This is a genomic window from Marinobacter sp. G5_S1_61_S3, from assembly GCF_054968585.1.
Genome location: NZ_JBQKUK010000008.1, coordinates 57,672 through 115,342, shown reverse-complemented (window position 1 = coordinate 115,342; position 57,671 = coordinate 57,672). Strand labels below are relative to the sequence as shown.

Here is a 57,671-nt window from a genome sequence, read left to right as displayed (position 1 = left end):
GGCGTCAGTCACTCTTTAAGGATAGATCCATGGCGGCCAATCGCCCCAGAAAACCCGAACAGCGGCAGCCGGATGAAACCGCCGTTTCCGGCCCGGAGCGCATACAGAAGCTACTGGCACGAGCCGGTGTGGGATCGCGTCGGGAAGTCGAGTCCTGGATCGAAGCCGGTCGCCTGAGCATCAATGGGAATCCGGTTGAGCCGGGGCAGAAAGTTACGGTTGATGATCGCATTGAGCTGGATGGCAAGCGCCTGGACATTGCGGCCGGGGCCGAGGTGGTCAGGCGTGTACTCATCTACAACAAACCGGAAGGTGAGGTTACCACGCGACGCGACCCGGAAGGACGACCGACGGTATTCGACAGTCTTCCCCGGCTCCGCGATCACCGTTGGATTGCCATTGGGCGACTCGACATCAATACCACCGGTCTGGTGCTGTTCACCACCGACGGGGAACTTGCCAACCGTTTGATGCATCCGTCGCGCCAGATTGATCGAGAGTACGCGGTCAGGGTATTTGGCGAAGTGGATGAGGCGATGATCAAAAGATTGTCTGAGGGCGTGCTGCTCGACGACGGTATGGCGAAGTTTTCGGATATCAGCGAGGCCGGAGGAAAGGGAATCAACCAATGGTTCCATGTGACGCTTCTGGAAGGCCGTAATCGTGAAGTACGCAGGCTTTGGGAATCCCAGGGTGTGAGGGTCAGCCGCTTGAAGCGTGTGCGCTACGGGCCGATTTTCCTGCCAAGCCGCCTGACGGTTGGTAAGTGGGAAGAGCTGGATCAGAAAGCCGTGGATTCGCTGAGCAAAGCCGTCGATTTGAAGCCTGTGGACATTCCGGCCAAGACGCCGTCTGAGCAAAAGACCCTTGATCGTAAGCGTCGTAAACAGGCCGGGGCAGGTCCGCGTAAATCAGGCGGCGCGCGATGGCAGGTTGATAGTACTGGCCCGTCGACGGGCCGGAAGTCATCAGGCAAGCCACCGGCAAAGTCTGGAAAACGCTGATCAGTTGCTGATAGCGGCGAAAACCCGTGTGCAATTGCGGCCATGGGCTTTCGCCCGATACAACGCTTCGTCGGCGCGGGCGAGCCACTGGTCGGCGGTCTCGTCTGCCAGTCTCATGGCTACGCCGCAGCTCGCTGTAACCGTTACATTGGTATCCCCGCAGTTCACCACAATGGTGTTGATGAATTCGCGAATACGGTCGCCAACGTCACGAGCGTTCGCCTCGTCGGTATGGGCCAGCAGGATGGCGAACTCTTCCCCACCAAAGCGGTACACACTGTCGGAGTTTCTGACAGCCTTCTCGAGTTCGACGGCCGCCAGTTTCAGCATGTGATCACCCACGACATGGCCGTACTGGTCATTCACCTGCTTGAAATGATCCAGATCGCACAGGATCAGTGAATACTGCTCTCCATGCCTGTCGCCAAGACAACTGGCGCGGGACAGCGCCTCGTCCATAGCACGCTTGTTGGGAACACCGGTCAGGCAATCCGTCAGTGACGCCTGTTCGATGGCAATAAACTGGCAGGCATTGCGAATGGGGCAGATGGTGGCCGCAAGCATCAGCTCTATGCCTTCGAGCTCCTGTTCCGTGAATTTCTGTCGACGGCTAAGAGAGAGCGTGCCATAGAAACCGCCTTCGAGATTGAGCCGATAATCACAGCTGTGGGGGCCGCCTTTGCCAGTCACATAGACAAAATCCCTTGAACCGATGGTATGCCGATAAGTCAGGCAGTCGTAAGGAACTACGCTGGCGATCTCTTCAGCCAGAATCGCCAGTTGGGTTTCCAGGCTGAGTGTCGTGGACAGTCTTCGGGTCAGCCTTGTGAGCACATCCGGAGATTCATTCCAGTCGCGATGCGCCTGTCTCAGGGCCGCGAGTTTCTGAGGTTGTGGTCCAGACTTGTTGATCGACGGAATCTGTTTCACTTAAAGCTGCCTGTAAAGGTATTTTCTCTGGTTAAGCATAATTGGGGCCAAAAATAAATTAGTGCCCAATAACAGTCAGATATAGCGATTTTGTTCTCGATTTTTCAAGGATTAAAACAGACTTGATGGCGAGCACGTCAAATTTCCGGCATACGTTTGCCGGCATGACCAGATCGTTAAAATGTCCGACAAGGGGATTGGGCTCACGGGTGCCTGTGGTAAACTTCTGCGCTTATTCTTTGCTGCCAGTAGCGAGTGAGCGACCAACTTTATGAGGTTTCAGGCCCCCGAAAGTCTTTCCGAACAGATAGCCCAGCACCTGGGGCAGCGCATTGTGACCGGCGACCTGAGGCCGGGCGAGCGAATCCAGGAACTCAAGGTTGCCGGTGAGCTGAATGTCAGTCGCGGTTCCGTGCGCGAGGCGTTGTTGATTCTCCAACGCCGTCATCTGGTGGATATCTTTCCTCGGCGTGGTGCCGTGGTGTCCCGTTTGACTCCGGAGCTGGTCAACAGCCTCTATGATATCTACATTGATTTGCTGTGCATGCTGGGGCGGAAGGTACTTGAGCGTTGGTCCGGCAGTGAACTGTCTGGCGTTATGGGTCAGGTGCGGGAGCTTCAGGCGGTCATTGATGCACTCAATTCCTCCGGCGGAGATGCTGCCGAGCAGGTCATTGATGCCGGATTCGGAGTAATGCGCTACGCCTATGGGTTGGTGGAAAATCCGTTCCTTGAGGAAACCCTGGAAAACTTCCGGCCTGCGATCAGCCGGACCTATTTCGTCGCACTGGAGAACTTCCGCGATGAACTGGCGGAAACCGGGCGGTTTTTCCGGCAACTTGCGGACGCAGCGGTGCGTGACGACGCCGCCGGCCTTGAAACCGCCATCTGTGAGTTTGGCGAACATCAGCGTGAACAGGTACTGAGTATTCTCAGGGAAGAGGTGAGCGCCTGATATGCGCCTGAAGTCCATCAAGTTATCCGGTTTTAAATCTTTCGTTGACCCGACCACGGTGCCGTTCCCGTCCAACATGACAGCAGTCGTGGGCCCTAACGGTTGTGGCAAGTCCAATATCATCGATGCGGTTCGCTGGGTGATGGGGGAAAGCTCGGCCAAATATCTGCGTGGCGAGTCCATGTCGGACGTTATCTTCAACGGTTCCAGTGCGCGTAAACCGGTTGGCCAGGCGTCCATAGAACTGGTTTTCGACAACAGCGACGGTTCGGCGCCCGGCGAGTTCGTACGTTTCAATGAAATTTCGGTACGCCGCCGTGTTTCCCGTGAGGGGCAGTCGGAATACTTTCTGAACGGCTCCAAATGCCGTAGGCGTGACATTACCGATCTTTTCCTCGGGACCGGGCTGGGCCCCCGCAGCTACGCCATCATCGAGCAGGGAATGATCTCGCGGTTGATCGAGGCCAAGCCGGAAGAGTTGCGGGTGTATATCGAGGAAGCGGCGGGTATCTCCAAGTACAAGGAACGTCGCAAGGAAACCGAAAGCCGCATCCGCCGGACCCAGGAGAACCTGGAACGCCTGACGGATCTTCGGGACGAGCTCGGCAGGCAGCTGCAACACCTTGAGCGTCAGGCTCAGTCGGCGGAAAAGTACAAAGCCTACAAACAGGAAGAGCGCCAGAAAAAGGCCGAGCTGACGGTGTTGCGCTGGCAGTCCCTGGACACCGATCTTCAGACCTGGCGCACTCGCATCCGGGATACCGAGCTCGAGCTCGAGAAGCAGCTGTCTGAACGTGTCAGCCTGGAAACAGCTCTTGAATCCCTGCGGGACGGCCATCAGGAACGTAACGAACATTTCAATCGGGCGCAGGCGCGTTACTACGAAGCCGGTGCCGATATTGCCCGCATTGAGCAGAGCCTCGAGCACCAACGAGAGCGCAGCCGCCAGACGGCCGCGGAACTGGACCAGGCCATGGCCAATCAGCGCGAACTGGCTCGGGAACTGGATCAGGATGAAGAGAAACTGGCGGGCATCCAGGAAGAACTGGATATGTTGGAGCCCGAACAGGAGGCGCTGGTCCTGAAATCGGAGGAGTCCGGAGAGAAGCTCCAGAGTGCCGAGGATGCCATGAGCGAATGGCAGCACAACTGGGAGGATTTCAGTTCCCGTTCAGCGGATGCGCGCCGAAAGGCGGAACTGGCCCAGTCCAGTATCCGTTCCCAGGAAAATGCCATTGAACAACTGCGCACCCGTCAACAACGGCTTCGTGAAGAACAGGATCTGCTTGAAGGGCAGGTTGATCGGGCGGAACTGGACGACCTGCTGGAGCAGCAGGAAACCCTGGAGCTGCAGAGGGAGGAAGCCTCGGAGCGAATCAACGTTGTCCAGGACGAACTCCAGGAGGCACGCCACCACCAGCGGGACGCAGAGCAGGCTGCCACCGAGGCGCGCCAGCAGGTCCAGAGTCTGAGGGCATCGCTTGAATCCCAGCAGGCCTTGTTGGATGAACAGATGGGCAGCCAGGACGACACCCTGCAGGCCTGGCTCAATGAACACAGCCTTAGCGACAGCCCACGACTGGCCACGCAACTTCGTATCGACGATGGCTGGGAATTTGCGGTAGAACAGGTAATTGGGCGCTTCAGCCAGGGGCTGAGCGTACCGGGGCTGGGAGCAGTGCATGCCAACATGGCTGATGCTCCCCGAGGTTTGGCCCTGGTGAATAGTGACTCCAGCGCCAATGGTCCATCAACGGGGCTCGCAAGCAAAGTATCCGGTGCCGGGGGCATGGCATCCTTGCTGGCGCTTGTTGATACCGCGGAGTCCATGGAGGACGCGCTGGAACGGCAGAAAGGTTTGGCGCCGGGCAGGAGTGTCATTACCCCCGCGGGTGCCTGGTTGTCCGCTGACTGGGTGTTGATGCCCGATTCCGACGCGGCCCAGATTGGCGTAATCGAACGCCAGAAGAAAGTCACCGCACTGACAGCAGAGCTGGAGCAGGCGGAAGCCTCCCTGGAAGCCGCCACCGATAATCTGGACCGGTTGCTGGAACAGTCAGAACGGGCGGAAGCTGCCAGGGACGATGCCCAGGGCCGGCTGGCGGATGCCGATCGGGAACTCGCCACCCTGTCATCCAAGATCAGTGGTCTGAAGGCGCGTGCGGAACAGATTGATGCGAGGCTTCAACGCATTCGTGACGATCTTGCTGACGTGTCCATGAATCTCGAGGAGCAGCAGGGACAACTGCTGGAAACCCGCGAGGAGTGGCAGCAGGCCCTGGCATCGACGGAAGACAGCGATGAAGAGAAGGAGCGGCTGCTTGAGCGTCGGGACGTGCTGCGTGAAAACCTTGACCGGCTTCGCCAGGAGGCTCGGCACGATCGCGATCACGCCCACCAGTTACAACTCCAGCTTCAGTCGTTGAACAGCCAGCGCGATGGCTTGCGTCAGACCATTGATCGAATGCAATTGCAGAAAGAGCGTCTGGACGAGCGACTCGACATTCTCCGTGAAAGCCGCGAAAACGCCGAAGAGCCCATTGAAGATCTGAAAATGCAGCTGGAAGGCCTGCTGGACAGGCGCTTGGCTGAAGAGGAAAAGTTGGGTGCTGCCCGAGACGCGCTTGAAGAAATTGATCAGGAGGTGCGTGATCGGGAGCAAAGTCGCAGCCGCATAGAACATACCATCCAGGACGTCCGTGCCAGCCTCGAGAAGCTGAAAATGGAATCCCAGGCCCTGGAGATTCGTGCAGGCAATCACCTGGAGCAGCTCGAGGAACTGGATGTCCGCCTGCAGGAAGTGCTGTCCACGTTGCCTGAAGATGCCAGCGAGAAAGCCTGGGCCGAAGACCTCGAGAAAATCGGGTCCCGGATTCAGCGTCTGGGTGCCATCAACCTTGCGGCCATCGAGGAGTATCAGGTTCAGAGTGAGCGTAAGACCTATCTGGACAGTCAGCATGAAGATCTGATGGAAGCGCTGGAGACCCTGGACAACGCCATACGCAAGATCGATCGCGAAACCCGGCAGCGCTTCAAGGAGACGTTCGATCAGGTCAATGGGGGGCTCCAGGCGCTGTTCCCGAAAGTGTTCGGTGGCGGCAATGCGTACCTTGAGCTTACGAGTGAGGACCTGCTGGAAACGGGGGTTGCCATCATGGCAAGACCGCCGGGCAAGAAAAACAGCACCATTCATTTGCTCTCCGGCGGGGAGAAAGCACTGACGGCCATTGCATTGGTGTTCTCCATCTTCCAGCTTAATCCGGCTCCGTTCTGTATGCTGGATGAGGTGGATGCTCCGTTGGACGATGCTAACGTGGGGCGGTACGCCAACATGGTCAAGGAAATGTCAAAACAGGTACAGTTCATCTACATTACCCACAACAAGATCGCCATGGAAATGGCCGACCAACTGATGGGGGTCACGATGCATGAGCCAGGATGCTCACGGCTGGTATCGGTAGATGTTGACGAGGCTGCCGCGTTGGCTGAAGCATGATGACATGTCGCTGGCGGACAGGCGGTCAAGGTTCGTGCAAAAATGACAAAACTGCCATCTGGCCTGTGTTTGCGTTGTATTCATTACAGGCTTTTCTTAGAGTAGCAACGATATCTGATCTGCAAACAGGACAGCACCACTATGTCTCTTAGGGAATGGTTAATTGCCATCGGTACCCTGGTTATACTCGGTATTGTGATTGATGGCCTGCGCCGGATGAGGCGCGCCCGTAAGGAATCAATCGCGATATCCTCTGGCATGGGCGCGGACGATCTCGACGATTCCCCGTTGGACCAGGACTACAACCCTGAGCTCCCAAATGGTGGGGCGCGAACCATTTCACGTGACACGCTGGAAGAGCGCGGCTACGTCAAACCGGAAAAGAGCCGTTTCGCCAAGCCCGAGCCCAAACCGACCAGGCCGGTGGTCAGCAGCGCGAGCGCGACGGGTAAGGATGACTCCCAAGAGCTGACTGCAGAACGTGAACCGGAACCGGAAAATCTGGCCGCCAGTGAACCCAGTGACGTTGACTACGATTCTGACATCGGTTGGGGGGCAGTAGACGAGGAGCCGGAAACCGACATAGCGGATTCTGGCCCGGACCACGAAGAGGTTCCCCCCACGGTAACCACCGAGGTCGAGGAAGACACGGCAAGGCGGGAAGCCACAGCACGGCAATCCGGGCAGCCCCTCGCCGGAGCCAACCGGCCGGAGGCCCGGGAAGTGGTGGTTATCAATGTGTTGGCGAAAAGTGAGCAGAATTTCGAGGGCACCAAACTCAAGGCGCTGTTCGAAGCTTGTGGCCTGGAACATGGCGACATGGATATCTACCATCGCCACGAACAGTCAGATACCACCAGTCCGGTGCAGTTCAGCGTGGCCAGTGCTGTTGAGCCCGGTACCTTCAAGCCCGAGGATATGCCAGCCCTGTCGACGCCGGGTATCAGCTTCTTTATGAGCATGCCCGGGCCTACCAATTCCATGCAGGCCTTTGAGTTCATGCTGGAAACGGCGCAGTGCGTGGTGCGCAATCTTGGCGGTGAACTGAAGGACGAGCGCCGCAGCGTGATGACCCCGCAAACCATTGAACACTGCCGCCAACGCATCCGCGAATTTGAACGTAAACAACGATCCCCCAGACAATGACCAAAGCCTCTCCCGACGTTATCAGCCGGGCCGGAGAACTCCGGGATATCATCACTGAGCATAACTATCAGTACTATGTTCTGGACGATCCCCGGGTTCCGGATGCCGAGTACGACCGCCTGTTTCGGGAATTACAGGACCTCGAAGCGCAATACCCCGATATTGTGACGCCTGATACCCCCACTCGCCGGGTGGGGGCATCGGTGGAAACCACCTTTGAGGAGGTTGTCCATCGTATCCCCATGCTTTCCCTGGACAATGCGTTCAGTGATGAAGAACTGAGGGACTTTGACCGCCGGGTGAGAGATCGGCTCAAGACCGAAAACGACATTGAGTATGTCTGCGAGCCCAAGCTGGATGGGCTGGCGGTTAGTCTTCATTACGAATCTGGCGTGCTGACCCGGGCCGCTACACGCGGTGATGGCTATACAGGTGAGGATATCACCGCCAACATCCGTACCATCCCGTCGGTGCCCCTGAGACTTCGTGGTAACAACGTCCCTGAGCTGGTGGAGGTCCGGGGAGAGGTCTATATGCCCCGGGAAGGGTTCGAAACCCTGAACAAACGTCTGGCGGACAAGGGAGAGAAGACGTTTGTTAACCCCCGTAATGCTGCCGCCGGCAGTCTGAGACAGAAAAAGCCCACCGTGACGGCCCGACGTCCACTCGAATTGTGCGCCTACAGTGTCGCGCTTGAGGACGAAAGCCGGCTGCCCGCCACCCATTGGGAAGGGCTGCAACAGGTTGGTGCCTGGGGTTTCCGGATCAACCCTGAGATGCGTCGGGCGACCGGCGCGGAGGACTGTCTGCAGGCTTACAATGAGCTGATGGATAAGCGCGCCAGCCTACCTTATGAAATCGATGGCATTGTCTTCAAGGTAAACAGCCTGGCATTGCAGCGGCAGTTGGGGTTTGTCTCCCGAGCCCCCCGATGGGCCATTGCCCAGAAATTTCCGGCGCAGGAAGAACTGACGGTCATTGAAGACGTGGAATTCCAGGTCGGCCGTACTGGCGCGATCACACCAGTCGCCCGGCTCAAGCCGGTATTTGTGGGAGGCGTCACCGTAAGCAATGCCACTCTGCATAATATGGACGAAATCCAGCGACTGGGTGTCCGTATCGGAGACACCGTGTTCGTTCGACGGGCGGGGGATGTGATTCCCCAGGTGGTCAAGGTTGTGACCGAACGGCGCCCTGACAATGCCCGTGAGGTCCAGCTTCCGGACGCCTGCCCGGTATGCCAGTCTGACATTGTGCAGATCGAGGGCGAGGTAGTGGCCCGCTGTTCCGGCGGGCTGTTCTGCCCGGCACAGCGCAAGGAGGCCATCCGGCACTATGCATCCCGAAAGGCGCTGGACATAGAAGGGCTGGGGGACAAGTGGATTGATATTCTGGTGGACAGGGAACTGGTCACCACGGTTGCGGATCTTTACCTGTTAAAGAAAGCCGATTTGACGGGTCTTGAACGTATGGGTGATAAATCCGCGGGTAATCTGATCGATGCCATTGATCGCTCCCGCCACCCGGTCCTTTGGAAATTCCTGTATGCCCTTGGTATTCGGGAGGTGGGCGAGGCAACCGCCAAGGCCCTGGCCAGCCACTTTGGCACCCTGGAAGCCATTGGTGAGGCTGACGAGGATGCCCTGCAGTCGGTGTCTGACGTTGGGCCCATTGTCGCCGGCCACATTCGTAGTTTCTTCGACCAGACCCACAACCAGGAAACCATTCAGGCCCTGAAAGACGCTGGGGTTCAATGGCAGACCGAAGAGATCACCGCCAGTGAAAAGCCGCTGAAGGGAGAGACCTGGGTACTGACGGGGTCACTGTCCGACATGACGAGGGATGACGCCAAGGCAAAATTGGAGTCTCTTGGGGCCAAAGTAGCGGGAAGCGTCTCCGGCAAGACCTCCTGTGTTGTTGCCGGCGAAGCCGCCGGTTCGAAGCTGACGAAGGCCGAGAGTTTGGGAGTCCCGGTAATGGACGAGTCCGCCTTCGTCGAATTTCTTGGCACCCACGGCCTGGAATAAACCTCTGGCCACGGCGCACACTATGGTTCGTCCGTGGCCAGAATCTGAGAACTCGCGCAGATCCTGCCTCCGTGAAATTGATTACCATGAGCTTGTTCTGTAACGGTGTGTAAAGCACCTATAAAAACAATGCTCTGAAACGGACTTTTTCATGCGCGCCGATTCGCTCTCTTGCCTCTCCTGTGCTCTTCGCTGTTTTCCTCGCGGGGGCTGTCTTGCCCTGCTGTCACTGATCCTGGTTGTCATTGGCGGTTGCAAGACCGAACAGGATGCCGAAGACCCCTACATTCTCGGAACACCACCGGACGAAGCTTATCTGGGCGTTGAATACGCCTACAATTTTGGCGCTTTCGACAGCGACGATATTCTCGATTATTCACTCACCAATGCACCGTCCTGGCTGGCGCTGGAAGACACCAGCAACAAGGCACGCCAGGGCGTCATCATGCGGGGCGTTCCGGGGCTGACCGGTGGCTCGAGAGGCCGTGATGACCTCGGCACTACGGAGAACATCACTCTGGTTGGCAATGATGGCCGTGCGGCCGGTACACAGCCATTTGACATTGAGGTCCGGGAAAACGTGCTCAGCCTGGCCATCGACGATTTTACCGAGGGAGAGGCGTTCGAGGCGCCGGAGGAACGGGATAATCGGTGCGAGGCTCCGGAGATCGGAGAAATCGGTCGACAGACATATGAGGTGAACGAGTACGACGATGATGGCGCCGTCGTTAAAACCGTTCAACGCACCAGTGCCACCTATCCCGTTCTTGTGCGCGTGCTGCTTGATCAGCCTTCTGTCACCCGTGTGTCGGTGGCCTTTGAGCTGGACTCCAGCTTTAATCCACAACGCTGTGACGAGGATATTGATCCCCCTCATCAGCGTTGTGAAAATGGCGCCGCCAACGACAACGAGGCGATCATCGGCAAGGACATTGTGGGTTTGGGGACGCAGAGCGAACCGACCTTACCAGTGCCTTCCTATCTTCAGTATCAGCCAGACGATGATGGGTTCCTGTCCAAGGGGGTGATTACTCTGGAGCCCGGAATCACCGAATGTTACATCCGCCTGGAAGTTATCGAGGACACCGAGGCCGAACCCCTGGAAACCCTGAACATCCGACTGACCGAGGTGCGGTCCGGCCTCGCCGGGCTTGGCAGTTCCAATTCCGGTGTCAGGGAATTACTGCGGATTGCGGACAATGAGCCAACAGTGCGCCTGGAAACCGAGGCCGGCGGTACCCGCGATGCGCTTAATGTCGGCGATGTTCGCGAGTATGTTGCTTTAATCAACGGTGAACGGGCCGGCGCTTATAGCGTGAAACTTGGAGAGGATGATGACTCCGATGTGATTCTGGGCGAGGATTTCCTTGTGGAAGTCCGGGACGGGAATGGCGAGTGGGTGGAAGGGGATCTTCTGACCTTTGCCGAGGGCGTTGAGGAAATGCGCTTTCGTATCCGCATTCCCGACGACTACACCAACGGCCAGCTGGAAAACGATCGTTTCCTTCTTTTGGGTCTGGACGAACGTTATCAGTCCGGAAGGGAGAATTTCGCGGCCTCGGCGGATGCGGACAAACTGCGGGTGAACATCAACGAACTGACTTCACCGATTGAGGTGGGCAACAGTGCGGCCTTTGTTCCCACCGACACGGCCTTCGGGCACAACGGTCGTCTTTTCATTGCAGGCTATCGTATCGATGATGGTGACCGTCCCTGGGTGCGTATCGTCACGCAGAAAGGGGAAGTAACGGAGCAGCCTTTGTCAGAGGCCGCTATTGCCCAGGGTGGGGAACCGGTTATCGGTTTTGTCGAACGTAACTTTAAGGAAGGAGATGACGACGTTACCCGCTACGAATTCGTCGTGTCGTTCGGCAGTGAACAGACACCGGACGGTGCCCCTGGCGGCAATGGTGTGGATGTTCATACCCTGCTTTACTTCTTCGACACCGCTCAGGATCCGGACAGTTATGTGCCGGTTTGGAGCATTGTGACCGGCACATCCGGTGATGATTTTCCCCGATGGACCGGGATTGATGAAGATGGTGGTTACGTCGTGAACGCCGGGGAAACCGATGGCCAGTGGACGAACGAAAACGCTGCTGGTGGTGTGGACAGTTTTCTCCAGAGAATTGACACTACCGTTGACGGCAACTCGGTTGTGCCGGTGGTTGCCTGGACACGACAGGCCGGGTCGGCAGGGCATGATGAGTCGGTTGTAGGAGGCAGTACGTCCACCAGCAGTCCGCTGCTGATCGGGGATTCCTCAGGCGCGGTGAGTGGCCAACCCCAACTTGGCGGAAAAGACGCGTTCTTTTATATTGCCTCCAGCGCAGACAGTACAATTAACGTCAGGCAGCGTGGAACCGCTGGCAACGAAGATCTCTCCGACGGCATCTACGGGACCAACAATGTCTGGCTGGTGGGCCAGAGTACCGGCAATTATAGCGTCGAGTCTGGAGATGGAAACCGCTCACTGAAGCGCCGTCAGATCAACAGCCAGGCCGGGTTTGCATTGTCCTATACGGCGTTGGGAGATGTCACTCGCGCCTTTACGTTCAATGACTTGGATGATGCATCCACTGAGTCTCTACGTGCGGTGCGCACTTACGACCGGGACATTCTGGTTGCAGGAAGTACCAACGGTAATTTCAGCGAAAGCGAGGGAAACAGCCAGACTCATCCGATCCTGGCGAGAATTTCACTGGAAGAAAACAGCGATGATGACACTGACAGCAGCCGGGAATGGAGAACTCAGTTGCCACTGGTGGGTGCTGAGGGTGAAATAGAACGGCTGGAAAACTACCGCGATGACGAAATAGCGGCCCTGGTCAAAATCGTCAGTGGTGCCTCTGAGACCTGGGAGGTTCGGTTGTTTACTGGAGAGGGGCTGCCGTTGCATTAATCGAATGCGGGCGATGTGCCCACTGCTATACGCTACCCTCGTGCCGGCTGGCGTTGGCGTACAACTTCAGGTAATCGGTGCTGGTGACGATACCTGCTGACTGGCCCCTCTCATCAACCACCAGGGCCGCATTCAGTTGGTGAGCGAGCATCAGCCTTGCCAACTGGTGGGCATCGGTCTCGGGCGACGAGGTCAGGAAGGCGGGTAGTTCGATATTCACGAGGCTCGCGCTCATGGCGTTTGCATCGGTTTCGTGGAGCCAGGCTAGCAACCAGCGTAGATCCACGAGCCCTGCTACGTTACCGTCTGCGGTAATCACGAGATGGTTGACGCCGTTTTCATCCATGGCTTCCATCGCGTCAGCAACGCTTGCGGTGGCTGGCAGAGAGTGCAGGGCGGGGGTGCAGATCTGAGATACCGGCAGGTAGGCCCGTCGCTCTTTGGGTTCACCGGACGCTGCGGCACCGTATTCCTCAATGGCACGCTGCCGTCCGGAGCGGGCGGCAAGCTGGAACTCGGCGTCGGTTGCCTCACTGTGCTGAACATCGATATTGTGGGATTCGCTCAGTTCTGTAACGTCACCTACGCGGCGGCCCCGGAATATCTCCGGCAGGCGTGTCCCAACGGGTCTGCCGGGTTCACTGACATGAATGGACATAATGATCTGCTCCGGTTACAACAGGGCCTTCTCCGGTTATCGGCAGACAATTTGATTTCTTCAGGCGCTAATAGTTTCCTGCTCCGTTATTTCCACGCGGTGGCAGCGGCCCGTCGCGACCCGTTTTGCCAGGGATCCGGGGAGGCAGACAGGCTGCCCGGAGAGCCGGTCGGCAAGGTACTCTGCGAGCAGGGGAGCGTAACTCAACCCCTTGCTGCCCAAGCCGGTAAACAGGTTGATGCCTTCCAGTGGTTGCCCATAAGCGTCCACTAGTGGACCAGCGACCGGCTGATAATCATGGGTTGTGCATCGAAACCCGACTTTGCCATCGAGTTTCGCCGGATCAACGTCGCCTGAATCCCTGTCTACCGAGCCTGGAACCATCGCATCCAGCATTGAAAGGTTATCACGGTGGCTTTCGGTGGAAAGGGTTGGCGATGAGTCATGAAGATCGAAGGTGGCACCCGCCAGTGTCATGCCACCGTGGGCGGGATTGAGATACCCTGATCCACATACCACTACATCAGGGCAATTGACCGCCTTCGCAGGCAAGTGGGTTACTTGCCCTCGAATCGCGCGAAAACGGAAGCCGCCCTTCAGCGGAATCAGGTCCGGTGTCTGATGGCCGGCGCATATCACCACCCTGTCGACCACAACATCCTGCTCGCCGTTACCTGCGATATGCCATTTGCCGTTGCAGGGAGTAAGTCGGTGGACGTCAAACCCAAAACATTGAAAAATCCGCTCGTGCTCTATCAATGCCCGGCAAAGGCCGCCGGGCTCAAGCCATCCACTGCGAGGGAACCAGAGACCTCCCCGAGTCAGGGGAATGCCGGCAAGCTCAGACGCCTGTTCCGGGCTGATCTGCTGCAATACGGCGCTTGGATAGTCGTTGCGGGCGATGAAGCGGTTCTGACGGTCTTGCTCGCTATCACTGTGCGCCAGTTGAACAAGCCCGGAAGGATGCCAGTGCTCCCCGCCGAACTGTTGATAGTAACGTTGACTGAACAGCAACGATGAGAGACCGAGCTTTGCCTGATCGTTGAACTCAATGCCCAGTTTGACATACAGCGCACCCTGGATATTGCCAGAGGCGGCTGTTCCAGCCTCTTGAGCCTGGTCAATCACCGTGACATGCAATCCCCGCTCCGCCAGATTCCGGGCGAGCAGGCTGCCGGCAACCCCGGCGCCGATGATGGCAATGGATTCAACATCATTCGCGGCTGGTGGTGTTCCGGGGCTGGTGGCATCACCCAGTGTGCCGGTCAACATGTCCCATTTCTGGCCAAATCCGGGTGCTTTTCGCATGGCAAAGCCAGCAGCAATCAGCCGTCTCCGCACCTCGCCAACGGATGTAAAGGTGGCGATCGTCGCGCCGGGCTTGCTGTGGCCCGGCATCGCGTCGATGACTTCACTCGTCCACATGCCCGGATTTTTAGCGGGCGCGAAACCGTCCAGGAACCAGGCATCCGCCTGAAAATCCAGCTCACGCCAGGCATCGGCTACGTCGCCGAAAAACAGGGTCAGCCTGACGTGACCGCCGGCGAGTACCAGGCGATGGGTACCGGTGATGGGGGCAGGATATTGTTCAAGCAGTTGGTCAGCGTAGACCTTGAGCTCCGGCCACATCGTAAGTGCTCGGGCAAGGTCCTCCGGAGTCAACGGGTGGCGTTCGGCGGAGACGAAATGCAGGCAGCCGTTGCGTGGTGTGGCTGTCTCATTCCAGGCTTGCCAGGCTGCGAGGAAATTCAGGCCAGTACCAAACCCAGTTTCCGCGATGACGAAGGAGGAGGCTGCGGGCAATAAGGAGAAACGTTCGCGAAGCCGGTTCTGGCCGATAAACACATACCGCGCTTCTTCAAGGCCGTTCTCGCTGCAGAAGTAAACATCGCCAAAGCGGCGACAGCGGGGTGCGCCACTGCTCCAATCAATGTCTGCGGTTTCAATGGACGGTAGCCTGGGGTCAGTCACAATCATCGTATCCGGTCAGTAGGCTTGATGGGCTACTCTGCCGCGGTATCGGTTTGCCGGACCGAAACGCTACGGATAATGACGGGTTCCTGGGGTACATCCGCCATGCCTCGGGATCTCACCGTTTTCTTGCTGGCGATGGCATCCACAACACCCATTCCCCCTGTCACCTTGCCAAATACCGCGTAGCCCGGGCCGCGGACACCTGCGTTCAGGAAATCGTTGTCGGTCAGGTTGATAAAAAACTGGGACGTGGCGGAGTCCGGTGAGCTTGTGCGGGCCATGGCGATGGTTCCGCGAAGGTTTTTGGCGGTTGGCCTGGCTTCGTTCCGGATGGGGCTACGGGTCTGCTTCTGGTTTAGATCCTGATCAAAACCGCCGCCCTGGATCATGAAACCTGGAATGACCCTATGGAACAGCGTTCCCTCGTAGAACCCGTTTTTGGCATAGGCAATAAAATTCTCAACGGTCTCGGGAGCGATGTCCGGGCGCAGAGTCACCTCAATGGCACCTTCGCTGGTTTCAATAATCACCTGGGGCAGCTCATTCTGTTGCCCTTCTGCCGCCAGGCAGTTGCCGATACCCAGCATGAAGGTTACAGATAGAGCGATTTGCATCACATAACGAAACGGTTTTACGAAATTTGTCATTCTATAATGGCTCACGTAGTTAGTTCAGGGAATAGTAGGTAGCTTCGGGAATGTTTGCTGCGATACTGTTCCCATGAATCCAGTCTGTTGCAGGATGTTAGCAGATAATACTTGTCAAGTCGGGCATATTCCCTGCGGAGTTCATGACTATCAGCTAACCTTTTATCGCATCAGCGGCATTGATGCACTCTGACCGGGCCAGGTTGTACGGCAATCACTGTGAAGCTATTGGAGGCATACCTTGAAAATCCGTCAGGGCTTCGAAGAAAAATCCCGTCTCGGTCGGTTGCTGATAAACCGGGGATACCTTTCCGAAATTCAGTTGGAAGAGGGCCTGCGCCTACAGCATGAGACCGGTCAGCGGCTCGGCGAGGTGTTTATACAGTCCGGCTGGATTACCGAGCGCGAGTTGCATCGGGTTCTCAAGCACCAATCCCGTTACCGCAACGCGGCTGCACTGGTCACTATGGCGGTATTGCCTTTTCAGCCATTGGTCAGTTTTGCCGCTGGCAGCACCACGAATGATTCACGAGACGTTACGGACGCCGCGCAATTGTACGAGCGTGCCGGTTTGGCGCCGCTTAATGACGACGAGATGGCCGGCGTGTCGGGGCAGGGTGATCAATCCTTGTTGGATCGTATCGCCACGGTATCTGCCATGACCGGAAGTAACGACGGGACAGGAGAGGTTGATCCGGATGTCATCGAAGGCCTGAAACTAACAGCGAACATTTTCGTGCCGGTGCTGAACTTCCTGGATTCTGATCTTACGATATCCGGTGTGCATTATCGGGATGATGTTCCCCGTTACACGGTTCGTGACGATGGCGGACTCACCCTGGCGTTCCCGGAAAGGATCGAACAGATCCGCATGGACAATATACGGGTCAGCGGCAGTCAGGGACCGTCCATGGGGAACATTGCCCTCGACAATATCCGCTTCCATCCCGATTCACAGATGACGATCTATACTCGCTAATGGGATGCGTTAGGCTCCGACGTTTTCGGAGCCCAGAGGCCGTCAGGCGCTCGCCAGAACGGTACGGTGTGATACGGCCTTTTGCTCGCCCTGAGCACCGTAGAGGGTCTGGTGCCCGGAAACGCCGCGGAATATATCAGTAAGACGTGAAAGGCGCTTCTGAAGGTGACTGACAACCCGCCCATTATTGCTATTCAACTGGTGACAGGTCTTAAGGCGTTCGTCGGCCTCCCGCCACAAGTCGTAAACATCTGACAGGCCGGCGCTGAGAATAAACCGTGAGGGTGCTCCGTTTTCAGGTCGAAACCCCATCGACACCAGAAGGCGGATTTTGAGTTTGGCCCGTTCACGAATCTGACCCAACAGAGTGTTTTTCTCGCCAGTCAGTGATTCGAGTTTACGGATATCAGATGTGGAAAGGCAGGCTTTTTCCTGCTGCAGGACGTCCGCCAGGGATTCGAGTTGACGGATATCCTGAGATAAAAGGTCTTTCAGTTCATCAATTGCGGCCATGATCTACTCACCCGAAAATGCTTTCATCCATCTCAAGCATTTTCTGGGCCAGTTTCTCTGCATCAACCTTGTAGGAGCCGCTTTCAAGGGCAGAGCGGATCTGCTCGATACGGTCATCGTCCATTTCCGGATAACTGCCGAGCTTTTGTTCGAGCTGTTTCAGGTTCTTCGCCTGGCTGCTCAAATTGACATTTTCACCACGGGCGCCTTGCGCCTGGGTCTTTGCCTGCTCAGCTGTAGAGGGCTGAGTGCTCTGGGTAGCGGAAGATTTATCGGCCGTGGTTTTCTGGGTGTTGACCTGGCCTGGGCCTATTCCATTAAAGTCAACTGACATAACGTTACCTGCTTAACTGGTCGGCCGCGTTGGGCGGCTCCAAAATTTCATACCTGTCTATCGGCATGGCCTGACGTTTCTTTAGCGATTTTTGCAAGAGTTAAATGACACTCTTGTCATCTTTCCAAAAAACCGGCAACAGATTGCCGTTTCCGGTGAATCAATGCCGGGAACGAGGTTACATGGGAATCTCGACATGCCCGGGAGCAGTCACACGGGCACGCACGGTGCGGGAGGACGAGAGGTTCTCAACCAGAACCTGTTCTCCAATCCCGGCACTAGCCAGGGCCTTACCCCTTGAGTTTACCGAAAAATTGCCGCTGCGGGCGCTGATGATAACATGGTCTCCGCGTTCGATCGCTGCCGGGGCCAGCACCAAATCCGGTGTAAATACGGTACCGGCGTTCACGCCGCGGCGCATTTCCATGCCCACTAACTGGTCGACATTGGTTATTGCGCCCCGTCGAATCGAATTCACCACCACGTTATCCGACTGTATTGCCGCTTTCGTCAGTCGTTCGCCGCGCCCCAAGGGGCGGGCGGCGACCATGGCTTCACCGGTTATCGTGACGGATACCGGAAGGAACATGCGCCAGGGGCGCTCGCCCTCGCAGGAAACCAGTAGCGAGGGTTGGGTGGTCCTCCAGGGGTCGCCGCTAAACGATACGCTGAGTGGGGTATCACAGGTTGCGAGCGAGAGGCGTGCGTCGAGTTGGCCGGTATCGTGGGAAACCGTAAAGCCTTCGTTTGCCTGAGCCTCTGAAAATGCCTCCAGAAATTGTTCCGCGCTGCTTTGAATTTGTTCGGACGTGGTCGTGGAGGCCATTGCCGGGCCGGCTGTTACGGTGAATAACAATATGATGGCGAAATTGGTAATGCGCATACGCGGCAGTTTGTCCTATGCTGTCATTAACCGGGTAAAGCCCCGAGTTCAGGAATATCCTAATGATTTCCGGATTCGGCCGTTAAGCCTATCGAGTGAGTCAATAAACCGGCACATAGCCGGTTCCACGCGACTTTTTAGAATAACGCAGCAAGATGCGTGCCGGCAGCAAGACGTTTCGAGTGGGAGATATAAACGATGGCAGGGGTATTGGACAGTGTAAATCAGCGCACCCAGCTGGTGGGCCAGAATCGTCTGGAGCTTCTGTTATTTCGCCTTCGTGGCCGGCAGATGTACGGCATCAACGTCTTCAAGGTCAAGGAAGTGTTGCAGTGCCCCAGGCTGTCATCGTTGCCGAACAGTCGCCCTATGGTTCGGGGCGTGGCCCATATTCGTGGCGAGACTATCCCAATCATTGACCTAGGTATGTCAATCCGGCTTCCCGGTATTCCCAAGGAAGAGATGGCCACCAGCTTCGTGATCATTACTGAGTACAACCGAAAAACCCAGGGTTTCCTGGTGGCTGGTGTCGACCGCATCGTGAATATGAACTGGGAAGACATCCTGCCGCCACCCAAGGGTGCGGGCAAAGACGTTTACCTCACAGCGGTAACGCACTTTGAAGACAAGCTGATAGAGGTCATCGATGTTGAAAAGATCCTGTCTGAAGTGTCGCCGTTTGAGGAAGATGTCACCGAAGAGGTTCGCAATCGCAGTTCAGAGCGGGTGCCTGGCCATCTGCCGGTGCTGGTTGTAGACGATTCCGCTGTGGCGCGACGCCAGATTGAGCGATGTCTCACTGCCATTGGTATGGGAGTGGTGACCAAGAATGATGGCAGGCAGGCCCTGGATTATCTGAAAGAGATTACGGCAGATGGCTCTCGCGCCGCCGATCACCTGTGTTTGATCATATCCGATGTCGAAATGCCGGAAATGGACGGGTACACTCTGGTCACCAAGTGTAAAAATGAGCCTGCAATCAAGGATGTATTTATCATGCTGCACACGTCCCTGAGTGGCGTGTTTAACAAGGCGATGGTGCAGAAGGTGGGCGCTGACGATTTCATGGCTAAATTCAGCCCCGATGAGCTGGCTGAAAGAGTCATGGAAATTGTCGACCGCGAGCAGTGACGCTCCTCCGTTACTTCCGACTCACTCGATAATGAGATCCAATGAAAGCTGAAATAACGCCACAGGAATACGAGGCCTTTAAATCATTCCTGCAGGATGCGTGTGGCATTTTGCTCGGGGAGAACAAGCAGTATTTGGTAAAAAGCCGTTTGCGGCGGATCATGGAAGAGAACGAGCTGAGAACCCTGGGTGATCTGCTGGATCGCGTGAAGAGAACCGGTCGCAGCAGTTTGAAGGAAGTCGTGATCGACGCGATGACGACGAATGAAACCCTCTGGTTTCGGGACAATCACCCGTTCCGCATCCTGCAGGAAAAGCTGCTGCCGGAATTTGGCGACAGAAAATCAGCGCAGTCACTTCGTATCTGGTCTGCAGCCTGTTCGACAGGCCAGGAGCCCTATTCGGTAGCGATGATTATTGAAGAATTTCGTCGCCAGCGGCCGGGCAGGCTGCGGGATGTGAAGATCACCGCCACCGACATCTCCAAAAGCGTTCTAGAGGTTGCGCGCCGTGGCGAGTACGAAATGATCGCCATTGGTCGGGGTCTGTCACCCGAGCGGCAAAAGCAGTTTTTCACTCCCGCCATGAATGGCAGTTGGCAGATCCGACCGCAAATCAAGAGCATGGTGGAATTCAGGGAGCTGAACCTGCTTGAACGCTACATGCTCGGGAAGTTTGACATTGTTATGTGCCGGAACGTACTGATCTACTTTTCGGCAGAGCTTAAAAAGGACATCCTGACCCGTATCCATGCCACTCTCAATCCCGGTGGTTACCTGATACTGGGAGCATCGGAATCGCTGAACGGGTTGCCTCATCTCTACGAAATGGTGCAGTGCCACCCAGGGATCATCTACCGCAAGAAATAGGCCCACCCAATGCCGATCAATGTATGGATACTGGTCGCCGCCCAGGCGCTTGCCATGTGTACAGCGCCTTTCATCGTCTTTATCGGAAGCATTCACGGACGTCTTCTGGCGCCATCACCTGAGTGGGCAACCTTGCCCGTGGGCCTTGTGGTAGTTGGAACGGTCCTGGCTATAAAGCCTGCTACGTGGCTGATGGAACGCCTGGGGCGCAAGCCGGTTATGTTGCTTGGCACGCTGGCGGGTGTGGTGTCCGGGTTGTTCGGTGCGCTGGCAGCCTGGAGTGCGAGTTTCCCGTTCTTGTGCGTTGCGGCGGTTGTGGGCGGAACCGGGCTGGCGGTGGTTCACCAATACCGCTTTGCGGCCATGGAGTCGGTAGCGCCCGAGATGGCTGGCTCCGCAGCAGCCAGGGTGCTTCTAGGCGGCCTCGTAGCGGCGTGGCTGGGGCCGGAAATTGCGCTTTTGGGCGGTGGAGGCCAAGCCGAGCACCCTTTCATGGGCGGCTGGCTTGCATTGAGTGCCGTGCAGGTGGTTGCCATGGTCGTACTGGTTTTCGGGTACCGCGCCAGCGGGGAGCGAGTACGGGAAGCCTTGGGGGAGGGCGGTCGTCCAATGGCCAGCATCCTGAGGCAACCGGTCATTTGGGCGGCGATCAGTTCCGCGGCCATCGGTTATGCCCTCATGAGCTTTATCATGACGGCAACACCACTGAGTATGACGGAAGTGGCCGACCACCCGCTTGAAGATGCCAAGTGGGTCATTCAGATTCACATCATGGCCATGTATCTGCCGTCGCTGATCAGTGGCTGGTTCATTCGTGTGGTGGGTATTCCGAGGATGATGGGGCTGGGATTGCTGGCCTATCTGGGGTGTGTGGCCCTGGCGTTCAGCGGTATCAGCTTTCACCACTACCTGTTTGCACTCATCCTGTTGGGAGTAGGCTGGAACTTCCTGTTTGTCGGCGGCACCACGCTATTACCGCAGGGATATCGCGATGAGGAGCGGTTCCGTGTTCAGGGGCTCAACGACCTGATGGTATTCGGCTCGCAGGCGACAGCTGCACTGAGTGCTGGTGCGGTATTGGCGGCGTTTGACTGGAATGGATTGTTGCTGATTGCCATACCGTTCCTGGTGTTACACGGTGTCTTGATGGCCGTTTGGCTGATGAGCCGGCCCCAGAATAGGGGCCGGCATCCCGCTTGAATGTTTATACCAGGTTGTAGACGAAGACGATGGCTACAGCAACGGGTGTGAAGTAACGCAGTACGCGATACCAGAGCGAGAATGTGCCCGCTGACATGCCCAGTTCGCTTTCCAGCGCCTGTCGAGACATTGTCCAGCCGACAAACACGGCGACCAGCAGTCCGCCCAGGGGCAACAGGATATTAGCGGTCAGGAAGTCCAGAAGGTCGAAGATGGTTTTGCCTTCGAACATCGCAAACATGCCCAGCGGTGTCACGTCCGACCACAGGTTTAGCGAAAGCACGGAGGCCACACCCAATAACCAGCACACGATGCCTGCCCCGACGGTACTCACCGTGCGGTTCATACCTTTCTGTTCCTCAAGCCATTCAACAATCGGCTCCAGCAGGGAAATGCCGGATGTCCAGGCGGCAAAGATCAGCAACACGAAGAACAGCGTACCGAAGAGGCTGCCCATGGGCATTTGTCCGAACGCCAGTGGCAGGGTTTGGAAAATCAGGCCGGGGCCGGCACCTGGCTCAAGGCCATTGGCGAATACGATCGGGAAGATAGCCAGCCCGGCCAGCAAGGCCACGGCGGTATCCATGATTGAGACAGTCACGGAGGTTTTGGCGATGGAGATGTTTTTTGGCAGATAGGAGCCGTAGGCCATCATGACACCCATGCCGAGGCTGAGCGTGAAAAACGCGTGGCCCAGGGCAACCAAAACGCCCGAAGTGGTGAGCTTCGAGAAGTCAGGCTGGAACAGGAAGGCGACGGCCTGACCAAAGTGGCCAGTGGTCATCGCATAGCCCACGACAATCAGCAGGAGCACGAACAGGGCTGGCATCAGAATACTGACAGCGCGTTCAAGCCCGGAACGTACGCCTCGTGCAACCACAACCATGACCAACGCCATGAACAGGGTGTGCCACAGAAGCAGCTTCATCGGGTCGCCCAACAGGCCGGAGAAGATGGCACCTATGGACTCTGCCGACTGGCCAGCCAACTGGCCCGTGGCGGCGGTGCCCACATAGGAAATCGCCCATCCGCCGATCACAGAATAGAACGATAGAATCAGGAACCCCGCCAGAACCCCGACGGCAGCCACCCAGCGCCAGGCGGGTTTCAGGCCTTCCTGGCTGGTTATGGCCCGCATGCTGTTGACGGGGCTGAGACCACCACGGCGACCGACTAGCACTTCAGCCATCATGATTGGTAGACCCACCGCCGCAATGCACAGCAGGTAAACCAGAACAAAGGCACCACCGCCGTTTTCACCGGTGATGTAGGGGAATTTCCAGATATTACCCAGGCCCACCGCTGAGCCTGTTGCGGCAAGTATGAATGCCAGGCGCGAGGACCACAGCCCACGCTTGGCTGTCGCCTGGCCCATGGCACCGCCTTCGGCGGATGAAGAAGCATTACTCATTGTATTCTCCTGCTTACTGTTTTTGTTTTCGGGGGAGTGAGTGGCGGCGTTTTAGCCGCCATCAACGGGATTTATGCCGGAATCGCTCCTCTGCGAGTTGATCGGCGATCTGCCCGGTGGGCAGGCCATCGCGATCCGAGCGCTGGAAGATCTCCTCCAGGGTATTGGCTATGGAATCGACGTGTTTGCGAACGGCCTGGGGGTCGGGGCCCTTGCGCTCGTAACACACGTCGATAATGCCGCCAGCGTTGATTACAAAGTCTGGGGCATAGAGCACTCCACGTTCGAACAGGGCCTGGTCATGAGCCGGGGTGGCCAACTGATTGTTAGCGGCGCCGGCCACGATGGTGGCCTGTAGCTTACGAATGGAGTGATCATTCAGGACGGCGCCCATGGCACAGGGCGCAACCACGTCTACCGGCAGGTAGAGGATTTCGTCGGCGGTAGCCGGGGTGGCGCCCAACTCTGCCACTGCACGATCCATCTGATCCTGGTGGACGTCGTAGACCCAAAGCTTCGCGCCTGCTTCTTTGAGGTGTCGGGCCAGGCGGTAACCAACGTTGCCAATGCCCTGTACCGCCACATTCAACCCCTCCAGGTCGCTGCGGCCGAGCTTGTGTTTAACGGCAGCATTAATGCCCACGAAGGTGCCCCAGGCGGTAGCGGGAGAGGGGTCGCCGTTGCTGGGCCTGCCATCAAACCCCGGGCGTTCGCTGATACCAGCCACATTGGATGTTTTGTGGCCCATAACCTGGAGGTCGGCTACGCTGGTGCCCGAATCCTCGGCAGCGATATAAAGTCCGCCGAGCTGTTCCAGGAAGCGGCCCATGGATTCGAGCAAGGCTTCGGTTTTGTGCTGGCGTGGATCGCCGATGATGACGGACTTGCCGCCGCCGAGATCAAGGTTGGCCAGCGCCGACTTGTAGGTCATTCCTCGTGACAGGCGGAGCACGTCTGTCAGAGCCTCGTCGTCGCTGGCGTACGGATACATGCGGCATCCGCCTAGAGCGGGTCCACGAGAGGTATTGTGTACGGCGATAATGGCGCGCAGCCCGGTCTCCGGATCGCAGCAAAACGTCAGATGTTCGTGATGGTCGAATTCAGGATGGGTAAATACAGTCATTGTTTGGATTCCTTTTGCTCCGGGTTGTTCTTGCACAGGGGGTCGCCCTTAGTTACGGAGGCCGGCGGGTAGATTGCGGGCGCTACCGAAACTCAATCGCTATCGGGTGTTGGACGCGATTAGCTGCCGGTCGGATTTGGTGATTGCACGAATGTGGAAAGTCGTAAAAGATCCGGCCGGAGCGATCGGGATGTGCTAAGCGCAAGAGAAAGGAAAGGAGCTGAAGGAGCTGTAGGGTGTTGCAGGGTGTGGGCGCATGGGCCCATGCTCAGGGACTGTTTTACCAGTGACATGCTGAAATCCTCTTCCACCAGGCCGGATCACGGCTTCCGTGGTCAATATTGTTGTTGTGCCCCGGCAGATAGGCCGGTTGGCATGATTTCATGTGTTGATACCCTTTTGGGGCTCAGCGAGAGAAGACTAGATAGCTTTTACATCGTCGTCAATGGTTGAAATTCATGCATTTTTTGGTGATTTTGAAAATTCCAGCGGTAACAGGAAGATACATCTACTTTACGTAAACGTAAATATTTCGGGCGCTCGAACTCAGGAACAGTTTCCCTAATGTGTCTCACTGGAACCCTGATGTAATTCCAGTGACAGCATTGGTGATATTCGCTTCATCACTTGATCAGTTTCTGAACTTCCCGGAAACGTGGGTGCTCGCAGTCCCGCATCCACTCAAAAGCCACCATCTCAAGCGTTACGATAACGGTCCCGGCCTGCTGCATTCGTTCCAGGGCAGCATCCCGGTCGTTGTCGTGGCGTGAGCCGGTCGCGTTTTCCACCACCCATACACGAAAACCCGCAGCGAGGAGGGATAGGGCGGTTTGCAACAGGCATACATGCGCTTCGCAACCGCCAATAACCACCTGTTTCCGGTTATCGGCAATGGCCTCCACCAGCCCTCCACCGCAGGCATCAAAGTGAGTCTTGGATAAGGTTTGATCAGCTAGAGCACTGATTTGTTCGTCGTTGTGTCCAAGCTTCTCCGGGATCTGTTCCGTGGCAATCACCGGCACATCAAGCAGCTTGGCAATCTGCGCAAGTCTAACGCTCTCTGACAGCATTAAATTTCCGTGGCTGATGACAGGCATGAGTTTTTTCTGGAGGTCAATCAGTACCAGCGTGGATTCGTCGGCTTTCATCATCATAACGGGTCGCCCCCGAGCGGTGTTTAGGGTATTGGGTAACTATGCCAGTATCGCACAGGCGGCCATCAGGTTTCTGTGGTCGCTGTGGTTGGTCAGAAAAGGATTTGAAAATTGGAGTTGCCAAACCGGAACAAAACCATTAGAGTTTGCGCCCTCAAATGAGCGACGACGTTGCTGATTTGGAACGAATTATTTAAAGAGTATTGGAGAGGTGGCCGAGTGGCTGAAGGCGCACGCCTGGAAAGTGTGTATACGTTAATAGCGTATCGAGGGTTCGAATCCCTCCCTCTCCGCCATATTAAAGCCCTGATTTTCAAGCAGAAAATCAGGGCTTTTTTCATTTTTGGGGCAGAGTTGGGGCAGAATCCGGTTTTTCCTGTCCGCCGTTGTCCGTTTTAAACCCTAGCATCTGCGAAACGTGACCCGCCATGTTGGGTGTGTCCGACTGGATCCACCGGGCATAGTGTTTCTTTACCATGGTGGTGTCCACATGACCCAGTTGGCGGGCCACCCATTCCAGACTCACGTAGTTGGAAAGCATCCGGCTAGCGAAAGTATGACGGCATTGGTTCGGCCCGCGGTGGCGGACCTTGGCCCGCCGAAGGTGACCAGAAAACCACCGATACAGGCTGGCGTTGTTCCATGGCTGGTTACTTTGGCCATTGCGGAACACCAACCGAACCGTGCCCTCTTTGATCGTCACATTGTCCCGCTGACGAACATCGATGATGGCGGGCGGCAACAGATAAGTCGCGGCCTGCTGACGCTTGAGCCACTGTTTAGCAGGTTCAACAAGTTCTACCCGACGTATGCGTGATTTTTCCTTGGGTACCTTGTATTCACCGTTGACGTTCGCCCGACGAACGTAAATTACCCACTCAACCATGTCCACGTCGTCCCAGGAAAGCGCAATCAACTCGGATACAGATAAACCGCACCAGCAAGCGAACATCACCAAATTGATATCCTGTTGACGAATCGTCCTTACCGATTGGATACGCTCTAGTTCTTGCAAGGTAAACGGGTCCGCAAAATCCGGGCTCTCGTCGCGCTCAACATTGGGGATCCGCTCCATTGGATTTGTACGTAAGATGCCGTCATGAAAAGCGTCCTCCCATGCCCCGCGCACCACTGTAAAAATGTCGTTTACAGTTTTGGGCGCCAACCCTTTTCTGAGGAGTTCAGTCTGAAAAAGCTCGACCTCAGTTTTCGTTATATCGGCAATCTTCCGATTTGGCCATTTAGACTTGACGTGCTTTGACTTTGACAAGTAATTCTTAAATGTCGCGGGCGCCATTTTTTCCGCTTTTTTTAAAAGCCACTCCTCAATGCAATCTGAAACCAATTTATCGAGGTCAAGACCACCCCAACCACTGAACAACTTGGCGTTTTTGGATTTGGGGAAATGTGTGGCGTAGTCAAAGCGGTTTTCTTTAATTTCAGTCAGTATCAAAGCACGTTTGTTTTCAGCATAGGCGATGCTCGATTTGGTAATCTTCGCGATACCGGGAATAGGTTCCCGGCATCGCATGCCACCATACTGAAATGAGATACGCAGTTTATTGCCGTGGATTTCGATGCCCTTTGGCAGCACCAATGATTTGTCCTTCTTTTTCACAACTTGCCCCCAAACCAGTTCTCGATTTCTTCCGGGTTGTAAACAACGCGGCGCACCGGGTCGTAGCGCCAATGCTTCTCTTCCAACCAGAGACCGCGTTCGCGATATTTCCTCGCTTGTTCAGCATTGATTCCGAAAAGCACGGAAAGAAGGCTCGGTCGAACCCAACGCCCCGGGCTAAGAGGTGGCAAAATTGCCGTAGTGACCGAATTGTTTGTTGAATTCATATCTTTTCCTTAAATGTCCTCGGTTTTAAGTCCTCTGTGAGGTTTGTGATTCGGTGACGCGCGAAGACCTTTGTTTGCTGTACTCACAATCCCGCTCTGCCACCGCACTACCAAACTAACGAAAGCAAGCGCTGTGATGTTTTCTATAATTAAGCGAAATGGTTAATTAGGGCCCTTGACATTTATGTTGTTGAAATTTATGAATTAAATTCAAAGTTCATTCAACTTTGCCCAGTTGGCTTGCAAGAACATTCAGGGTCTGGCGATCAGCTGTTTAGCCGATCTAGGGTTAGGCAGGATAATCAATCTGCTCGGATGACTCGGGCCGCCTTTCAATTGGTTGCCTATGAAGATGGCCGCGGTTGTGCACGCAGAGCATGAGTTTGCACCGGATACAAGAATATCGTGACCAGGTGACAATGCTGGCAAGAGGTTTTCGAACGTGATTAGGACTGATATCACATCTAGGTTTTGGAGTGCTTTAAATTGCGCAACGGACCGAGATGATATGTAGGCATATTTGCAATGGGTAAAGCCGGGCCTAATCTCCAGCCATCGTTTGTGAGCCGGGAGCAGATCAGGCCAAAGAAACATCTCCCTGTAATTTTTGAATAACAGTCGCTCCATAAATTTACGAAGGTGTTCATTAGGAGCCCAAATCGTAAAGCTTTTTATTAACATACTTGTGCTTCCTCAATCATATGCGAGCTGAGGTTTAAATTCACATCCACTTGAACGGATTGTCTTCATTAGTATCGGAATCTGGCCAATCAGAATTTTCTGGTGTCCAGTGCGATTGAGCACGAATGAAGTTCGACTTTGCGCCGCCGTCCGTGCGTATTAAAACAGACACTTCAACCTCATAGAATCCGTCAACCGATTCAGATTGCTTTACAACTTGCTGGATAAGATCGTTGATTTTATTCATATCGGTCACCTATTACTTGATGATTGAAAATTCGCTTTAGCATCGAAAATACACTAAAAGTTCGGTGCAGCAAGAAATAAGATCGGTTAATATAAAGGGGATTTAAACCATAATATATACTCAATATTATATATAAAAAATGATCTTGGATTAAAAGCCAGCATCGAGGTTCGTGCTTAGGTTTGCTTTCATTTCATCGACATCCTTGTCAGTACACGGGTGCTTTAAGAAAATTGGTCATCTGATGGGTTAAACAGGTCGCCTGAGGACATCAAGCATTCATCCATATCGTCGCTGGACCAATCCATCCCATATGGATTACCCGCAACATCGAATCCGCTGACGCCGTCATCAATCATCGGCAGCCCGGTGGCGGGATTTATATGGTGTCTGTTCAAATGGCGGTCATCGTTCCAGATCGTCAGGTGACTAAATATAAGATCCGGTGCAATACGATCATTATTAAATCTCTCCGTTTCAACTGAATCATAATCAACAGAACTACAGTCATCTTCAAAAGATTCAACTTCTTCGTTCAGTTCTTCCCAGGCACTCACAGCAAACCCTGCGACTAATCCAAAAAGGGCTCCGGCGGGTCCTGAGAGAATCAGGCCTGTAATACCACCTGTAAACATTAATAATAGATAAGTCATTTTCTGCTCCAGTTGTTCTGAAATGGGTTACAGCAATAACGTACAACAGAAGACCTGAGGTGCAAGCAAATAGCATGAGGTTGCTAGGGGCGACATTTGACGTAAGCTGATTCGGCATAGTGCTAAAGAGGATGCTCGATAATGTTGAAAGAGTTTTTTGATCCGGTTTTCCTGAATCGTTCACTCAATGCGTTGCTGTTATTGTTTATTGGCGTCTTTTTTTGGTTGTGGCTCGATGACACACTGGGGCTACCCATGCATATAATCCTCGGAGTCAGTGCGTTTGTTATTACGATGGACATCAGCCACTACTCAAAAGATCCTAAGCCAGATGCTCTTTTGCTCGGCGGACTCATTCTGCCGTTTTGGCTCATCCTACGGGTATGGAGAAATGACACCGAAAATGGGCAATAAAACGAAGGCGGTCGGAGGCAGTGATATTCAGACAGAGTGAAAGGTTGTCGGGCGGTATCTAGTGCGCACGCCCCCCGAGACGAAGGTTTCCTGGAGTTATTGTTGGGCGTCGTGAGCTGGCCTTGTAATGCATGTTACTCCACAACAACGGCGCGGCAGCGAGCTAAAACTTCAGGCTCCTTTTAATAGTGAAGGGTGAGGAGGATTTATCGTGGGTCGGAAAATTTCGTTTAACATTGAATTCGATGAGCGGGAGCTCATCGTGGATGAAATCAGAGAGGAAGCGAGCCGTTGCGGGATCACCGTGGAGGAGTTGATTAAACGATTTATTGCTGACGCGATGGAAGGAGATAGCGATGCAGAAAGTATCCCAGGCGAGACGATGGAGGACTTTCTGGTTAAAAATGGGGCTTTGAGGCCAAAAAAGTAAGATGGTTCGCTTTGGCTGTATGGCCGTTGCACCGTAACCGGCTCATCCGAGCTTCGAACTTCTGCCGCGCGTTGAAGACCTTGATCTCTGGCTAGTTCGTTATCTCGATCAGGTCTACGTCCTTGCGAATCTGATGAGGACGCCTATTTTGGCTCTGTGGGTTTGGAGCGCACATCTGTTCGCGTGCGTGGCCGAAGTTTTTCTACAATCTCAATCTTCTGCCTGACAATTGCACCTCAAACCCGAGTGGATTGCGATTTCAATAATGCTGCCTGAACCAATTCGCTTATTCCTCTCGTAACATCGGCACAAAAAACATCGAGACTCATCCGCTGCCTGCCGTGAAGCTGAACAGGGTAGTGGGCTTTAAGATTTTGCTGCCGGGGATAAATCAGCGCTAGTGAGTGAAGATTGTACAGGTTTCCATAAGCCGTAAGCTGATAGAGATCTTGCTGAGAGATACCAAGCTTAGCCTCGGTGCTGTCGAGAATCTTCCACTTAGCATCTAGGATCAGAACCACTTTTTTATCTTGATTAATCAGACTAATGTCCGGGCGTGTCTGGAAAACGTCCTGGTCAATATCGGGCCTGTAGGCCAAATGCCTGCGAGGCGACTGTTCTTTAAGAGTTAAGCCAGCTTGATGAGCAATAGGTCTCAGCTCGGCGGCCAACCACCGTTCAAATAAGACGTTCATATCGAACAGAATTGACAGCAAGTTGTGCTTGCCGGCCGTCACATCTGGATTTCGAGTATCCAGGAAGAGACGGCACCAATCTAATAGGGGGCCATAGCGGCTGTTGGTCCGGTTGAGTTGGATCCGGTCGATATCGGGCGAAGAAAAACTTGCCTCTGAAATAGCATCGTGTTGCATCAGCAGCTCAGTCACAGCTTTGCGTGACTGGTTGGATCTGCATTGTGGGAACAGAATTCGGAGGGTGAACTTAATGATCTGATTGATGGCGATGTCATCAGTCAACTCATCAAATTGACAGTATAGCCTTTCACGGTGTGCCAGATTCTGCCTGAGTTGCTGGTTCACCAAAAGCTTGCCTTTGACCACCCCGAGATTAGCCTCCTGTTGTTGATAGTCGCGGGGCTTGCCGATTAGCGTCTGTTCGCGAAGTAGTAGGCAGAACTCCTGAATGAAAATATCTAACAGGGAATGATTCTGCGCGTGTATGGATGCTCCCGCACCGCGGTGGACCTTCATCATGCCGGCTTTGCGGAGCATTCTGATGAGGGTTAGTCTGCAGGAGCCTGGCTCTGATTCTTTACCGTAAATCTTGGGAAGTATTTCTAGGGTGAGCCCTTCCAGCTGAATCACACCACAGAATTGGCGCCATTGCAGTGACTGGTGGCCCCATCGAAACGCGTCTGGAGGAATGGTTCTCGCTTTACTGAGCTGAGCAGCCTGTGCCGAGGTAATCGCAAAATCACCCGAATTTCGGGTAGGCCTTATCGGAATAGACTGGTGTTCCAGGCAGGTCAGAACCTCACTCACGGCTCATTCCTGTGATTCATAAATTTTACGAATCGCATCCGGGTTTATGTTTTCTGGTGCTGCTACCCGGTAATCTGCCAAATCTTCAAAATCATCGTGTTCAAAGCCCAGAACATCTGAGGTTCTTAAAATTTCATGTTCAATGATCTGTGGTTCAACTGGCCGATTATCCTGTTCAACATCCCGAAACACTAGCTGAATACGGTGCCAGTCGTTATAGAAGTATTCCTGCAAAAGCGGGATAAATTGGTTGAGCAAAACGTCCCGAAGAGCTTTGAAATCTTTTACGCTGTAAAGATATGCATGACCAAGCGTTAGATCCCGGTTAAGCAAAAATCGAATACGTCGATTCATGGTGTTTAGCAGAGCCCGAAGATCAATCAAACCGCCTTCACCATCTTCAATGTAGCCATCGCCACGGGAGCCAGAAATGACCTTGGCATTTGGCATAAGCTCTTCGAAGCGAAAGCGGCGTCTTAGAGCCGTATCCAGTAAAGCGATGGAACGATCAGCTGTGTTCATCGTACCGTAGATGTCCAAGTTTCTGGGCACACCAAACTGATCCCTGGAGTAGGGCAGGGTTAGTTCCATGCCTGCAGTCAGCCGGCCTTCGTCGTCATAGACCGCGCGTTTATCTGGCTCGATCAGTGTTATTAGTTCACCGAAAATCTTGGCAATGTTGCCTCGGTTGATCTCATCGATAAAAAGCGCATATCGAGTGTCGGGGGCATTCTGCGCATCCTGACAGATCTGGCGGAAGACGCCAGGCTCTACCCGATAGGCAAGTTGGTCAGTTTCTGCATCCTGTACTGGACGAATACCTTCGACAAAGTCCTCATAGCTGTATGCCTGATGGAAGGTAACAAAAGCGTAGTGAATCTGGTCTGCCTGATTGGGAGCGCCTTCTTTTAGAATTTTGGTCTGTGAGATAAGGTCCTCGCAGTCCTCCTGCCAGTTGCCAGCCAGGGCCCATCGGCTGTCAGTATCTTTATCAAAAACCAGCGGCGCTACCCGGTTCTTATATTTCACCGAAGTGGATGTATCAACGGTATGGGATTGCAAAGTTGCCCAGATCTGAGCCTTAAGATGCTGGCGCCGACCAACTGCTTTTGCTTTTTGGATAAAGAAGGGGTGGCCCTCTATTTCCTTCACTTTGGCTGATTTACCAAGGTCATACAGGCACATGAATACTACATCAAACCAGTTCACTGGTTTGAGTTGCTCTGACAGCCACTGCTCATGGGAAATGGACGCCTGTTTGACAATGTAACGTTCCTTGAGCTTATTCAAGGTAAACGTCTTGCCAGTGCCGGGCGGCCCATAAAGAATCTTGTTCATTGGCTCAGCGACTATGCGCTGCATTTTTGTTGTCGAGATCTTTTCGGTAGTTTTGAGGGGTTTTCTTTGCCAAAGCTCATCAAGCAAGGCCGCACTCCGTGATTTGATCTCAATCCCGGAACTTTGGGGCGACCACTGTTGTTGATCAATGGTGATGGTGCCGAGCTCCGTCATTGTGATGAAAGGATCTTTGAATACGTCCCTAATAGCTGTCAGCTCGATGTCGACATACAGGCAGGCTTCCCCTTGATCGGCTTTCTGAACGTCATAATGCTCGGCTTCGTAAGGCTCTGATACAACGTTACCGGTCGCCATTATGCCCCGGGGCTCTTCGCCAAGCCGGATCAGCCACGCTCGGTCGCCCGGAGAGGCTGCTTGGTTGGCACAACGCCATTTCATTACAACCGGCTTACCTTCTCTAGTTTGAGCGATATCTTTGGGCAGCGTTTCCCAGTCCCAATTTTTTGGATTCCATGCAAACAGCCAGCTTTTGGTGGTTTGGTCCTTCCAGAGTTCTTTCAAAGGAGGTTGGTAGAAATCCAGTTTTTTAGTGCCGAACTCAGCTTCTTTTGCCTGACGAATTTCTCGAATCTGAGCGTCCACCTCGGCTGCGGTAAGCTTATTCACAACTCTTAGCGGTTTGCCGGTGAATTTACTAACGATGGTCTTCCGTTCGCCGCTACTGAAGATACGCTCAATTTGGTCTGGGTGGAGGAGGTACAGCAACATGTGCCGGAATTGCCGCCGCTCACTCTCGGGAATCTCACCTAACCACGCAGCCAGCTGGTTGTAATCCCCAAACAACTGAAGTCGCTCTATCGCGGATAACTGGAATGTTCGCTTGAAAAGCTCAACACAGTAAGCCAATTCACGCCAACGGTTAGTATTGAAACTGGTGCCTGCGTTACCCACTCCTGCCAGCGTTTCATCTGAAAGTAAGGCGTGGTCAGCAGGCAGCTCATCCCCAGACCATGCCCAAATCCTTAAGATCGATTCGCGTTTCTTGCCAGCACTTATGTTTTTCGGGCACAGGAGCATTAGCCACAGAATTTCTGCGGCGAGTTTCTTAACCTCTGCGTCACACTCGGACAGCTGAACTTCCAGTTTCTCGAAGAAATCACCTTCGCCTGCATCAAGGTTATTGGAAAACCAAGTGTCCAAGGCCTGGATGCTATCGGGCGTCCAAATTATTTGGTTCGAAAATACGGATCGGCCCTCAGCTAAACTGAGTTTCAGCCAAGTTTCGCCAGCTTTGAATAAATGATCTGCCGTTTGTTCCGCTGCCGGGCGAGCCATATTTTTTCTCCGTTGCCATTTCGAAAGTTGGCTTGTTCTTGATCAGGAAGAACCCAAAGTACTATCCCTAGTAAATTTTGAAGGTGTCTGAAACGACGGCTGAAACCTCGGGACCGTTGTCTTTGTTTGCCGAATCCACCCACTGACGAACGCGTTCAACACAGCCATCCAGATCGTCACGAATTTCATAAACCCAAAACCGGAGCACATCCCACCCGAGCTCATACATACGTTGGTTGCGAATCTGATCCCGGCGACAGTATTCACCGGTCCAAAGGCGGTGATAGCGCTCACCGTCTACCTCAATATCCAATCGCTTTTCTCCAATAACAATGGCCAGATCCAGAAGGTATTGTTCAACGGGGTATTGTGGGATGGTGCGGATGCCGGCTTCATAAAGGGCCTTATAGAGAACAATCTCCCAGTCAGATACTTTGGAACGGTCCACCATGCTGGGGTACTCTGGCCCTCCGGGCTGTTTCAGTTGGAGCTCTGTGCTGATTTTTTCCTCACTAAGCTGCTCCACATAGCGAGCAAACTCAGACAGGTATTCCACATCACTCGATTTTGCAGCGTCAGAGTCACCAATCACTAAAAGCATGGCACGAGCCCGAGTGATGGCCACATTGAATAGATTGCCACTTCGCTTTAGGAACGTTGTGGTTCCGAAGGAGGCACCTTCAGAAACCACTGGTGAGAAAACGATGACATCTCGCTCATCGCCCTGGAAACGGTGAACCGTGTCACATAAGAAACCACGCTCATCAAGCATCGATGAGAGTGTTCGATCCTTAAAACACAATTCCTTGATCAGATTTGCCTGTGCACGAAACGGGGTGACAACGCCAACAGAGCCCTGATAACGCTGCTCCACCACCAAATGGTATAACTCTTCGACGATGGCTTGTGCTTCCTGCTTGTTGACGGCACTTCCAGTGCTGGGGCGGATCGTTTTGCCTTTAATATCCTGCCATCTAACGCCCGGACTTGTTCGGGAAGGGCGCTGCAATCGGTCGTACTGGGTTGCTACCCGCAGTCGACCCTCGTAAAAGAATTCATTTGAAAAGTTGATGATATCCGCATGAGAACGGTGATGGTCTTTCAGATTAACGATGTCCTCAGCATTGGCGTAAGAGCTGGTGGTATCGAACAGCGAATTCCAAGAGTAGGCCCACTGGATAAAGTCCTGGGTCAGATCGAACCGGTCTAGCAGCTGCATGTCCTGCGATTTGTGGATACTGCTGATATGCGGAAGCTGCTTTGGATCGCCGATCACGACTGCTGACTTTGCTCGATATAACAGCGGCAGCGCCGAGGCTACGTCACACTGACTGGCTTCATCGAACACGACGAGATCGTAGTAGCCCGCTGTAAAAGGAAGTTTCCCGCGAGCAGAAAGCGAGGTTACAGCCCAGCAGGGAAGGAGATGAGAAACCTTTTCCGTCAGCTCATAGTATTGCTTCCATACATTTCGCTGCACTTTGCCGCCGCCAGAATCGGTTATCATCTGGAGTACAGAAACATATCGGGACAAGAGTGTTCGGTCACTGGCGGTTAGCTTGGCTGGGCTAACCTTAAGCCAGCCTTTCCAGAGTTTGTCTGAATTTTCCGAGATGCTTTCATAGAGTTTCAGCTGTCGTGTATTGATCTCTTCAAGAGATGTTCCTTGCTGCAATTCAGTCAGTGCTGAAAAGTACTTTTTAATCCGACTGATTTTGCCTGATAGCAGGCTGATATTGCCGCTGACATTGGCCCATTGCCGGACATGCTCGTCATCAACGACCGACGGCGGAGCCTCTATCTCAAGAGTCTCGATGAACGGTTGAAAGCCGATGATCGCTTCGTTGAGCTGCTCGAACCTTTTTCCCTTAGCAGTGTTCCAGAGCAGGCGAGTGAAAAATCCTTGTTGGGTCTGATCAGCCTGGCGGATTGTAGTCTCCAGGCTTTGATGCTGGTTTTCGAACGCCTCCATATCCAAAGTCCGAACGCGTGCAAAAACCTTTTCGCCCAGCTCTTCTCGGTACTCTTCTATCGATTGCTCAAGCTTGTCGACGGTATTGCGATACGCTATAAAATCAGCCTGCTTTTTCTTAAGCGATTCAGATTGCTGAATCAGAGCATCATGGGCCTGAACAGAGTGGTCGTATTCAAGCTTTTCGTCCTCTGATGCTGCGGCAGACAATAGGGCCTGTAGGTATTCCTTGAGTTTGAGCTGATAAGCGTTTGAGCCCATTCTCAGTAGCAAAGGTCTTGGTCCAAGGGTATTTACCCTGGTTTCAACAACGTCGACCGCTTTATTGTTCTTACTGGCAAATAGAACTTTCTTGCCTTGCCAGGCTGCGTTAATTAAGAGATTAGTAACAACCTGAGATTTACCCGTGCCGGGAGGTCCGGTGATGATCGTCAGAGGTTTTGAAAGGGCTTGGCCAACTGCCATTCGCTGCTCAAGATTCATGGGCAGAACTTCAAGCAGTGTTTTATCCAGAGGGCTGTCTTTCTCATTATTAAAACGATTATCCACCAGTCGACCGAGCGCGGTGTCTCTGTACTGGTCTTCTTTGAGAACCGCCAGATCTCGCAGTTCCGTCTCCAAACCCTGAGTGTAAGGTTTACGCTCGGCCAGCATCAGAACAGCCTGATTGTAGATACCTGGTTCGCTCAGGGTTGGTATGGGTTGTGATGTCGACAGTTCCTCTGGGTTGCACACTTCTTTCCAAGGCCACTCGGTGCGAAGTGCCTGTAACCTTGGTACAACTTCGTCCAGTTCTGGAACCTCCGCCCCGTCGCTAAAGCCCAGCTCATCCTCCAAGGCGAGGAGCTCATCCATCAGCGAATCCCGATCAGCATTCGTAAAACGTTTCAGAACTGCGGTATTAAGAATCGGGAAGTCATTAGAAAGCGAAGCCATTCCACGGTTGTTGGCTCCTTCAAACTGAACTGGTATCAGAAATAATGGCTCCAGACGGTAGATATCATTTCCAGCTTTGGAGGTGAATCGGTTAATGGCAATCGGATAACCCAGGTAAAGAATTTTGGCGTTTCTATCCCGATGCATTTTATTGGTTAACTGGCTACCGGCCGGCGACTGGAGATAAGCATTGATGTCCTCATCCGGTAGTGAAGGAAGAGGTACGTAATCGAAATCGTTCTGAAATGGCCTTGCCCAAGTGCTTACTTCACCGATGTCGTCTTGACTCAGGCAAGCCAGATAATACCTAGCCAAGCGAGATAGCGGAGTGTTTGTAAACGAGGCCTCACCCGTTCCGGAGTTCGGTTTGCTTGAGGATCCCCCCTTTAGGGGCCACCAACAGTATCGGGAGTCCTGTGAGTACTGGGTGCTCAGTGGTCCATATAGAAGGCTGTTTACCTCCCGTTTATCGACACCAAGTTTTGTCGCCAGCTGAATCGCCTTCTGGCCTGGCCGCAGATTCAACTCATCGACTAATCTTTGTTGTAACGACATCTAACGAAAACTCCTGTAATGCGTATCCTCAGGGTTCCAGAGTAGAAAGACCCTTATGGCGGGGAAGGCGGCCGATTCTACGGAAACGAACGTGTCGTTTGCTACCCATCAATATCCACCCACCAAACAAAAGTCCGAGTCTTTTGTAGCAGTGGTGACGCTCTAAAAGTTTTGGTAGCCACTAACTGTCCCAATTTTCCGTAAACTCAGACCGAAGCTGGCTCAAAGGTTCTGGCAGCTGTTGATTACAGGTCATCCCCAAATACGTGGCAGCCCGGGTGAAGCCAACGTACAGATACTTGTCGAAGAGATCAGGAACCAATTCGGCGAGCTCATCGACTCCCACGAAAAAGACCGCTTCAAATTCTAGGCCTTTGATATGTTCAATTGAGAAAACGCGCACGTTGTTTCCTTCTCCCAATGATTTGCCGCCGACGCAAGCCTCGGCGCGCAGGTTGAAGTCCTCTAGCTTTTCATTGAGTGCCTCAGCCATTTGTTCTGCCTGATCATCATTCTGAACCAGTACAGCGGTGGTGGGGAGCGGCGGTGTTAACGACTCGATCTCACGGATTCGTTCAGCTAGCCAAGAACTGATGGAGTCAATGTCTGAACAGTGCTCAGCCAGAGCAGGCATCAGACCATCGTGTTCAATAGAATCCGGCAGTTTGCCAAGGGCAGACAAGTCACCCCCGGTCGCTGCCAGAAGCTCACCGGCCAAGCGATTCAGCGTGCGACTTTGACGGTATACGGCATTGATGTTCTGCACCCTAAGGTCTTTGGCTAACCATTTCAGCTGCTCCTTGGAGCGGATGCCGTCGCCAGTGATTCGCTGGTTGAAGTCACCACAGGCGCAGAAAGACTCTGCGTCAAGACCCGATAGGTTTTTCATTGCGGCCAGCTGGAGCGCGGAAAAATCGGTGGCCTCATCGACGAACACCTGGTTAAGAAACATTGTTGAAAGGTTCTGCAAAAACGAGGGCAGGGCGCCGTTGTTGCTCCTTGAAATATTCGGATCGGCTATGAGCTTTCGACTATTCTCCAGCGCAAGAAGAACAACTGCATCCAACTCATAGGCGGAAATATGTTTGGGCTTTTCCGGCGCCTTGCTATAAAAAGACATGTCCGAGAGTGCTTTTCTACGGAAAGCTTTGTAGCTGGCAGGTACGTCCCGAACGAAGCGACGATAAGGTCTGCTGAACCGATTGAGTGCGTTCCGAATGGAAGCCCGCTCACCCACAATCAAAAGTTCTTCATTTGTCGGTAACCGCTCATTAAGCCATTCGACAATCGCATAGATCCTGCCTGACTTGGGAAGCGATCGCTTTTGATATCGTGAACGCCCCAGAGAGCGAATGGCTTTCTTGTAGGCGTTAAAAGCCTCTTTATTGGTCGTCTTTCCGGTAGCCGGTTCTGCTTCGATTTCTGGTTCATCCTCTCCATCAAAAACGGAGTCGTCTTCTTCATCATCCTCAATTTCAAGTTGATCAATGAATGACGCAAGCTCATTAAAGAACGGGGTGTATTGCTTGTATTGCTGACCGGCTAGTTCCTTAAGCTGTTGCTCTGATTGTTCGTTGAGGTCTTGTAAGGCCTTTTGGATCACATCCTCCAACCGAGTCAACTTGCCAAATGTGTCAACAGGTTTTTTGTGGTCTTGAGTGCCAAGGATATCTCGAATAGCTCGTACTAGCTCAGCATCGACATATCCCTTGGAAGTTTCCAGTAGATGTAATCCGTCTGCGAATTGTTTGAATAATCGTTCTGAATGGAAGTCTCGAAACGCTTCATACCAACTAATAGGATCTTCAACCACATTCAGGCTCAGCGCAGAAAGTTTATCCTTCAGAACGAACTTGCCCGTGTTGGTAGAAGACTGAAGAAGTCCCAGGTTTTCACGACTCAGTTTTCTGCGGTAGTTCTCCCAGGTCACGATCTCGTTGTTCGAGACTGGAACGTCTTCCCGAGCAAAGGCATCCTTGAGATACACTCGCAGCAACTCAGTTGGCGTGAACATAATCCAGCTTTTGGTGTGTTCTCGCCCTGCTGAATCGGGGCGAGCGAATCGTCTTTCGGCTGGCTCCAAGAACTCGGAGTCCAGTTTTTGGCTGAGACGTTTGATTAGAGTGGTGGTTTTTCCGGTCCCGGGAGGACCCATGATCATCAGTTTACTATTCAGCGGAAGCCTGAAAATTTCATCCTGAAACTTGTCCAGGATCGGCTGGTCTCTTAATCCCATTGTGCGACGGATTTCATGAACCAAGCCTTTCTTGATCAAGTCCTCAGTTTCTTCTCCGGCCAGCATGGCATCGAAATCATCGGCAGCTGTACTGTCGATCTTCCGGAGTAGGGCGCGCAGGGAGCTGATACTCTGTTGACCAAGTTCCTCGTGGTCAAATCGCGAGTCTTTGGAGTCCCAATCGTTTTCAAAACAAGATGGGTGGAGCTGGCAAGCCTCTACGACGGTATAAACCTGACCATTTACTTCAGCGTCATCACCAACCGGAATAGAAGCCAGACGTCCCATTGGGGCATGATAACTGGCAAGTTGTGCACGTTCGCCGAGAGCGACCTGGTATTTGCGGGCGACGTACAGAATCTGGTGTTTCCCACTTCCATCTTCCAAAACAAGTCGCGCTATTGCTGGCTCTCTGGCAAGTTGAGAGTAGCCCTCTCTCGCTTCTCGATTGATTTTGTTGAGTGTTTGGTTCGCCTCGGTGCCTGTAAACGTGTTTGCGTGGGCAAACGCATCGGAGCCAATGTCCTGCGTGGCTGCTATTTTTTCTTTTGCGACGGATTCAATCCGAGTGAAAACATCCAGAGTGTCACGGGCCAAATCCGTAATATGATCATTCAAGTTCATTTCATGGCTTCCTTTTTATAATTTTGTACTTCCTCGGTCGGCCCTGTGATGCCAGCCACCTGAATATCGATCTAAAGCTTCAACGAAGAGCTCTGCTTGAATCAAGTCCGACGAATTATTTGTCGTCTTTTGTGCTGTCTGCCGATCCGGCCGCAGTAAACTCGCTGAAAGGCGTTGCCCAACTCTCGTATTTGAATTCCTGCTTGACTCTTTGTTGAAACTCTCGATTCTGCAACATTTCCAGAGTGACATCTTTGAAGGTCACATGGAGCTTGGTATTTTCCAGCAGTTCTGGTGCTGAGGGGGCCACCTTTCGGAGAACGTCCAGCAGGTAGTCTTCGCACACCTCAACGGTCAGATCTTCGCAGCGACCCGCCAGCTGCTTAGGTGGACGCTGATGAACCAGTGGAGCAAGGTTGCTTGCGAGGCTTTGAATGGATGTTTCAATAGATGTTTGGAGCTGGTCGCGCTCATCTTTGCAGTAAATTTCGATGCGCTTACGAAGGTCCTCTACTTTGTCTAGAAACTCTTTTTTCTTCGTACTTAGAATAACGCGGCCGAGTCTTTTACCGAGGGCTGGTGCGTAATCGTTTCGGAGTGATTCTGCTTCTTTGCGCAAAGCTGAGAGTTTTTCAGAGGATTTGCCGTCAACCAGTTTGTAGTTGGCATTGAGCCGATCCTCGATTTCTTGATCATTGGCGAAGATCGATTGTTTCAGTTCTTTGGGTAAACGGATGGTGCGCTGCTGAATCTTACTGCCTTCCAGCTCCATCTCGACGAACTGGAGGCGCGACTGGTAGACACGTACCTGGCGCTGGAGGTTGAAAGCCTGGGGCGGGTTACGATTGAGTTTCGTGGTAGTTTCGCTGACTTCCTGATCCGGCAGTGTCTCTCGACCGATCTCGGCCTGAGGATGGAGTGTTTCAGATTCTTTTCGATCTTCATCCTTATCGGCAATACCGATGGACTGGGTAAAACGTTCAATCTGCTCGGGGGTGAGCTCAAATCCGTTAATGTGGTCATGAGAGGATTGGGACTCGACTGCCATAGGAGGAAGCGAGAACGCCCAGCCCTGATCATCAATAATCACGAAGCCGATTCGAAGTCCTGGTTCCTTACGGACACTGATGCCAGCGTCACGTAACATGTTTACCGATTCAGCAAGGCCATAGCCCAACCTAAACAGGTCTTCGTCGTAGTCCAGAATGACTACAATCTGGAACTGTGCATCTCTGCTCTGCTCTACAAGAGCGCCTGCGACGGAATCATTGATGGAGGGCGCCGCGTAGATTGCACGCTGTTTCGCCATGCTGATCATCTGGCCGATTACATGGGCTGGGAGCCTCTGAAACATGTTCAATACAATTCTCCCGATTCGTTTTTTTTGTTCTAGGCATTTAAAGCACAGGGTTCGGTGCGATTCTCGCTCAGCCGGTCAATACTTTTTCTACGCCCGAGAAATTTGAGATGAATACTCCTCCTCCTCCCTGAAATCAGCCAGGTAAAGGGTGCAGCGGAGTTTCTGTAAACTACTGCCGCCTCTTAGCTCACTGATATCACGCTGCTGCAATTTCAGCTCCTTGTCGCCATACCCTTTGCGATTACTCATGTTTTAATTCGTTCCACTCTATGAGACGACTGCGCCAGTGATCTTCAATGGACTGGGAGAAGCTGGCACGCACGAGCTTAGCCCGTGCCTCACACCAGTGATCAGATTGTTTTCGGATTATGATGCCCTCGGGGGGGCCTGCTCGATAATGGCTTTCACTGTTGGCTAAAAGTTCGACCAGCTGGTTTAGTTCGATTTTTCCCTGATATAAGTTAGGTACAACTCTCAACCCAAGCTTCGATGCGAAACTATTCCGACGGTGACTGCTCCAGAACTTTTTTTTCTGGAGGTCATACACATCAAACAAGAGAAACCAGTCGGGCAAGGAGGTGTAATCCATCGAATGACGAGCAGCGCACCATTCGCCAAACAGAATTTGGCCTGGCCGCAGGTTATCGATTAATCGGAAGCTGTGCTGTCCCAGCCAGCCATTTAGGCGAGAGAATTGTCCAGTAAATGGTGTTTGGAGATACTGGCCACGGTTCTGAACTTGGAGCTCAAAATTTGAATCGATTGATATACCTAAATTGGCGCCGTCTAGCTTTTCCTCTACCAGCACTTCACTAGACAATAAATCTGCCACCTCGCTTTGGGATAATACTTTGTCTTCCCTAGGGCTGTCCGTTCCAAGCCAGGTTACGTGGGGTGTTTGAGGGAATCGAAAGAAATGGTTCGCCATACGTATTAAATTCGTTCCTGATACCAGCTATCGGGCAGTAGCTTCACAAAAAGAATTCCTATTTTTGTTAACGATTCGGAAGCTACATACCAGTCCGTTTCGGCACCATAAACGATAGGTGGAGAAATTTCGTAATAATCCACTGACGCTAAAGCGCACGCCACCCATTTTCGGTCCTCTCGGTCAGGAACCAAGCTCTCGTGTTCAGGAGCGAGCAAAGCAATATGTTCCCCGTTTGCTTCAAGTGCTTCAATCGGAACATGTTCAACTAATCCCTGATCAAGTTTATTCTGCAGGACCAACATTCCATACTCCTGTTCCTGATGATTAAAGGGAAGATTGCGGTCGTACTCATCTCGAATCAGCCCTTCTTCATCAAGCAGAATCCCGTGGCCTCTTTCATCGAAGTCCGTGAGCCAGTCAAAGATCTGTTCCCGCAGTTCGATCTCTTCTGGCATTGCCCTATTTGCCACCAGTGATAAATCATGCACTGCACTGGCAGCAAGCATCACATTGGTGTCAATCAGAAACAGATCCATTTTTCGCCCTCAGTTCCTTGGCTCTTTGAATCGAAAGTTTCGTTTGCTCTCTGGTTTCGCCCAACGCGTCTCCAAAGAATGATTCTGGCCAATTCTTAATCTTGCCCACTTGGTCTACTTCCAATTCCCGAAGACTTGCAAGGTTTTTCTCGCGTTCAACGAAATAGAGAGCAGAATCCTTTGGTTCTAGATCTTGTCGGGCGACCAAGGTTTGCATGCGGCGAAAGAGGTGCTCTGAATGGGTCTCTGCAATAAACTGCACACTTCTCTCTTTGCTTACCTGTGCAATTAGATTGGCTAGGACTGATTGGGCCCGAGGATGTAGGTGGCTTTCTGGTTCCTCTACAATCACGATGTGTCCGGGTTCGGCATGCAATGCAGCAACAATGACTGGTAGCACTTGGGAGACCCCGACACCTACGTCTTTTATGTTGGATTGTTCACCGTAGTTTTCGATAAGAAGTTCATAGCGTGCGGAATTACCCAATGATTTGATCGCTAAGCCGTCCGCGAGATTCATTTCCTTGAGCCAATAAACGGTCTGCTCAAAGAGATTAGCTTCCTGAGGCGCAGGCTTGCCAGTTTTGCGGGCTTTCTGAAGCGCGACGCCACTAGCGATCAAGGCATCAATGGCTTTAGAGCCGTCATCGCCTATGCTGGAGGGCATTCTTCCTGCCCAAACGTAGTCACGCTGCGCCAGTTTGCGTACGGGGCCCAAGTATATGATTTTGCTAAGCTCATTGAGGAGGGCCGGACCTATATGGGTTATTTGCTCGGCGGGCATTCCTAGCGTTGCCAATGCAGCTGCTGAGAAGGCAAACGAGCGCTCTGGTCGAAAGTCCTCGCTCTGTCCTATTGGTTTTTTTTGATCGGCTAGCTGCAGACGATAAACGCCAGGTTTTCGGCGTTCGACTGTATATCCTTGGTTCTCGACCCCTATACGCAAGTAATCGAGCTCAGCGCTCCCGGCATTACCTTTGCGATAACGTGAGGAGAATATTGCGGTACCAATATTTGGAGCGGGGTCTCGCCATCGAAATTCAATTCCAATTTGATTAGCCGGGTTGCTGGGGCTTGCTACGCCATGTCGACAGAGCACATCACGGAATTGACCGAGTGTGACTGAATCGCCTTCATCGGGGTTACCAAGATCGAGGTCTATATTTGGATCATCAGATTTAACCGTCTGACGAATCAGAAGTAAGCTTTGGATCAGACTAGATTTGCCAGAGGAGTTGGTGCCCAAAAGCAATGTGATTGGCGCCAGTCTCATAGCCCCAGTGCTGCGCCAAATTTTAAAGTTGTCTAGTTTCAAGTGGGTCAGCATTACGCTATCTCGCCGCGTTCGATTTTGTCCCAAGCTTCAAGAACAAGCCGCTGGGTACGATATTCACCAAATTCTCGCTCCTCGCTGCGCTTGAGCACGGCGAAGGTTTCAGAGGGATAGCCTGGCTTTATTGATTCAGGGTCAAGGATAAACTGCATTTCCTCTCGGCTAAGTCCATACAAGCGTCCATAGTATGCATCTAGTTCGGATTGAACCACTATCCGCTTTGATGAGGCGAAATTATGCTTTTCGGGTACTACATCGAGTTCACGCTGCCAGCCTGACATCTCGAAATTCGTGCTTGTTAGATAATCAATACGGGGAACTATGAAGTCCAGGTCGTCTTTCGTATATGATTTTGGGTCGAGTACAGGAAGCTGCTTCATTACGAAGTAGTTCAGGTGTAATCCACCGATTTTCATTCTTGAGCAATAATCTAATACTAGTGAGCTTAGATTAGCTAGAAGGCATGCATACAATCGAGTTGATAGAGTTTTTGAAAAAAGCATAAGAGGTAAGCTGTTACCCACGCCATACGCTGGAAATACAGATACTATTGTGCTTCGTGCGCTAGCTCTGGCATCCGTTATATCCCGCCAACCAAAGAACCAATCGTGCATGTGATTGTGATTTTTCAAAAACTTCTCAACATGATGTTTGCCAATCCAATAGAAAGGCAGCGCGCAATATCCCTGATCAAAAATATCATCATGAACTCGGGGAAGAACATGTGGTCGCTTATCCAGAGATGATTCAAAACTGCCATATCTATGATTGAAAAGATAGATCATCTTGGCTTCGTAAACAGGTAGATACGCCATTTCACCTTTCTGGAAAATATTTCCCTCTAATTGGTATCCAAGTTCAGTAAGATCTTTGTGCGTTTTGAATAAATGGCTATCATTTGACATGTGAAACATTGAAGCGAATCGTATGCCCCAGCGATTTATTTCTGAATTGTCATTTTGCTCATCCTGAATAAGAATTGGGATTCTTTTATATATTTCTTTATTTATTTCGGCATCATAACGAGACCGAAAAATTGGACAGGTTCGTGTGTTGGGATTAACTCGATTGATGTCTTCAGCGCTCAAGTTAAATACCCGCTCTCGATCCCTTAGGTCAGCTATTTTCTTGCCCTGGAACATAAAGCTGGTTTCGCTGACCGATAAATTAGTTCCAAGTAGTGTGGTCAAAGCAAAGCGGAGCATATGACCCTGTCCAGCACCTTTGAAAAAACCTTCGTTCTCAAATTCGAAGAAGCTGAATAGTGAACGCTTAGAAACCAACTCACCAAAAAATTCTTTCGTAGAATTATCTGTAGCGAGTCCTGAAGGAACTATGACCCCGGCTCTTCCTCTCGGCGACAGAATTTGATGAATTGTCTCCGCAAAGAGGGCATATGTGTTCACGTCGCCAACTCCGGTAAGGGGGTACCGCCCCGCATCCTTACCTTTGACGTGGGCAAACACACTTAGTGCTTCAGATGTGCGTTTTGCTTTTATGAACTCTAGGTAAAGACGTTTTTCTGCTGAACTAGCGTCACTGCTGTATTCATGCCCCGGGTATAAGTGATGCGCCAATAGGCCTTGGGATAGCCAATCAATACGCTGAGATCGCTCCGATTTATTTTTGGCATCAGTAATATCGGTAGATCGTGAGGAGAAAAACTCTTCCTCTTGGAGCTTTATTCGCTCCCAAGGCGGGTTGCCAAGGATGCAGTCGAAACCTTTGGAAGGTCCGCTCAATACTTGGGCGAAGGCGAGCGGCCAATTAAAAACCTTCAACTCCCGACAGACGTTTTGAGCTCGTCGAATCTTCGCGTGCTGAGATACATGTTCAAGTTGTTCCTTTGCTTGGTCCGTGTGCAGCGCTAAATAAAGATTCTGGCTGTCAGGAATCTGTTGCGCGGGTATTGATCCATCCTTGGGCACCAGAAAGGCAGCCATATATAGGTCGACCGCCTGTTTGAGTCGGCTGTCGTCCAGGTGGGAGCGATATTCCGAGAACGCGTTTTTCTTGGCTGAAATCTGTTCGACTGTCTCCTCGGGTAAATCTTCCAATTGTTTAAGTTCATCGAGGGTTGATCTAGTTTCGAGTAAGAGAGACAAGGTCTGACCATCATCTTCACCTCGGAACGCTTTCAGGTGCTTAGTATTGGTCTTGGATAGTACTTTACAAAACTGGTTGTCATCGCCAGACAAAGCTTTGAAAGCTTCTTTGGGAATTCCTCGCGAGATTTGGTTCAAGTTGGTAATCCCTAACAAGGAATTACCGTTTTGAATATGTGCGTCTAAAAAGCTCAAAGGCTTTCCGGGTTCAATGGATTCAAGCCATAGACCTGTCTTACAAAGTTCTACTGCTAATGGGTTAAAATCTACGCCATAAATACAGCTCCGCACGACATCATGCATTGCATGCCGGTAATGCTCTTCGGTTGCCTGGTCCGAGCCAGAATCAATCTGAGCCAATTCTTTCGCGAGACGTCTGGCGGCAGCAAGCAAGAAATGGCCGCTACCACAGGCAGGGTCGCACACTGTAATAGTGAGCAGTGCGTCCCTCGGGCTTTGCGGGTTCGCCGCTAATCTGTCTTTGATGACTGGCTCCAGTGCGGACTTAATCAGCTCCTGTACCAGAGCATCCGGAGTGTAGTAGGAACCGGTCAGCTTTCGGCTGTGGCCAGAGGCGGCGGCCTCGTCTTCTGCATCACCGATAAAACTGAAACGCCATGGGCCTTCGGTATGGAGTTGGGGAATCAGCTCCAGCAGGGATTCGTAAACTGAGCCAAACTCCTCGGTGTCCATATCCCGATAATTGATTCTTGCGAGTATGCCCTTGTGCTCAAAGTAACAGAGGTTGAACAAGGCGCTGTACAAGTACCGGTTCTCAATCTGGCTATTCGACAAATCTTTGCACTGATCGTGAGCAAACAGCCCACCCAGTGCCGGTTGAGCGAGGAGGGGCTGGCCGTTCGCGTATCCGTCGAAGGTGACCCCGAGCAATTCCCAAGCATCCGTATGATGGTCGTAGTGCCTGCGCTGGCGGGCTTTATCCCGGAGTGTGGAAATGGAATAGCCGGTCTCATAAAGCGCTCTTGCAGATCGGTAATCGTGGCCCTCGTGTTTGGCGGGCAGCAATGCGATGCCCCGGTCTTCGGCGGTAAGCAGGAACAGAAAACGGTATACCAGACGCAACACCTGCTGAAAGTAGGCTTCGGTGCTCAATTCGTTGGCACTGAGTTTGTGTCGCAGGTCAGTATTAGCCGGATGCGCCAGAAAGCCAGTGCCCAGTTGGCGCAGGGCATCGGCTACGCCATAGCGCAGCTTATCTAGAGCGCGCTCGCCCTCGTCGTGCCCCTTTTCCCGCCACTGTTCAAGCCAGCAATGTTCCGGCAGATCTTCCTGAGGTGCGAGGCGGCTGGAATGAAGTAGCAGCCAGAGCGTGGCAAAGTCAGCGTAGTTGTCTTCTTCAAAAAGTCTCGCGAAGTCCACTTCCAAGTAGGCAGGGCGGGTCATCGCCGGGTTGTCGCGTAGTAGCCGCAACACTTGCCCGTTACTCACAATGGCCCACAGGCTATCATCCTGTGCGTTTAGGTATTCCTGTGCCAATCCCATCGGAGAGCGCTTACGACCTTCTTGTCCGAACAGAGGATCGCTTGTATCCAGGTCTATATCCGACCCACAGAGAACAATGGGAACGGCGCCGGAAAAAGACTCATGGCTGATCGGGAACTCCCTTTCACCAATCATTTTCTTCCGCTGACAGGGGCTTATCTCATAGCCGAGAACACGGGTGAGAAGAGGGACCAGCCAATCGTTAACGGTGACACTTTTCCTGGTGATATCCTCACGCTGACTCTTTTGTTGAAATTCCCGCCAGCGGCCACGGGCAATGATCCAGTAGCGGCCTATCTCATCGTTAAAGGTAAGACCTGGCTCTACGCCGTAAGCTTGACGGTCCTGACCAGGCAGGCTGAATTGCCGCAAATCATGCAGAATTTTGCTACCCAGCAGCCCACCTACAATACGAATAGACTCAAAGGCTTGTTGTGTTGCGCTTGCCATGGATCGTCTTCCTTACTTCTTTTCTTATGTGCCAAGTGAGTGCTGGGTTAAAGCAGGCCTGCGTCTGGTACCAATACGTATACGCCCATCACGTCTACCGGCAGCTGAGGTTGTACGCTGTAGCTACCTCGGGCATCGGCGGCTTCACGGGTGCGGCGGTGGTCGGCCAGAACGGCCTCAGCGCGTTGGTACGCAATGGCGTCGAATCGAGGTGTCAGATGCTGCAGGGCATCTACGGCTCGATTTAGCTCACGAGTACGGGCCTCATCCGCCATGTTTTTGCTCACAGGCAGTTGCATCAGCCGGAGCATATCTGCCTTTTCAAGCAGCTCCGGCTCACCCTGCCGGTTTACCATAACGGCTAGTGCTTCTTCGGCCAGCATTTCCTGGGCTCGTGTCATATCGTTCTGGGTGCGGCGAATGGTCAGACGACTGCGCAATCGCAACAAATATATGGTCGTTCGGGTTTCAACTTCCCTGGTGAAGATAGCTCCAGCACGGGCAACGATTTGGGTCTCTTCGCCAGCCATGGCAAGTTCTGACAAGTAATCTGCCAGGTGGCTGACCAAGGGGTGGGTGCGGTGAATAAACTCGGCGCGGCCCCGCGTGGGGTAAGTGAAGTCCATGGTGCGCAGATGCATCAACCCGGCGGTGTCGAGCCGTTCTTTCAGAGTGAGGGGCAGGTGCGCTAGGGGCGCCTGCCATGTTCCATTGGACTGAGGGTGCAGGGGGGCACCGAGTCGCTCCATACCATTACGAACGAAACGCTCCACATCTTCGTTAGTGCCCAGTACGGCAAAAGCTTTTTGCCATTCTGGCATCACGGATTCCGGTTTAAGCCGGTTTTGAGCAAAGATGGTGCGGTTGCGCCGAGCTTTCTCTCGGGCGGATTCCCATTCTGTTTCCAGTTGCTGAAGCTCTTCGTCATCGGCAAACAGGTCCCCGGTTGAAGGCATGCCTTGATTACGCAAAAGCACCGTATTGAGGATGGCTTGCATATAGCGTTGTTCGTTTTCAGGCGCCGGTACCGATACCCCCAGTGCTTTGCGGATGTTGTCCGCCTTACGGATGATGACTTGGAGAACTGCACCATCGATGGGATTGTCTTCCCCGTACAACATGAGGGTTTTGACCTTATCTGCCTGCTGCCCGAAGCGGTCTACTCGGCCTTCCCGCTGTTCGTGGCGGGTGGGATTCCAACTCAGGTCATAATGTACAACGGCAGTGAATTGCTCTTGCAGGTTGATCCCTTCGGAAAGGCAGTCAGTGGCAACCATTAGTGGAGGTTTGTCGCTATCCTTGAGAGCCTCAACTTTTTCCTGACGCTCGGCAGGTGTCAGGTTGCCGGTCACGTAGATGACGTTGCGGTCTTTGAAGGCGCTTTTCAGTTGGTCGGCAAGATATTCTGCTGTCGCAATGTATCGACAAAAAACGACCGGATTGTAGCCTTCTTCCAACATTGGTTTTAGTTGTTTGGTCAGTGCTTTAAGCTTCGGGTCGTTGTTCGATTTAAGAGACCGGGCCCGATCTACAAGTGCCTCCAGCCTAGCCAAGTCTTCGGTAACTGCGGCGCCGGGTTCTACGTCGTCAGCGCTGTCCAGATCCTCACCGCCATCCAGCACGGTGGAAGTGCCCTGGGTTTCCAGTACTTCGGCCTGCTGTAATTCGGTCATTTCTGTTTCGTTACCACCAAAGGCGTTATCAATCCGTGTGTTGAGAGCCCTAATGGCTGCCTGGGGTGAAGACGATATGCACCGAAGCAAAGCAAGAGCAGCCCACCAGTTCATGCGGGCCTTTAAGGTGCCTTCTTCCTCTCTCTCCACGAGTTCTCGGGCGTAATCCAATACCTCTTGGAATATATCTGCCCATTCACCTGAAAGCTTGTAGGTAATTTCTGCGGTGAAACGCTCAGGGAAGAGGCCGCCTTCTTGCCATTCTTTGATGTCCTCTCTTCGTCGCTGAACAAAGTGGTTGGCCAGTTTCTGGCGCAAAGGGTGTTGCGCGTTGGTGATGTCTTTGAGTTTGGCAAAATCTTTATTCAGCAATGAAAGCAGGTTGTAGAAAGCCTCTTCGTCGCCACTATGGGGTGTGGCTGTAAGCATTAGTAAGTGGCGTTCAGGATTATCCGCCAGATCACGCAGGAGCTCGTATCGTTGCTGGCGGCCCTGACCGGTGCGCGAGCACGTATGGGCCTCATCTACGATGATGAATTCAGGACACTGTTCTGCGAACGCATCCCGGCGGTTCTTACTTTTGATGTAATCCAGGGACACGATGGTGAAGGGGTATTCGGTAAAAATCGACGTACCTGCAGGTAGGCCACGCTCCAGTCGAGCAGCTGTGCTTGAGCGCACAATCTCTGCTTGAATATGGAACCGGTTGCTAAGCTCCTTTTGCCACTGCTCGCAAAGGTGAGGCGGACACAGAACCGCGAGTCGATGGATCTCACCGCGATCCATTAATTCGCGGGCTATCAGCCCCGCTTCGATGGTCTTACCAATCCCTACGTCATCGGCGATCAGCAGGCGAACAACCTGATGTTTGAGAGCTACCATAAGTGGCACGAGCTGATAGGCTCGTGGCTCGATGGCAATATTTCCAAAACTTCGGAAGGGACCGGCACCCGCCCGGAGCTTCAACATAAGGGCATCACGCAGGAGCAATCCGGCGGATTGTATGCCAGCGTGCGTTGGGTCCGGGTACGGGAAAGTTGCTGGCTCTACCGGCTGCCTTTCGAGTTCAGGCAGCAGGACTGTTGGTTTTTCTTCACCCCCACCAAGCGGCCGAAGATGCAGAATCTTCCCTTCACTCTGGGGTAGTACAACCCATTCACGTCCCCTGGCTCGAACGATAGAACCAGGATTGAAATTTAGATTACTCATGCTTGGGCGGCTCCAAAGATATCCGGGTATTTGGCAATAATGGCTGGCCAGCTCGTTTGCTCCTTACTGAATCGAATCACGGTCAGGCCGTTATCTTCCAGCTCGGCGGTGAGTGTCGCGTCGATTTTTTGCTGACCAGGATTTTCATGATGAGGACCATCAATGTAGACGACAGCGTTGTGGTCCCTGTAAACAAAATCCGGCCGGGTATTGAAGGTTTCGATTAGCTTCTGGGCTTCATCCGGTAAATGGTGCCGTTGTTTTTTCAAATGAGCTAGAAATGCTGTTTCCAGGGTGGAGCCGCTCAATTTCAGGAGCTCTTCATAGTGGTCCTCGTAGCTACGGCCGTCGGTTGAGGTAACAATGGTGGAATCGATTAGCGATTCCAAAAGCATTACCAACTCCGGGTTCTGACGGTCGATCTCTATGTGATCCATCTGGTTGTAGTAGCTGAGAAGGCAGCGGTAACAGCCGGCCTCACAGTCGTTATTGATGTTCTGGTACTGGCCGCTTTCGTTCTGTTCATAATGGCAAATGGACAAGGCGCGCCTGGCGACACGGGACAACGCCGTGCTGTCGCTCAGCAATCGGGTAAGAACCCCTGCACCGCCTTCGGCAGACTCATAGAAAAGCACAGCGCGCCTGTCTGCCCGATTTGGTAGTGGCTCTGCCATCAGTTCAGACTCTTCAATCTGAAACTCTTCTTCTATTCCGCGTTTGAGGGCGTACTGCAGGCTGGTAAGCAGACCGGTATCCATGAAGCCATCAGGGTGAACCATCAGGATGTTACGCCTGTCTTCGACGTAGGGTGTTATTCGTTCGATGTAACGCTCTTCTTTTGAGGCTTCATCGTTTTCGTCTTGTGGCGCTTGTTCGTCTTTACTCCACATGCCGGTGGTGGTGTCGATGTTGAAACCGTATATGGATTCTTCTTTCCGGCGTCTCCAACCCAGGTTGATTCGCCATATTGTAGCGGCAGGGGCATATTGGATGGCCAGCAGTTTATCGCCATGACTGTTTTGAACTTCGCCGTTTACAACGCGCGCTTTTCCTTCGCGAGTAGCGAATTGCATGGTGGTTTGCATTTCATAGCCTTGGCGCTGGCGTTCTTCTTCATCAGAGGTAATTCTCAGAACCCGCTGAGTACTAACGTTTTCGATCCGGTAGAGGTTGTCGATGCGTTTACCACCTTCAATGGGGGTGCCGCAGGCAACGCACAGTTCGTTATGCAGCTGTTGCTTAAAATGGCCATAGCCGCACGCCGGGCATAGCCTGGCTTCCTCTTTAACCAGACCGGGGCTATCCATATCCTGTCCATCCCGGACGCCGAGCATCACTTTCTTCACCCGGTATTGCGATCCTTCATGATAGATCAGGCTAAGAGGACCGAATTCGGATATGGCCAGGAAGCGGGGGCGCGCAAGGAAGCTGTCTCTGCCGACGCTGCCACGTCGGCCCTGTATATAAGCCAGCAATGGGAGGCGAGGGAAGTTATAACCAGGCAAGAACCCCTGGCTGGCCAGGTAGCGGTAGGTTGAGAAATCCGAGTTCTGGCCAGACTCAGCGTTTAACAGGAGACTGATTTGTGTACGAGCCTCGTTATAGCGACGTTCAGCAGCTTTTCGGTCCCTCTCACCAGCGGCCGGATTGGCGATAACCGCGTGAGCCTTGTTTAGCTGTTCTTGAGTGGATGCATAGAGTTCCCGCCAACGATTCAGCGCATTGTTAAAGCTGTAGAAGGAACCTTTGATCTGGTTGGTTAGCCACTCCGAGGAAGCAGTTTGAATGTTGGCTTCGCTGCTCAGCCACACCCCTTGTGCAGCGATGAGTTCAGTTTCCAGCATCTTCATGAGGTTGAGGCCACGTTGCGCTGCGGAGACCCGAACTTCATCTGTATCCATCTGCTGGCGGAACTCATCCAGCAACGGCATGGTTTCCGGCTGCGACATGTTCAGCATGTCATTCACCGTTTTGGGAAGGGCTTTTTTCGTTTCGTTCAGCCACACGGCGTGGAGATGGCTGGCCACCAGTTCTTCATTTGCCAGGTCCAGTGTTGGTGGACTGACATGGCCGTGAACCATACGAACCGGGTCGGTGAAGAAATATTGGTCGTGTGGACTAAGCGCTGCGCAATAGGTTAGGACCAGCGCGGGTTGTCCAGATCGGCCAGCTCGTCCCGAACGTTGAGCATAGTTTGCAGGCGTGGGGGGGACGTTACGCATGTAAACTGTGTTCAGGGTTGCGATGTCTACGCCGAGCTCCATGGTCGGGGAGCAGAATAGGGTGCGTAGCTCGGCCGACCGGAAAGCTTTCTCTCGCTCTTCTCGCTGTTCCGGGTTCACCTGGGCAGTATGTTCCCGTGCTTCGAGGTCGAACAGTGTTCGGTTACCGGTTTTCAAAAGCTCACAGAGCGTGGTGTACAGGCTACGAAAATAGGCGTTGTCAGCACGGTAAGGGTCTGTCGGGTCGAGCTTGATGTCTTTATCGTGGGCGCGCCATTGCAGAAACTCACCCAGTAGCTGGTAACCAGTTTGATCCTTGTCGTATTCTTCCTTTTCGACCAGCCCATAGGATTCCAGCACTTTCATCAGGCTTTCTATGAGGTCCGGATAAGATTTGTCGTTGATTTTGGGCAACAGGACCAGGTCGTCGCCCCAGACAGCCGACTTTTTGAGTAGCTGTGCAAGTGCTGATCGGCTGGAGCCACTGACAAAGTTGGGATTGGTCTTCAGGTTTTTAGGTTTTCCGCCCAGCAGCAGGTACCCGCTGGATTGGAGCATCTCCTCCTCGCTGAAGCCCCAAGGCTCTTTCAAGTAGGTGAAGCTTTGAGAGCGAATCTGCTCCTGTTGGATGCTGTCGAGGAATCGGCTCTTTACGCACAGTCCGCGGCGCATAGTGTCGAGGACAGCACGCAGAGCTGCTTTTCGGTTCTCTGGTTTGACCTGTGCCAGCTCGGTGCATGGCAACTCCTCCCACTCTTCTTGATCCTCTGCGAGTTCATCGAGGCCTTCGTAGTCGATATCTAATAGGCCGAGCTGTTCAAGATTCGGGTTGTTAAATCGCCATCCACGACGCAAATCGAAGTAGAGTCTGTACGAAAGCGCGTTGCGCATGGCCTCTTCGGCTTTCTTTCGGCCAGGGCCTTTGGCTAGAGGGTTTTCCAGATAATCAGAGCCATCCTTGTCGAAGCCGAGGGCATTGAAAACGGCTTGCGAGAGGTTGCTGTCAGTGAGATAGCCTTCCGGGGCTTGCTGCGTGGCGGCGAGCAGGCTAGCCCGGAGTAACAGGATTTGTACGAAATCGTTGTAGTGGCCAGCCTGAAGCGATGCGTCTTGCCGATTATCAGTGAATCCGAGTAGCTTTTTCGCTTCTTCAGAAAGCTGGGTATCCCGTTCGAGCATGTATCTCAGTGAGGATATGGCCAACACGGTAGTGGCTGAGGAACGCCCCTCACCGTTGAGCGAAGTCAGACGATTCGAGTCTTTGCCCTGCGCCTGGTGAGTGACACCACAGTTAAGGCAAAAGCGGAAGCTGCCCGGAATGAACCATCCGGGCGTTCCCTCGTGGTCCAACCTACCGCTGGGCAAAACATACAGTTCCCTTGGACAGAATTTTTTGTAGTTTCCCTTAAGCCTGAGCTCGCCCTTTTTTTCTTCAAACCAATTTTCGGGAAATCGTTCTGGATCTCCGTCATCCCAGCTACGCTGGGGATCAAACATAAAGAAGCCCCAGTTTTGGTTGTCACCTTCGTTGTCTTTTTCGTTAATCTGGCGAGGTGAGAGGTTGGGCTGGCCCTCGTCATCGTTGTGCCATACCGGGTGGTATTCTTGGCCACATTGACGACAAAAATGTAGCGAATAGAAGCGCTTTTCACGTTCATTCGGTTTGTAAATTTGTCCGCTTAAATCAAATTCTCGCTTGCCCTCTGGGGCCAAGGTGGAAAAAACATTGTTTGCACCGGAAATAAACTGGTGAAGCCTGAAGGCGAAAAGAGGCTTACCTTGATGATCAGTGACTTTGTAGGCCAGCAACAGGAAATCTCTTAAATAGCTCTCGCAAAGATCCGCGGGTTGGCCTGAATCCTTTGATAGCTGTTGCGCAGCCCATTTGAGGTTTTGTGGTTTGGCGCGTACCCATTTCCCTTCTTCTTTTTGCAGCCCTAGTGTTAGCTCTACCCAACCGGAAATCGGATGTTCCCGCAGTGCTTTAAAGTCCGGGTTTTTAGGAACGGGAGCCTTGAGTGCTTCTGACAGGAGTTGCTGTGATGGCTTCTGATCAAAGGGCGTGATGTGCTGCAGCGTTTCCGTGATGATGTTTTCTGGTTTTACCTCCGCACCGAATAACTTGCTTGCCACTCGCGCAACGGTTTCGTTACGGGCTGCGAGGGTGCCTTCACTCGCCATGGTTGCAGAAGTGCCAATGCACAAGACGTCAGCGTTGAGCGCCTCACGGACCCGGCGAACCAGCATGGCGACATCCGCCCCCTGTCGTCCGCGGTAGGTGTGCAGTTCGTCCAGAACCAGAAAATTAAGCCCTTTTGCTGCCTTCATGACTGACCGATCGAGATCATCCTGCCGGGTCATGAGAAGCTCCAACATCATAAAGTTGGTCAGGATGATGTCTGGCGGGCTCTGCGCCATTGCGCGGCGCTCTTCATCCTTCTCTTGGCCGGTGTAACGCCCATAAGTAACGGGCTTTTCTTTGCCAAGGTGTTGGAAGTACTTGTCCAATTCTTCAAGTTGAGAATTCACCAGGGCGTTCATCGGGTAAATGATGATCGCCTTTATGGAGCCGGAATCGCCTGGCTGCTTCTGTTTCAGAACGGCATCCACGACGGGGAGGATATAGGAAAGCGATTTACCAGAGCCCGTGCCAGTGGTCAGCACATAGCTCTGTTTTTTCTGAGCAATTGTGACGGCTTCTGCCTGATGTTTATGGAGCGGAGCACTAAAACCGGGGTTGCCTTTGCCATCACGGCCAAAACGAAAAATATCTTCGCATTGGGGGTGAAGTATGCCCTCGTTGCATAGCTGATCGACCGTATTGCCTTTAACAAACGAGGGGTTCAGCTGGATTAGTGGAGCAGGCCAGTACTGGCCGTCATCGTAGTTCGATTGAACGAACTGCTTAATGTCTGGAGCCTTGATCTTGGTGAAGCTTGTTGTGAAGGCTTTGTAGTCAGAAATGACGGCGTCGCGGTACTCGAAAACATCCATCGAGGCAGAATCCCTTGTCTGTCGTTTTTATTGCCATTGCACTGTGTTAGAGCATACCTGATTTGGAAAGCAAGGTAACAATTTCTGAGGTAAGCACAGGTGCTGTGCATCTGTTTGTAAACAATGCTAATTCTCGGGTTCGACCTCATTCAACGATATAGTAAAAGTGTATCTGAAGGTGGCGACAGTTTTTGTCACTGGTCTGTGCTTGAATGACCGGTGCGCCTTTTCGTTGCTAACCTATCTGATTGGATAGCCTTTGGAGTTGCTATGAGCAGTATTGGCTGGGTGGACTTCTCATCCACTGACAGGGAAAAAGTGTCACAGGTTCTGGCGATGTTGCAGGAACCGGGGACTCTGGATGAGTTGGGAATAGGGCAGATCCGCGATGCTTTTGCCGACCTCTTGTTTCCGGGGTTTTCAACTATCCAGACGCGCGCCAAATATTTCATCACAGTGCCCCGAATTATCCGCGACTACATGGAGTTAGACGCAAGGACGCAGCGCCGGAAATCACTCAGGGATTATCTGGAGTCGCAGGAGAACGAGGTCGCCAGGCTTTTGGTAGAGCGGCATGGTTCAGCTGAGAGCGGCATTATCGGTTCGGAAATGGTAGGGAGTGAACAGGGAGTTGCCCGAAAACCTTCATCAGTCTATTGGAACGGCCTTCGCCAGTTCGGGATTGTGAATACCGCAAAATCTCTTGCAGAGTTCTCCCGGGAGGTGGGGCAGGCCCAATCGGTTCCTCGTGCCACAGGGCATGAGGAAGATGACTCTGATGCCCTTTCGCATCGTTCTGTCGTGCACCTAGATGTTTGTAAATCAGGCTGGATGAATGATGTTTCGATTCACTTATCGGAGTCCGAAGCCCAATTTCTCATTGACAAGCTGACTCATACCACCGCCATCCGGAACAGTGTCGTATCCCAGTTTCTGATTCACGGTTTAGCCGAAGAGTTGGTAGGAGACAGTGGGGAGGCTCTGACATTTCCTGAGCTTGTTGCCTGGGTGAAAGGAAGGGCGGATGTCTCTGCACCTTGCCGGCACGCCCTTGAGCTGGCGGAAGAGTTCAGTGATGCGATTAACGGAGCGCATATCCGGTTCAATATTTTGATTGCTCGAAACTCCGGGAACGCGGCGTTGGAGGCTGAACGCGAGGAACTCTTTTCGGAATGGCTTAAGCAAGCCAGGGAGCGAAATCTGTTCTCAGCCTCCAGTGTGAATGACTGGTTGCAGGCCGCGACCGCCGGCGGAGCCCGAATCAACCTGAATGCCCGTGAGTTTCTGAGT

General features: G+C 53.0%; 39 protein-coding genes and 1 tRNA gene (1 of these 40 only partly in view). 15 read left to right on the top strand and 25 right to left on the bottom strand.

What is annotated here, in order from left to right; genetic code table 11:
* The first annotated feature begins 29 nt into the window (after positions 1-29).
* A complete protein-coding gene (gene rluB / locus ACTRWH_RS09640; RefSeq protein WP_462826374.1) occupies positions 30-1,004 on the top strand; it encodes a 23S rRNA pseudouridine(2605) synthase RluB in 975 nt (324 codons plus the stop codon).
* On the opposite strand, the gene ACTRWH_RS09635 is transcribed toward rluB, so the two are convergent.
* Positions 1,005-1,934, bottom strand: coding sequence for a diguanylate cyclase (locus tag ACTRWH_RS09635; protein ID WP_462826373.1), 930 nt, complete (start codon positions 1,932-1,934; stop codon positions 1,005-1,007).
* Between the two features lie 271 nt (positions 1,935-2,205).
* Here ACTRWH_RS09635 and ACTRWH_RS09630 point away from each other — a divergent pair, with 271 nt between their 5' ends.
* The 5 genes from ACTRWH_RS09630 (at position 2,206) to ACTRWH_RS09610 (ending at position 12,460) form a co-directional block, all read left to right on the top strand.
* Positions 2,206-2,889 (top strand): GntR family transcriptional regulator, encoded by a 684-nt coding sequence (locus ACTRWH_RS09630; RefSeq protein WP_036208039.1) that lies wholly within the window; start codon positions 2,206-2,208, stop codon positions 2,887-2,889.
* Position 2,890: 1 nt separating this feature from the next.
* Entirely contained in the window at positions 2,891-6,385 is a 3,495-nt protein-coding gene (smc, locus tag ACTRWH_RS09625) for a chromosome segregation protein SMC (protein ID WP_462826372.1), read from the top strand.
* A 141-nt stretch (positions 6,386-6,526) separates the two neighbouring features.
* Positions 6,527-7,531, top strand: a complete 1,005-nt coding sequence (gene zipA / locus ACTRWH_RS09620) for a cell division protein ZipA (protein WP_085680822.1) — start codon at positions 6,527-6,529, stop codon at positions 7,529-7,531.
* The gene (gene ligA, locus ACTRWH_RS09615; RefSeq protein WP_462826371.1) at positions 7,528-9,558 is read left to right on the top strand and encodes an NAD-dependent DNA ligase LigA; all 2,031 of its coding nucleotides are present in this window, start codon (positions 7,528-7,530) and stop codon (positions 9,556-9,558) included. The genes zipA and ligA overlap by 4 nt, the downstream gene beginning before the upstream one ends.
* Before the next feature lie 151 nt (positions 9,559-9,709).
* Entirely contained in the window at positions 9,710-12,460 is a 2,751-nt protein-coding gene (locus tag ACTRWH_RS09610; protein ID WP_462826370.1) for a hypothetical protein, read from the top strand.
* Positions 12,461-12,485: 25 nt separating this feature from the next.
* On the opposite strand, the gene ACTRWH_RS09605 is transcribed toward ACTRWH_RS09610, so the two are convergent.
* From ACTRWH_RS09605 to ACTRWH_RS09595, 3 genes are read right to left on the bottom strand one after another with little or no spacing between them, the layout of a single operon-like run.
* Positions 12,486-13,118, bottom strand: a complete 633-nt coding sequence (locus ACTRWH_RS09605) for a CBS domain-containing protein (RefSeq protein ID WP_462826369.1) — start codon at positions 13,116-13,118, stop codon at positions 12,486-12,488.
* A 60-nt stretch (positions 13,119-13,178) separates the two neighbouring features.
* Positions 13,179-15,092: a bifunctional tRNA (5-methylaminomethyl-2-thiouridine)(34)-methyltransferase MnmC2/FAD-dependent 5-carboxymethylaminomethyl-2-thiouridine(34) oxidoreductase MnmC1 gene (mnmC, locus tag ACTRWH_RS09600; protein WP_462826377.1), complete on the bottom strand. Its 1,914-nt coding sequence runs from the start codon at positions 15,090-15,092 to the stop codon at positions 13,179-13,181.
* Between the two features lie 29 nt (positions 15,093-15,121).
* Positions 15,122-15,739, bottom strand: a complete 618-nt coding sequence (locus ACTRWH_RS09595; RefSeq protein ID WP_443094033.1) for a peptidylprolyl isomerase — start codon at positions 15,737-15,739, stop codon at positions 15,122-15,124.
* Between the two features lie 241 nt (positions 15,740-15,980).
* On the opposite strand from ACTRWH_RS09595, the gene ACTRWH_RS09590 reads away from it, so the two are divergent.
* Positions 15,981-16,718 (top strand): hypothetical protein, encoded by a 738-nt coding sequence (locus ACTRWH_RS09590; protein WP_036208013.1) that lies wholly within the window; start codon positions 15,981-15,983, stop codon positions 16,716-16,718.
* Positions 16,719-16,760: 42 nt separating this feature from the next.
* Here ACTRWH_RS09590 and ACTRWH_RS09585 read toward each other — a convergent pair whose 3' ends face one another.
* The 3 genes from ACTRWH_RS09585 to flgA all read right to left on the bottom strand — a co-directional run bounded on the left by ACTRWH_RS09585 (position 16,761) and on the right by flgA (position 18,448).
* A complete protein-coding gene (locus tag ACTRWH_RS09585; RefSeq protein ID WP_036208010.1) occupies positions 16,761-17,231 on the bottom strand; it encodes a flagella synthesis protein FlgN in 471 nt (156 codons plus the stop codon).
* 7 nt (positions 17,232-17,238) lie between these two features.
* On the bottom strand, positions 17,239-17,565 hold the full coding sequence (flgM, locus tag ACTRWH_RS09580; protein WP_036208006.1) for a flagellar biosynthesis anti-sigma factor FlgM: 327 nt from the start codon (positions 17,563-17,565) through the stop codon (positions 17,239-17,241).
* A 178-nt stretch (positions 17,566-17,743) separates the two neighbouring features.
* On the bottom strand, positions 17,744-18,448 hold the full coding sequence (gene flgA / locus ACTRWH_RS09575; protein ID WP_036208003.1) for a flagellar basal body P-ring formation chaperone FlgA: 705 nt from the start codon (positions 18,446-18,448) through the stop codon (positions 17,744-17,746).
* A 198-nt stretch (positions 18,449-18,646) separates the two neighbouring features.
* Here flgA and ACTRWH_RS09570 point away from each other — a divergent pair, with 198 nt between their 5' ends.
* The 3 genes from ACTRWH_RS09570 to ACTRWH_RS09560 are packed head-to-tail and all read left to right on the top strand — an operon-like array spanning position 18,647 to position 21,648.
* The gene (locus tag ACTRWH_RS09570; protein WP_036207999.1) at positions 18,647-19,579 is read left to right on the top strand and encodes a chemotaxis protein CheV; all 933 of its coding nucleotides are present in this window, start codon (positions 18,647-18,649) and stop codon (positions 19,577-19,579) included.
* 41 nt (positions 19,580-19,620) lie between these two features.
* Complete coding sequence (locus ACTRWH_RS09565) at positions 19,621-20,448, top strand: CheR family methyltransferase (protein WP_036207996.1); 828 nt, start codon at positions 19,621-19,623, stop codon at positions 20,446-20,448.
* Positions 20,449-20,457: 9 nt separating this feature from the next.
* Positions 20,458-21,648 (top strand): MFS transporter, encoded by a 1,191-nt coding sequence (locus tag ACTRWH_RS09560; protein ID WP_462826368.1) that lies wholly within the window; start codon positions 20,458-20,460, stop codon positions 21,646-21,648.
* Between the two features lie 4 nt (positions 21,649-21,652).
* Here ACTRWH_RS09560 and ACTRWH_RS09555 read toward each other — a convergent pair whose 3' ends face one another.
* The 3 genes from ACTRWH_RS09555 to ACTRWH_RS09545 form a co-directional block, all read right to left on the bottom strand.
* Positions 21,653-23,059 carry a sodium-dependent transporter gene (locus tag ACTRWH_RS09555; protein WP_075196819.1) on the bottom strand — a complete coding sequence of 469 codons (1,407 nt, stop codon included), beginning with the start codon at positions 23,057-23,059 and terminating at the stop codon, positions 21,653-21,655.
* Between the two features lie 61 nt (positions 23,060-23,120).
* The gene (locus ACTRWH_RS09550) at positions 23,121-24,182 is read right to left on the bottom strand and encodes a Glu/Leu/Phe/Val dehydrogenase dimerization domain-containing protein (RefSeq protein WP_462826367.1); all 1,062 of its coding nucleotides are present in this window, start codon (positions 24,180-24,182) and stop codon (positions 23,121-23,123) included.
* 623 nt (positions 24,183-24,805) lie between these two features.
* Positions 24,806-25,336, bottom strand: coding sequence for an isochorismatase family protein (locus ACTRWH_RS09545; RefSeq protein WP_462826366.1), 531 nt, complete (start codon positions 25,334-25,336; stop codon positions 24,806-24,808).
* Between the two features lie 205 nt (positions 25,337-25,541).
* Between ACTRWH_RS09545 and ACTRWH_RS09540 the strand changes: the two genes are divergently transcribed.
* Positions 25,542-25,632 (top strand) — tRNA-Ser (locus ACTRWH_RS09540).
* A 41-nt stretch (positions 25,633-25,673) separates the two neighbouring features.
* Here ACTRWH_RS09540 and ACTRWH_RS09535 read toward each other — a convergent pair.
* The 4 genes from ACTRWH_RS09535 to ACTRWH_RS09520 all read right to left on the bottom strand — a co-directional run bounded on the left by ACTRWH_RS09535 (position 25,674) and on the right by ACTRWH_RS09520 (position 28,762).
* A complete protein-coding gene (locus ACTRWH_RS09535) occupies positions 25,674-26,954 on the bottom strand; it encodes an Arm DNA-binding domain-containing protein (protein WP_462826365.1) in 1,281 nt (426 codons plus the stop codon).
* Positions 26,951-27,181, bottom strand: a complete 231-nt coding sequence (locus tag ACTRWH_RS09530) for a DNA-binding protein (RefSeq protein WP_462826364.1) — start codon at positions 27,179-27,181, stop codon at positions 26,951-26,953. The genes ACTRWH_RS09535 and ACTRWH_RS09530 overlap by 4 nt, the downstream gene beginning before the upstream one ends.
* 721 nt (positions 27,182-27,902) lie before the next feature.
* The gene (locus ACTRWH_RS09525) at positions 27,903-28,109 is read right to left on the bottom strand and encodes a hypothetical protein (RefSeq protein WP_462826363.1); all 207 of its coding nucleotides are present in this window, start codon (positions 28,107-28,109) and stop codon (positions 27,903-27,905) included.
* 224 nt (positions 28,110-28,333) lie between these two features.
* Entirely contained in the window at positions 28,334-28,762 is a 429-nt protein-coding gene (locus ACTRWH_RS09520) for a hypothetical protein (protein WP_462826362.1), read from the bottom strand.
* A gap of 141 nt (positions 28,763-28,903) precedes the next feature.
* On the opposite strand from ACTRWH_RS09520, the gene ACTRWH_RS09515 reads away from it, so the two are divergent.
* Positions 28,904-29,176 (top strand): hypothetical protein, encoded by a 273-nt coding sequence (locus tag ACTRWH_RS09515; protein WP_462826361.1) that lies wholly within the window; start codon positions 28,904-28,906, stop codon positions 29,174-29,176.
* A 211-nt stretch (positions 29,177-29,387) separates the two neighbouring features.
* Positions 29,388-29,606, top strand: coding sequence for a hypothetical protein (locus ACTRWH_RS09510; RefSeq protein ID WP_462826360.1), 219 nt, complete (start codon positions 29,388-29,390; stop codon positions 29,604-29,606).
* Positions 29,607-29,842: 236 nt separating this feature from the next.
* Here the strand turns inward: ACTRWH_RS09510 and ACTRWH_RS09505 are convergent, their stop codons facing one another.
* The 10 genes from ACTRWH_RS09505 to ACTRWH_RS09460 all read right to left on the bottom strand — a co-directional run bounded on the left by ACTRWH_RS09505 (position 29,843) and on the right by ACTRWH_RS09460 (position 50,838).
* The gene (locus ACTRWH_RS09505) at positions 29,843-31,108 is read right to left on the bottom strand and encodes a 5-methylcytosine restriction system specificity protein McrC (RefSeq protein WP_462826359.1); all 1,266 of its coding nucleotides are present in this window, start codon (positions 31,106-31,108) and stop codon (positions 29,843-29,845) included.
* 3 nt (positions 31,109-31,111) lie between these two features.
* The gene (locus ACTRWH_RS09500; protein WP_462826358.1) at positions 31,112-33,742 is read right to left on the bottom strand and encodes an AAA family ATPase; all 2,631 of its coding nucleotides are present in this window, start codon (positions 33,740-33,742) and stop codon (positions 31,112-31,114) included.
* Between the two features lie 67 nt (positions 33,743-33,809).
* A complete protein-coding gene (locus ACTRWH_RS09495) occupies positions 33,810-37,205 on the bottom strand; it encodes an AAA domain-containing protein (protein WP_462826357.1) in 3,396 nt (1,131 codons plus the stop codon).
* Positions 37,206-37,386: 181 nt separating this feature from the next.
* Positions 37,387-40,065 carry an ATP-binding domain-containing protein gene (locus ACTRWH_RS09490; protein ID WP_462826356.1) on the bottom strand — a complete coding sequence of 893 codons (2,679 nt, stop codon included), beginning with the start codon at positions 40,063-40,065 and terminating at the stop codon, positions 37,387-37,389.
* Between the two features lie 115 nt (positions 40,066-40,180).
* Positions 40,181-41,425 carry a hypothetical protein gene (locus tag ACTRWH_RS09485; protein ID WP_462826355.1) on the bottom strand — a complete coding sequence of 415 codons (1,245 nt, stop codon included), beginning with the start codon at positions 41,423-41,425 and terminating at the stop codon, positions 40,181-40,183.
* Between the two features lie 241 nt (positions 41,426-41,666).
* Positions 41,667-42,353 carry an RNA ligase family protein gene (locus ACTRWH_RS09480; RefSeq protein ID WP_462826354.1) on the bottom strand — a complete coding sequence of 229 codons (687 nt, stop codon included), beginning with the start codon at positions 42,351-42,353 and terminating at the stop codon, positions 41,667-41,669.
* Between the two features lie 5 nt (positions 42,354-42,358).
* A complete protein-coding gene (locus tag ACTRWH_RS09475) occupies positions 42,359-42,892 on the bottom strand; it encodes a hypothetical protein (RefSeq protein WP_462826353.1) in 534 nt (177 codons plus the stop codon).
* Positions 42,873-44,219, bottom strand: coding sequence for a DUF3696 domain-containing protein (locus ACTRWH_RS09470; RefSeq protein WP_462826352.1), 1,347 nt, complete (start codon positions 44,217-44,219; stop codon positions 42,873-42,875). The genes ACTRWH_RS09475 and ACTRWH_RS09470 overlap by 20 nt, the downstream gene beginning before the upstream one ends.
* Positions 44,219-48,283, bottom strand: a complete 4,065-nt coding sequence (locus ACTRWH_RS09465; RefSeq protein WP_462826351.1) for an Eco57I restriction-modification methylase domain-containing protein — start codon at positions 48,281-48,283, stop codon at positions 44,219-44,221. Before ACTRWH_RS09465 ends, ACTRWH_RS09470 begins: the two co-directional genes overlap by 1 nt.
* Positions 48,284-48,330: 47 nt before the next feature.
* Entirely contained in the window at positions 48,331-50,838 is a 2,508-nt protein-coding gene (locus tag ACTRWH_RS09460) for a helicase-related protein (protein WP_462826350.1), read from the bottom strand.
* Here ACTRWH_RS09460 and ACTRWH_RS09455 point away from each other — a divergent pair.
* Positions 50,821-51,102 carry a hypothetical protein gene (locus ACTRWH_RS09455; protein WP_462826349.1) on the top strand — a complete coding sequence of 94 codons (282 nt, stop codon included), beginning with the start codon at positions 50,821-50,823 and terminating at the stop codon, positions 51,100-51,102. The two genes, ACTRWH_RS09460 and ACTRWH_RS09455, sit on opposite strands and share 18 nt — an antisense overlap.
* 59 nt (positions 51,103-51,161) lie before the next feature.
* On the opposite strand, the gene ACTRWH_RS09450 is transcribed toward ACTRWH_RS09455, so the two are convergent.
* Positions 51,162-56,381 carry a DEAD/DEAH box helicase gene (locus ACTRWH_RS09450; RefSeq protein ID WP_462826348.1) on the bottom strand — a complete coding sequence of 1,740 codons (5,220 nt, stop codon included), beginning with the start codon at positions 56,379-56,381 and terminating at the stop codon, positions 51,162-51,164.
* A 219-nt stretch (positions 56,382-56,600) separates the two neighbouring features.
* Between ACTRWH_RS09450 and ACTRWH_RS09445 the strand changes: the two genes are divergently transcribed.
* On the top strand, positions 56,601-57,671 hold the 5' portion of the coding sequence (locus ACTRWH_RS09445) for a DUF6361 family protein (protein ID WP_462826347.1). The gene runs 210 nt beyond the window's last position; the window shows 1,071 of its 1,281 coding nt (coding positions 1-1,071); its start codon is at positions 56,601-56,603; the stop codon falls past the right edge of the window.

What these genes read in the sequence shown, in the direction of transcription:
- ACTRWH_RS09530 (WP_462826364.1), bottom strand. Translation starts at nt 27,181, where the DNA reads ATGAATTCAACAAACAATTCGGTCACTACGGCAATTTTGCCACCTCTT.
- ACTRWH_RS09480 (WP_462826354.1), bottom strand. Translation starts at nt 42,353, where the DNA reads ATGGCGAACCATTTCTTTCGATTCCCTCAAACACCCCACGTAACCTGG.
- ACTRWH_RS09565 (WP_036207996.1), top strand. Translation starts at nt 19,621, where the DNA reads ATGAAAGCTGAAATAACGCCACAGGAATACGAGGCCTTTAAATCATTC.
- flgA (WP_036208003.1), bottom strand. Translation starts at nt 18,448, where the DNA reads ATGCGCATTACCAATTTCGCCATCATATTGTTATTCACCGTAACAGCC.
- ACTRWH_RS09470 (WP_462826352.1), bottom strand. Translation starts at nt 44,219, where the DNA reads ATGCTGACCCACTTGAAACTAGACAACTTTAAAATTTGGCGCAGCACT.
- ACTRWH_RS09525 (WP_462826363.1), bottom strand. Translation starts at nt 28,109, where the DNA reads ATGAATAAAATCAACGATCTTATCCAGCAAGTTGTAAAGCAATCTGAA.
- flgM (WP_036208006.1), bottom strand. Translation starts at nt 17,565, where the DNA reads ATGTCAGTTGACTTTAATGGAATAGGCCCAGGCCAGGTCAACACCCAG.
- ACTRWH_RS09610 (WP_462826370.1), top strand. Translation starts at nt 9,710, where the DNA reads ATGCGCGCCGATTCGCTCTCTTGCCTCTCCTGTGCTCTTCGCTGTTTT.
- ACTRWH_RS09555 (WP_075196819.1), bottom strand. Translation starts at nt 23,059, where the DNA reads ATGAGTAATGCTTCTTCATCCGCCGAAGGCGGTGCCATGGGCCAGGCG.
- rluB (WP_462826374.1), top strand. Translation starts at nt 30, where the DNA reads ATGGCGGCCAATCGCCCCAGAAAACCCGAACAGCGGCAGCCGGATGAA.
- ACTRWH_RS09520 (WP_462826362.1), bottom strand. Translation starts at nt 28,762, where the DNA reads ATGACTTATCTATTATTAATGTTTACAGGTGGTATTACAGGCCTGATT.
- ACTRWH_RS09475 (WP_462826353.1), bottom strand. Translation starts at nt 42,892, where the DNA reads ATGGATCTGTTTCTGATTGACACCAATGTGATGCTTGCTGCCAGTGCA.
- ACTRWH_RS09570 (WP_036207999.1), top strand. Translation starts at nt 18,647, where the DNA reads ATGGCAGGGGTATTGGACAGTGTAAATCAGCGCACCCAGCTGGTGGGC.
- ACTRWH_RS09465 (WP_462826351.1), bottom strand. Translation starts at nt 48,283, where the DNA reads ATGGCAAGCGCAACACAACAAGCCTTTGAGTCTATTCGTATTGTAGGT.
- ACTRWH_RS09595 (WP_443094033.1), bottom strand. Translation starts at nt 15,739, where the DNA reads ATGACAAATTTCGTAAAACCGTTTCGTTATGTGATGCAAATCGCTCTA.
- ACTRWH_RS09515 (WP_462826361.1), top strand. Translation starts at nt 28,904, where the DNA reads ATGTTGAAAGAGTTTTTTGATCCGGTTTTCCTGAATCGTTCACTCAAT.
- ACTRWH_RS09455 (WP_462826349.1), top strand. Translation starts at nt 50,821, where the DNA reads ATGTTTGAGAGCTACCATAAGTGGCACGAGCTGATAGGCTCGTGGCTC.
- zipA (WP_085680822.1), top strand. Translation starts at nt 6,527, where the DNA reads ATGTCTCTTAGGGAATGGTTAATTGCCATCGGTACCCTGGTTATACTC.
- smc (WP_462826372.1), top strand. Translation starts at nt 2,891, where the DNA reads ATGCGCCTGAAGTCCATCAAGTTATCCGGTTTTAAATCTTTCGTTGAC.
- ACTRWH_RS09460 (WP_462826350.1), bottom strand. Translation starts at nt 50,838, where the DNA reads ATGGTAGCTCTCAAACATCAGGTTGTTCGCCTGCTGATCGCCGATGAC.
- ACTRWH_RS09630 (WP_036208039.1), top strand. Translation starts at nt 2,206, where the DNA reads ATGAGGTTTCAGGCCCCCGAAAGTCTTTCCGAACAGATAGCCCAGCAC.
- ACTRWH_RS09500 (WP_462826358.1), bottom strand. Translation starts at nt 33,742, where the DNA reads ATGGCTCGCCCGGCAGCGGAACAAACGGCAGATCATTTATTCAAAGCT.
- ACTRWH_RS09490 (WP_462826356.1), bottom strand. Translation starts at nt 40,065, where the DNA reads ATGAACTTGAATGATCATATTACGGATTTGGCCCGTGACACTCTGGAT.
- ACTRWH_RS09495 (WP_462826357.1), bottom strand. Translation starts at nt 37,205, where the DNA reads ATGTCGTTACAACAAAGATTAGTCGATGAGTTGAATCTGCGGCCAGGC.
- ACTRWH_RS09450 (WP_462826348.1), bottom strand. Translation starts at nt 56,381, where the DNA reads ATGGATGTTTTCGAGTACCGCGACGCCGTCATTTCTGACTACAAAGCC.
- ACTRWH_RS09545 (WP_462826366.1), bottom strand. Translation starts at nt 25,336, where the DNA reads ATGATGATGAAAGCCGACGAATCCACGCTGGTACTGATTGACCTCCAG.
- ACTRWH_RS09550 (WP_462826367.1), bottom strand. Translation starts at nt 24,182, where the DNA reads ATGACTGTATTTACCCATCCTGAATTCGACCATCACGAACATCTGACG.
- ACTRWH_RS09585 (WP_036208010.1), bottom strand. Translation starts at nt 17,231, where the DNA reads ATGGCCGCAATTGATGAACTGAAAGACCTTTTATCTCAGGATATCCGT.
- ACTRWH_RS09605 (WP_462826369.1), bottom strand. Translation starts at nt 13,118, where the DNA reads ATGTCCATTCATGTCAGTGAACCCGGCAGACCCGTTGGGACACGCCTG.
- ligA (WP_462826371.1), top strand. Translation starts at nt 7,528, where the DNA reads ATGACCAAAGCCTCTCCCGACGTTATCAGCCGGGCCGGAGAACTCCGG.
- ACTRWH_RS09560 (WP_462826368.1), top strand. Translation starts at nt 20,458, where the DNA reads ATGCCGATCAATGTATGGATACTGGTCGCCGCCCAGGCGCTTGCCATG.